Source organism: Agriterribacter sp., from assembly GCF_035497235.1.
GTDB lineage: Bacteria > Bacteroidota > Bacteroidia > Chitinophagales > Chitinophagaceae > Agriterribacter.
Map to the genome: position 1 here is coordinate 1 of NZ_DATJEB010000014.1, position 57,671 is coordinate 57,671.

Below are 57,671 nucleotides of genomic sequence, written 5' to 3' on the forward strand. Positions count from 1 at the left end.
AAATGGAAGGGGCATACCAACCCGCTTCTCCTGGGCTCCGTTCCGCTTCGGCTACGCCTTCGCTTCACTACGCCCAGGAGAAAACTATTTCACAATGAAAAATATTCTACTTTTAAACTGTACTAAAAATGGGAAGCCTTCATATTGACGGTATCAAAGTAGAGGGGTAATGAATAAAGGATTATTGATTTTGAGAAAAATATTGGAGTGAAACCAGATCAGATAGCATTCTTTATATTTAATATTAGCGTGTACAATAGGTTAATTAATTCGCTTTTCGGTCTATAACATCGAATTAATAAATATTTATTTCCTACTGAATATTATTATTATTCGAAGCGCAGGAAGAGGTCAAAATGAAAGATACAAAGAGTCCGTCTTAATGTCCTTAAAACAATGCCGCTGTATAACACAGCTTACTTGTAATTCAGGGTATCTTTATACTTTTCATAATGATATCCCCTACCCTCTATCGCCTCGTCTACCCGATGACATATATTTCGCACAGTTGTTGTTGACAGCTTATATTCCCTTGCGATTTCAGCAATGCGTTGTCCGCCTATCCGTTGCATATAAATACGTTTGTTTCTGGCGGTCAGGTCTATTTCCCGGGCATCCGGATTTTCTCCGGCATCAAGCATGAGTTGCCTTAATTTGGCGATCTCCCTGCGAAGCTCTCTTTGGCTAGCACGGGCTTCTTTCAACTTCTTTTTGATTGTTTCAATTTTCATTTGTTGGCGGTTAAGGTTTGTTGGTGGTTTGAGCAGGAACAAAATATCTTTGTTTTCTTGACAAAACACTGTAAGATATGATACAGGAAAAATACAATGATGTCTTGTTAAATCTGCTTGTCAGTATGCACGCGCAAATGCAGACGATGCGCGATTTCATGCTTACATATATGTGCAATCCACTGTATGGGGATCAGGAAGCCGCCATGCGCCTGTTTAATAGGATGACGAGCGAACGTAAGGACACCTTAATAAAGGCAATTAAAGGGGATGTGGCCCTTGATATTGACGATCTCCTGCGCAGGATGTTCTCCGGCGATGGGAAGGAATTATAGAAAAATTTAATTTCTTATATTTAATGCATGAACTTCAACTTCATTATTCGATTATGATTTTTGCATCATAATCCCTGATTTCATTTGCGATCAGGCCCCGCCATAAGGAACGTATCATTCCTGCCCGGGATTTCTTCATTTGTAATAATGATCTGGAATACAGTTGAAAACTAAAACGATTCTCCGAAAAGAAACTCCTGAAAAAGTATGGGTGTACCCACGCAACAAAATCCCCGGAGAACCGGGGACTTTTTGTAGCCATTGCTATCAGAATATACATGAGAAAAACTAAACAGGTACTACAAGCTAATGTGCATCAGAAAGAACAAAAACTTCCATTTCCTTTTCTTCCTTTACCAGGTCAAGACCATATAGCCTCAATTGTATTTTCAAAGCATCAATATCTCCAACATCTGCCAGGCTCAATTCAATATCTATATTATAGGGAATAGTCACTTCATTGAAAAACAGGAAAACATCTTTTCTTTGTGTTTTGGCTCCATTTAAATAGTCGGTAAGTCTTGACATTTCTTGATTGTATAAGCACTTCTTTTGCTGATTATCATTCCATTGTATTTCCGGAAGTCGCCCGTTTGTCTTTAAATCTTTCTTACCGCCCCCTCCACATATTATTTTGTATGCAATCGCATTTCTTTTTTCAACTCTGCCGGTCAATCCCAATGTTGTATTCAGATCATTCAATAAACAATACTTTATGTATTCATCGGAAGTTAAACCAACAAAAACAGCTTCATAGCAAACAGCATTTGAAGAAAGCCATTCGTCAAAATTTTGCATTCCTTGTATATAATTTTGTCTATTGGGCAATTCCAAAATTGTTTGCCTATCGAAATATTTCAGTTTTCCACTTAATGCCGTTTCGTAAAGTAACAAAATGGGATAATTTAAATATGAAACATGAGTTTTATTTTCAGTGACATACATTTTTTGTGATGTATGAACTCCATTTAAATATTTATAGAACTTAAATTCCCGAACTAATAAGTCGTTGTATTCTTTCAGATTATTCTGTTCAATGCTTTTATCATAATCAAATACTATGTTGTCTATTTTTTGTTTAAATCCCAAAGAGTTACCGTTTACAAAGTGCTTTATATTGTCAGAGGTTATATAAGAATCGGAGGTTATGGCTTTTATTATTTTTCCCCCATCTACCCATACCTCATGAGGAATTGAGGTGTAGGGAAATATTCTGTACAGAATACTGTCGTCAGTGGCAATTAAAAAGGTTATGCTTTTACCAATTTTATTTTTTGCCAAAAAAGACCTTATTGATTCTTCTGATTGCGTGGTTACAGCAATTATTATTAAGTTGTCTTTAAAATCCTTTTGAAGTTGCTCCAGGTCTGGAAATAGCTTAATACATGCACCGCACCAGGTAGACCAGAAATCTATGATAATGTGCTTATCCTTAAAATCCGACAACCGGGCCGTTTTAGAAGGATAGTTAATAAGGTTGGTAAGTTCAATATCCGGCACCGTATCGCCAATCGTTAATGCTCTAATGGCAGCCGATGGGGTTGTTTGTGCAGAAGCACTCGTGCCTGCCGATAGAAGCGCCAGCCACAAAGCCAATATTTTCATGATGTTGTAATTAATTGATGAATAGCATACACCAGCTATATCAATAAATTACAGGAGGAAGAAAGTGCCGGCAAAAATGAATATATTTGCCTGGTTTAAAAACAGCATATCCGGGTAATATACCCGTTATTTAATAAAATTATTTATGGCAACCAGTACATTAAAAATATTGAGAGAAATAAATGATTATACCCAGGAGTTTGTTGCCGAAGATGTGCTGGGCATTAGCCAAACCACTTATGCCCGGCTGGAGCAGGACCCTTCCAAAATTAAAGCAGAACATGCACAAAAGCTGGCAGATCTGTATAAGGTAAGCATTGCCAATTTGCTATCGGAAGCTACTCCTATAATAACTTTTCAGGCAAAGTCTATATCAGAGAATAATAATAGCAACGGCAATATTGGTTATCTCAATTCGCAGACTACCATGGCCAATTATCATGAAGGTGAGGTAAAAGCTCTTAAAGAACAAAACGAACTACTCATAAAGCAGAATGCCGAATTAATGGAGCTGGTAAAGGCCCTGGGCGGCAAGCTGGCCACCAACAATGGGTAAGCCGGACGTTGAGTAGATAAATGTAAGTAAGTGAGAATTTTACAATAGGGACGATAACAGGCTTATAGTAAATTATGTTTAACTTGTTCTCCCAGTAATGCTAAAAGTTTATCATTTTGCTGCTGTAGGTACTCTATTTGCTGTTTCAGGCTTTTAATTTCTTCCTTTCTTAAAAACATGATCTCGTCTATTCCTCTGTCATTATTCTGGTGATTGATGTAGCCACTTGTTCCGGCATTTCCGCTGGTAATGGTACAATTACTGTAAAGTGCTTCTGCCCGTATATAATGAGGTGTATCATCAATAAGAAAAAACTCCACTGGAGCCCGGTAAAGATCAGACAGTTTTTGTGCCAGTATACCATTTATTTTAGTGCGTCCTTCTTCCAGGTCTTTATAGCTTTCCGGCGACAAGGCAAGCTCTTTAGCCACATCTTCCAGTTGCCAGTTTTTATACTCCCTAAAAGATGTTAGCTTAAACGGTAAATACATAGCGCATTATTTTTTCTTTCTTCTTTTTTTTGATTCAACTTGATTCTTGCGAATAAAATCACGCATTATCTCAAATTTAACCTGAAAGAAATCAGCTAAGATTTCTGCCTCATTGAAAGAAAAACGGCCAGGGTCGTCCAGTTTTTTATCAAAAGCATAAAACTCTCCGCCAAGTAGCGATTGAAGATTAGTTTTTGCGATTATTGCGACAATTTGAGGGAAGGTTTTAATTGATCCAGTTTCTAACCCAGTCTTTATAACATGAATTTTATTTTGTCCTACTTCTGTTTTAAAGTATGTAAAAATTTCTTGTTTGGATTTACGTGGCATTGTTAAAGCGTTTACTTGCAAAAAGTATACACAGGCAAACAATTATCAATCATATACTTATATATAGTACCCTATATATTGTAAATACATCCCTATATATTTTATTTAATACCCTATCTTTAAAGTCAAATATTCTAACTGCTACATACTATGCCCGCTAAAAGGGAACCATATCTTTCTTTGTATGCTGTTTTTAATCAGTACTATAATTCTTTATGCTTCTTTGCCAATAGAATAATCAATGACCAGCCAGCGGCAGAGGACATAGTGGAAGATTTGTTTTTGAGACTATGGGAAAAGGAACCGGATTTTAATCAGCATAAAAACTTAAAGGCTGCGTTATATATCGGCGTTAAAAATGCCTGTCTGGATTATATTAAAAAGCAGAAAAATCTACGCTCTAAAACTAATGCACTCACCTACCTATTGCAGCAGGAACAAGAAGATTATGTGCTTAATGAAATTACCCGTGCAGAGGTGCTGCGTGAGGTATATACTGAAATGCAGAAACTGCCACCGGAATGCCGTAAAGTAATGCAGTTGTATTACCGGCATGGACTAGATCATAAGAACATATCTGCCAAATTGGGTGTTACCGTTAGCACCGTAAAAAACCAAAAAGCCCGTGGCTTAAAGATTTTAAAAAAGAAACTGGGTACATCGTTCCTTTATTTCCTGGTGCTGTTTGGGTGATTATTCCGATTTAAAAAGGTTTACATTTTTTCATAAGATAAGGTTTAATAATCCCGGGTAGTCTTGCCCGGGATTTTTTTTTGCAACGATTTAGACCAATGCAGCAACAAATCGTTTTTATAGCATACACCACTATTTTTTACAGGAGGAAAGGAAGTTAATACCAGGCAAAAATGAATAAAACAAACACGGATAAAAGTTTTCGTGCAGCCTACCTCATTAACAGGTATCTGCATGGGAGCCTTACAGAACCGGAAAATGAAGAACTGGAAACATGGCTAAACAGTAGTGAGCAAAGCAGGCAACTGTTTGAGGACCTGCGCTCTGCCGAAGCAGTGGAAGCCCAGTTGCAGCAATTTAAAAATACGGATAGCGAGGAGGGCTGGCAACGAATGCTGCATAAAATAAGGCTCCGGAATAATAGCCAGCAAACAAAAAAGAATAGGCAAATATGGTGGCGTTCAGTAGCGGCTTTACTGGTGTTGTCAATCATTGCATGGCAGGTATTGAATTATGTGGTTAAAAAAACGGAGGATAAAGTAATCCTTACCAGCCAATACGGTGACGACGTGTTGCCCGGTACTAAAACGGCAGAATTGATATTGAGTGATGGAACTACGGTATCATTAGAAAATATCACGGATAGCTCATTTACAGAAAAAGGAAGTTCTGTATTACGCACAGCCAACGGCAGCTTAATTTATTTGAACAGAGTGCTGAATAATGAAACAGGCTGGAATACGATACGCACTCCCAATGGCGGTGAATATATGGTAGTACTGGAGGATAAAACAAAGGTTTGGCTGAATGCTGCATCATCGCTGCGTTACCCGGTGCAGTTTACCGGTAGCGAGAGAAGGGTTGAGCTATTAGAGGGTGAAGCATATTTTGAAGTAGCTAAAAACAAAGAAAAACCGTTCATAGTAATTGCTAATCGTATGGAAATACAAGCTACCGGAACAGCCTTTGATGTAAACATTTATGTAAACGTTGACAGCATTGTTTCCACCACCCTCACCGAAGGAGGAGTAAAGGTTGTAGCAGGTAGGGATACCCGCCTGCTGCTGCCCGGTGAGCAGCTACGAACAGACGGTGCAACCGCACAGGTCATTAAAGCTGATGTGGAAGCGGCAACTTCCTGGAAGAACGGGCTATTTATTTTTAACGGGGCTCCATTGCCTGAAGTAATGGATCAAGTAGCCAGGTGGTATGATGTGAGGATTGAATATAGAAAAGATTTCAAAGAACAAAAATTCTTCACCGGTGAGATAAAGAGAAACGTACCGGTGAGCAAATTACTGCAGATGATGGAACTGACCGGCATTGCGCAATTTAGCATAATCAATGGCACAATAATGGTTTTACCATATACCCTTTAAAGCATTCTGGAATGTAGAACAGCCAAATATTTTAACCTCAAATTAAAACTGCTATGCTTACTCAAACACTGCACCTATGCAGAGTTAAGGCTCTTTATTGCCTGAAACAAAGACATTCACTGTTGCTGGTGTTTCTGGCAATGTTAAAGATTGTGCATTCCCAGGCGAATGCCAACTCTTTTCGGGATTCATCACTACTTACTATGTCACTTACCAATGCCCCGCTCGAAAAAGCATTTGTTATTATTAAGCAGCAAACATCTTACAGAGTGATATATGACAACAGTCTGCTGGAAAATGCAAAGCCTGTTACAATTTTTGTAGAGAAAGCGCCATTGCTTAATGTATTAATGCTCCTTTTTCGCAGTCAGCCTTTTGAATACCAAATCATGGATCAATCCATTATACTTACGCCGCTGCAATCAAAGACAGGTACAGTTTATCATGAGGCGCGCAAATTGACACCGCATGCAGAAGACTCTTTGATTACCGGCTTCGTTGTGGAAGATTCAAGTCTTCTGCCGTTATCTGGTGCATCTATACAAGTGAAAGGAACTAGTATTTCGGCTACTACGGATAATGCCGGCAGATTCCAGATACGCATACCGCAACATGGTGCTACACTTATTATAAGCTATGTAGAGTACAGTACAAAAAATGTTCAGATAAATGAAAAATCGCTGTTTCCCCTGAATGTGTTTCTAACCAAAACCTCAAGGAAAATGGATGAAGTAACCATTGTAAGTACGGGATATGAGTCATTGCCCAAGGAGAGGGCAACGGGTTCATTTTCTAAAGTTGATAATGCCACGCTTAATCAACAGATAGGAACATTTATATTAAATAGGTTAGTAGGAGTAGCCAATGGAATATTGTTTGATCAAAAACTTACATCCCCACAAAAAAAAATGAATTTAACTATCCGAGGATTGAGTACAATAAATGGTCCGACTGATCCTCTGATCGTACTTGATAATTTTCCTTATGAGGGAGATCTAAATAATATAAATCCGAATGACATCGAAAATATAACTATTCTAAAAGACGCAGCGGCAGCGTCTATTTGGGGAACAAGAGCGGGAAACGGTGTAATAGTTATTACTACAAAAAGAGGTCGTTATAACCAACCCTTGAAGATAGAATTCAATCTAAATACAACAATAGCTGAAAAACCAGATTTATTTTTTCTACCGCAAATGTCGTCAGCAGATTATATTGGAGTTGAGCAATACCTGTTTAATAGGAATTATTATAATGGTCAAATCAATAGTACTGCAAGAACAGCATTGTCCCCTGCCGTGGAAATATTTTTAAATAAAAGAAACAATTTGATTTCACCAACTGATTCTGCACTACAAATAAACGCGTTGAAAGATATTGATGTCCGTAATGAATATAATAGATACTTCTATAGAAAGGCCGTAAACCAACAATACTCACTTAATTTATACGGTGGAAGTGGAAACGTTGCATATTATATTTCAGGGGGCTATGACAAAAATATTAGCAATAATGGATCCAAATATGACCGAATCAACGTTAGATTAGAAAACAGCTACAGACCCGTAAAGAATTTGCAGCTGACATTGGGAGTTTTGTATACCAACAGTAAAAACAAAGGAGGGAAGCCGGTCTATAATAGTGTTACAGTAAACGGAAGACCAATCCCCTATTTGAGTTTCGCCGATACTGAAGGCAATCCGATAGCCGTTGCCAGAAATTACAGAGAGATTTACACCGATACAGCAGGAAACGGTAAATTGCTAAACTGGAAATATTATCCTTTAGAAGATTATAGGCACAACCGGGTTTCTTCAAAATTGCAGGATTTGGTTACCAATATTAGAATGAAGTACACCATACTTGAAGGAATAGATTTTAATGTTAACTACCAATACGAAAGGCAGCAGGCAACAGGAGAAACATTACAGGATATAGAGAGCTACGCTACAAGGAACATCATAAATTTATTCACTCAAATAGATAAGAGCAGTGGAGAGATAAAATATAACGTGCCGTTAGGAGATATTTTAAATTTATCAAATTCAACTGTTTTCTCTCAGAATATCCGTGCCCAGTTAAGCATAAATAAATCCCTTAAGAATCATACAATAGCATCATTGTTTGGTGCAGAATCAAGGTCTACAATTTCTGAATTGAATACAAATATTATCTATGGGTATGATGATGATTTATTGACTGCATCTAGCATAGACTTTGTTAATCCATATCCTACTTACCTAACAGGATTTAGGACATATATTGGAAACGGGCTTTCATTTTCGAAAAAAACGAATCGGTTTATTTCATACTTTGGTAATGTAGCTTATGCATTTAAGGAAAAGTATACTATTTCAGGTAGTTTCAGAAAAGATGCATCAAATTTATTTGGCGTAAAAGCCAATGATAGGTGGAATCCCTTTTGGTCTTTTGGTTCAAGTTGGGATATAGCTAAGGAACAATTTTATAAGTCAGCATGGATTAATACCTTAAGAGTAAGAACAAGTTATGGAGTGAGTGGCAATGTAGATCAAAGTAAATCTGCTGTAACAGTAATAGGATATCAAGGTAATAATAGTATTACTGGGTTTCCACAAGCCCAGGTGGGACAATTCGCCAATCCCTATTTATCATGGGAAAAAGTAAAAACATTTAACGTAGGGATTGACTTCTCATTATTTAATAAAGCCATTATAGGCAGTATTGAATATTACAAAAAGAAGGGCTATAATTTATTTGGCACATCTCCGGTTGATTATACCGCTGGTGTAAATACAAATGTTCTGACGCGAAATGCTGCTGACATGAGTTCTGACGGCATGGATATAATGATACAAACAGTGAATATTAATAGAGCGTTCAAGTGGTTCACTACTCTTTTGGTAAATTATAACCTAAGCAAAACTGAAAAGTATTACTTGCCGGAAGACCTAACTGATGGGTCATTCATAAGTAATGGAAATACTATAAATCCAACACCTGGTAGACCCTTATATTCAATTATAAGTTATAGATGGGGTGGACTTGATCCGATGAATGGAAATCCCCAGGGTTATGTAGATGGAAAATTAAGCACTGATTATGCAGCAATAACCAATTCTCTTACTAAAGGCGATTCATTGGTATACAGCGGATCAGCTCTGCCTAAATATTTCGGAGCAATAAGTAATACAATACGCTGGAAGGGAATTTCTTTAACAGTTAATTTAAGCTACAAACTTGGATACTATTTTAGAAAACCTTCAATTAATTATTCAACATTATATGCTTCTGGTGTAGGGCATTCCGATTATTCACAGCGCTGGCAAAAACCCAGTGATGAATTAAAAACCAATGTGCCATCACAGATATATCCAGTTCCTCAAAATCGCGATGCATTTTATTTATTCTCAGAAACTACAGTCAGAAGGGGAGATCATGTAAGAGTACAGTTCGCAAATATTACGTACGATATATCGAAATCTGCATTTAAGAATCTCCCTTTCAAATCAATCCAGCTTTATTTAAATGCCAGCAACATAGGTTTAATTTGGAGGGCCAATAAGGATCATCTTGATCCGGAGTTTTCAAATACTATTCCGCCAGCAAGAACATACGCATTTGGTATTAGATCCAGCTTTTAAGTACTAAAATTTATTTCAATGAAAAATAGCTTAACAATAACATTTTTACTGGCTACGCTATGCATATTAAGCTCCTGTAAAAAATATTTAAATGAAAAGCCTGATGCGGGACTTGCAATCCCTCAAAGTCTTAAAGATTTACAGGCAATGCTGGACAATTCTGATTTTATGAACTTCAAAACACCTTGCTTAGACGAAGGATCGAGCGATGACTATTATCTCCCTACCAGTGTTTATCAGTCGCTAAGCTCCTTCGAAAGAAATATATATACTTGGAACTATAAAGGGGAATCTACATATCCGAACGATTGGTCATTTATTTACGATGCGGTTAATATTTCCAATATTATTCTGGAGGCTGTCGAAAATATTCCATTCGACGCTACGAATAGTGAAGAATGGAGCAATGTCAAAGGATCGGCTTTGTTTTTCAGAGCTCAATCTTTTCTCCGCGCTGCTTTCATTTTTGCCAGAGCATACGATGAAAATACTTCAACCAGTGATTATGGGATTCCACTAAGACTTTCATCAGACTACTTGATTTCATCCATAAGGGCGAACAATGAAGAAACATACAATCAAATTATTAACGATTTAAGGAATGCAATAAATTTATTACCTGTAACTGCAAAACATGTTATGAGGCCATCTAAAACTGCAGCGTACGCTCTTATGGCAAGAAGTTATCTTGCCATGAGACAATATAACGAAGCATTTAAATATGCCGATTCAGCGCTACAACTAAACTCAAACCTCGTTGATTATAATGATTTGAACGTTGCAGATTTAATTCCGTTTACTCAGTTCAACAAAGAAGTCCTGTTTAGTAGCGTCATTGCCTATTATACGGTGACAAATATTGTTCCTGGGCTTGCAATTGTAGACTCTACTTTATATAACTCTTACGATTTAAATGATCTTAGGAGGGATGCGTTTTTTATTGACTTTGGCGATGGTCCTGTTTTCAAAGGCACTTATGATGGGAGTTTCGGATATTTATTTAATGGCATAGCCACAGATGAGGTTTTATTAACGAGAGCAGAATGCTATGCGCGATTAGGGAATAAGGATATGGCTTTAGCCGATCTAAACACTTTACTTACAAAACGATTTGCCAATGGCAGCTTTGTTCCTGTTGAAGCAAGCGATACAAATGCCGCGCTGGCTTTGATATTATCTGAAAGACGAAAAGAACTGGTCTTTAGAGGATTAAGATGGATAGATATAAAAAGACTAAACAAAGAAGGGGCTAATATTGTCCTTAATAGAAAAATTGACAGCCAATCATACACACTTTTGCCAGACAGTAAAAAATACGCAATTGCATTACCCATAGATGTAATACAGTTAGCAGGAATGCAACAGAATGACTATTGATATAAAAAAATAACTGGCTGAACTGACCAGCCAGTTATTAATGATCAATCAGGAGGAATTACTAAGGTAACGCCTAATAGGTAGGCACTCTGTTTTTCACTTGAGTTACTCCACTGGCAACAGAAGTTTTGGGGGATATGTTTGGTGCAGTCCCGTCTACCTCAACCAATTCGGGGTGGGCATCTACTCCTGATGTGCCAGTTATCTTAGTGGTTTTTAACTTACAACCCCTTCTGATACTTGTGCATGTTAATGTGCTGTTAAAATCGGCAGCGTCTGTTTCCGTCCATTTCATTTCGTTTGTCTCCTCTCCATCTGTTCCGTCAAATTTGAAATAATAGTCAATAAGAGTTGGTTGACTTCCTTTTGGATTCTTTTCATTTATTCCTTTTTGGAACGAACTCACGACAAAGGTTAATGCGATTGCTGCAATAACAGCAAATAACGGAAGCATTATTTTGATTTTCATAATTCATTTTTTGTTATCAATAAATAGTGCCGGTTTTTATGCCTGCAGACAATGGCAACCGGCATTCCCCGTACTACGGCGGAATATACCATGAAAAAATAATAGATCCTTTCCTACTTTCAGGTTACAGCACGATCCATAATGTCCATTTTCCGTGATTAAACGGAGGCGGCTGGGCACAGGAATGCCGGGGATACATGTTGTTTCCTGAAAAGCGATTCTTTCCATTTAAAGAGGTACGATTTTTTACCATTTGTACTGAATGGTAATGGGTTATCCCGCCTGTATTCCCCCGCGTTGAGCGTGCAGCCAGGATGTTGTTGCAACAAATATGTTGTATAAAGTTCTAAACTCTGTTTTACAATTACAATAGCCCACCGCAGAAATTGCTTTTTTGCTGTAAAAAATTGCTTTTTTGACACATGGATCAGCTGATCATATTTTCCAGTGCCGTTTCCCAGGCAAACGCAGCAGACAGGAAGCGGGGCAGGTTACGCCATTGGGTAAGTGTTATGTTTTCTTTAGTATTAAACGCGCGCCGCAGGTTATTGTAAGAGGTAAAGCCGCAGCGCCGGGCCGCTTCGGCTAAGCTCAAATCGGGCTCCCGCGTCATCATTGCTTTTACCGCCTTTAGTCTTTCATACAACAGGTAATGATAGGGGGTAAGCTCAAATACCTGCTTAAACATTTCTTTAAAATAGGTAATGTTCATCTGTGCTTTGGTGGCCCATTGCTGCAGGTGCATTTTACCGGCAAACTGCGCTTTTATTTCTTCTCTTACGGCATACAGGTTTTCCAACTGCTGTTCTGTAATATTTCTTTCCGCACCTCTTTTGCGGGTGAGGGCTGCAATTACCTGCCGCACCACTTCTTCGGCTACGCCCGCTTTATACGGATCTTTTGCTAAGTAATCCACGGCATCCAGCACCACCACATTACTCCAGGCAGGTTTCAGTATAATCCATTCGGGCGTGCCTGCACCCATACGTTCCAGGAACAGCTCAAATTGTTTATCTTTTATTTTCAGCTTTTTAAGTAAGGCCGGCGTAACCTGCATGTCAAACACCTCGTACAGCTCTCCGTTTCTCAGGCGGAACTCACTGTCAATTACCGGCGTATACGCAAAATTCACCTGCCCCTGCATCATGCTAATAACCTGCCCGCTTACCATATGGCGGATATGCTTCTTCAGCAGGAGCCGGAAACCCAGCCACGAACTGCTTTCCCGCACCCGGAGGGTAACATCTTCCTGCGGCGCATACAGGCTTTTCCATATCGTAAAATGTTTTTGTTCTACCTGCTGAAAAAAAAACCGGCCAAAGGTGTTGGCAGATTCAAAAGCATTGCTGCCGGGAATATAATAGTCCGGGCGAATAACAGCCATTTGGGGATCATGTTCGGCAAAGTGAAGCGTGCCATACGTTAGCGCTGATATAGTAAACATAGTTTAAGGTTTTATTAACCGGAAAAAATTTTCCAAACGCGGATACGTTTTTATTGTACTATACAGCATTCAATGAGGTAAGCAGATTATCTGCTGCAGGATACGGCAACGCCCTGTACGTTGCCTGTGCCATCTTAATATGAAGTAACGGGAAGCTATATAAAATTAAGAAACAATTGGCATTGCAGCAATACGATAACGAAAAACCTGTTATTGCCCCACAAATGCCCTTACAGCCTTGTTATTGAACGCCGGGCGAGAACTCCCGCGGGGCAAGAACATTCCTTCAACTTTCAATGCCGGAAGAGCGCATTTACCTTCGGTGAGGAATTACTGATAGATAATGAAGGCTACTTACGAACAAACAATTTAAAAAAAATGGGATAGAAACGACCGGCTTTCTCTACGGTTTAACGAACTCAATACAACACCGAGTGCCAATTACAATACATGCAAAAGGGCAGTTGAGCATGAAGATCCAGAGATAAGCGCCAATATTATGTGTTGTTTGATAAATATTAACTCTTATTTATTGAGCAGGCAATTAGCAGTTTTGGAAAAAGCTTTTTAAACGAAGGCGGTTTAAGAGAAAGAATGACAAGAGCTATGATTAATAAAAGAAATAAGCAGTAACCACCCGCATCGGGATACACATATGACACAGGCGACTTTCAGCGCTTTCATGTCCAGCGAATCCCCTTAGTCCCACGAAAAAGCCTGTGATTGCCTCTACAGAGAGGCTTTACTATTTATAAAAAATCAGTTCAGCAGCAGCCGGCATTCTTTCAGCAGAGTTTCTTTATTTATAGCAGCGGTGCCTACTATTTCGCATACCAGGCCACCGGCAATATTAGCGGATTCCGCCATCAGCTTCACGTTGCGCGTGGCAGCATATACTAATGAGGCAACAGCTATTACCGTATCGCCGGCGCCGCTTACATCGGCTATATTACGGATATGTGATGGCACAATGCCACCGGCATTTTCCTGCCTGTAAAACACGCCTCTTTCGGAAAGCGTAATCAGTGAAATATGATGTTCTAATTTTTCTGCCAATGCCGCATGAATATCCTCCAGCAATTGTTTATTCACTTCACCGGCAATGATATTCAGTCCTTCCATCGCTTCCTTTAAATTGGGCTTAAAAATATCTACGCCTTTGTAAGCGAAAAAATTTTTCCGCTTGGGGTCAACGGCGGTAATAATATTGTTGCGGCGGCACAGGTCAATTACTTTTTGTATCACCAGTTCCGTAAGCACGCCTTTATTGTAATCTTCCAGGATAATTACCTGCGGTTTTTCCTGCGCTATATAATGCTGCACCGCCAGTATCAGCCTGTTCTCGTCTTCATAGCCCAGGTTGCCGGTAATTTCCTGGTCTAACCGCATCATCTGCTGGTTGCGGCCAATAACGCGGATCTTATTGGTAGTAATCCGCTTATTGCTTTGTAATAAAAATGCAGTATCAATACCCTGTTCCGTAAACATTTTCTTCAGGGCATTGCCATCATCATCGCTGCCTGTTACTGATATTACCGATGCGCTGGCGCCCAAAGAACAGATGTTCAGGGCCACATTACCGGCGCCGCCTATACGATACTCTTTTTTATTTACGGCCACAATGGGCACGGGCGCTTCGGGCGAAATACGGTCAACCTTGCCCCACATATAGGTATCCAGCATTACATCGCCTACAATACCTACCTTAATGTTTTTAAAGGATTCAAATAAGTTCGCTATATCATTCATACCTTAACGGATTTGAAATGGGTATCAGGTGTTAGCTATCAGGTATCAGGTGAGTAACGGATAACGATAGGATATGTACTCCTTGCTTTGTACTGCTGAAAGCTTCCATCGGATTATTTAACTTGTGGTTTATTGTTTATAATTTATTGTTGCATTTTTCTTCAAATTTCGGATTTATGGCTATCAAGTGCCCGATCAGCCTTCAGCCCTGAGCTAATACAACCGCTCTTCTCACTTTTCACCTTTCACTTTTCACCTTGTAACCTGCACCTATCTTCCCGTATTTTCAAATTTCCTCATTTTCAAATTTTCAAATCATCACAGGCTCAATTTCTTCCTGGCAATATAATACACCGGAATGCCCAGCAAAATAATCCCTAATCCCGGAACGGTATAATTACTTTCAAAAATCAGCAGCAATACGGCCAACGCCGTGGCAACCAGCACATATACCATCGGCAACACCGGGTAACCAAATGCTTTATAGCTGCGTGGAATGCCGGGCTTTTTTTTACGCAATATATAAATACCCAGTATGGTAAGTACGTAAAATACCAGTACGCCAAATATTACCATGGCCAGCAAATCATTATAGCTGCCTGTAAGGCACAGGGCCGAAGCCCATATACATTGTATCCACAAGCCACGGCCCGGAACACTGAACTTGTTGAGATTACCGGCTTTCTTAAAAAACAACCCATCCTTAGCCATAGTATAATAAATACGGGCGCCCGCCAATATAAGCCCGTTGTTGCAACCAAAGGTAGAGATCATGATCATTACCGCCACTATAAGCGAACCGCTGCTGCCAAATATTTTTTCAGCGGCCGCCACACCTACCCTGTCGTTGGCGGCAAATGCTATTTCATTAAAAGGCAGTACTGCCAGATACATTACATTGGTTGCTACATAAATAATGGTAACAATACTTGTTCCGAGAAATAATGCCCTGCCTATGTTTTTTTGAGGCGATTTAATTTCGGCCGCAATAAAGGTTACATTATTCCATGCATCACTGCTGAACAAAGTACCCTTCATTGAAACGGCAATAGCGCCAAGCAGCGCTAACCCCGGCAACAGTGTAGTAACTGTTTGCCCGTTTATATTTGCGATATGGCTGAACGCCCATGCATTATGCCAGTTGGCATGCCATACTTCCGCTTTGGCGCCAATTAAAAGGCCAAATACGGTTAGCCCTACTAAGGACAGAATTTTGATTAAGGTAAAACTGGTTTGAATGATCTTTCCGTTCTTAACACCGCGGCTGTTTACATACGTAAGCAAAACAATAGAAATAATGGCCAGTACCTGCGCGCCGGAAACGGAAAACCGGCCAATGTTAAGCACCATGTTTTGTTCGCCAAAGGCCGGTATAAGGTAGGCGGTGAATTTGGCAAAAGCCACCGCCACCGCGGCAATGGTACCGGTTTGTATTACGCCAAACTGCGTCCATCCAAATAAAAAAGCCACAAAAGGATTATAAGCTTCCCGCAGGTAAACATATTGTCCGCCGGCTTTGGGAAACATGCCCGACAGCTCGCCGTAGCTCAGCGCGGCAATTAAAGTAACAACCCCTGCCAGTATCCACATCAGCGTAAGGGCTCCGGCACTGCCCACGTTACGGGCAATTTCAGCGCTCACGATAAATATGCCGGAACCAATCATTGACCCGGCCACCAGCATCGTAGCATCCAGTAACCCCAATGTGGGCCTAAACTGTTTTGAGGTATTTTCCGCCATAAAAAATCCCGGAATTTTCCGGGATTTGAAGATAATACATTCTGTTGCTCCTGCCTGCTATTTTTTATTGTCTTCCTTTTTGTACATCGCATTCAACCCTGTAATTACCTCTTCCGTAATATTAAATACAGGATCTTCATACAAAAAAATATTCGCATTCCTGGAGTACGAAAAAACATAGGTATAGCCGCGTGCTTTGCAGTAGCCCGATAAATAATCATTTATTTTTTTAAAAATATCATCGCGCATAATCATCGCTTCCTGCTGTACATCCTGCTCCGTTTTGCGGCGCTGGTTTTCGAGGTATTGTAATTGCTGATCATATTCTTTCTTAAAAGCATCCGCTTCGGCCTGGGTAATGGCATTCCCTTTTTTAAGGAAATCTACCCGCCGTTTATCCAATTGCTGGTAAGCGCCATTCAACTGGCGGTCTAACCCGTCTTTCTTCTTTTCAAAAACTTCTATCTTTCCTTTATAAAACTCAAACCGCGCATCTATTGAATCCAGATCAACATAGGCGATCTTTAACGTTTTTGCCTGTGAAGTATCGCCCGAACGTACTTCAGTAACCAGTCCGCGCAGTTTGGTGTTTTGTGTTTGATGCTGGTAAAATAATATGCCCGCCAGAACTAAAGCGATCGAACTCAATATTAAGGAAACATACTTCATGCGTATTTTTTTGCAAATTATACAACAAAAAAGGAGCAGAGTCTATACGCTCTACTCCTTTTCAACTATTTTAACAAACTATTCTTCTTCGTCAAAGCTCATCGCTTCACGGGTAGTTTGCAGCAATTCATATTCCTCCTTGCTGCCTACAATCACATTGTCAAACTCACGCAACCCGGTACCTGCAGGTATGGGGTGACCGGTAATTACGTTTTCCTTTAATCCCAGCATATCATCAACTTTACCCTGTATAGCAGCCGAGCTCAGTACTTTGGTGGTTTCCTGGAACGATGCGGCGGAAATCCAGCTATGTGTACCCAAAGATGCTTTGGTAATACCCAGCAACACGGGTTTGGAAGTAGCAGGATTAGCGTCTCTGAACTCCACCAGCTTTTTATCGCCTCTGCGCAGGATGGAATTTTCTTCACGCAGTTCGCGCAAGCTTACAATCTGCCCTGCACGCAGCCTGGCAGAATCGCCTGGCTCTGTTACTACCTTTTTATCGTATATCCAGTCGTTTTCTTCAATAAATTCAAAGCGGTCTTCCAAATCCTCCTCCAGGAACTTGGTATCGCCCGGCTCAACAATTTCAACCTTCTTCATCATCTGCCTTACAATTACCTCAATATGCTTATCATTAATACGCACACCCTGTAAGCGGTATACTTCCTGTATCTCGTTCACCACGTATTCCTGTACGGCAAACGGTCCTTTAATATTAAGAATATCCGCAGGCGCTGTTTGCCCGTCAGATAAAGGCGTACCGGCTCTTACAAAATCGCCGTCCTGCACAAGAATTTGCCTGGTAAGCGGAACTAAGTATTTTTTAACTACACCGTCTTTGGCTTCTATAATGATTTCGCGGTTACCCCGTTTTACCACCCCAAAGGAAACAACGCCGTCAATTTCAGAAACAATAGCAGGGTTGCCCGGGTTACGTGCTTCAAATAATTCCGTTACACGCGGTAAACCACCGGTAATATCGCGCAGCTTGCCCAATACACGTGGAATTTTTACCAATACCTGACCGGCACGAACCTCTTCGGTTTCATCAACTACAATGTGTGAGCCTACGGGAAGGTTATAGGTTTTAATTTCTTTACCTTCTACCATAAGCATGGGTATCTTGGTCTTATCTTTTGTTTCAATAACTACTTTTTCACGGTGCCCTGTTTGTTCATCCGCTTCTTCACGATAGGTGAATCCTTCTATTACACTGTCAAATTTAACAGCACCCGCAAGTTCAGAAACAATTACATTATTGAACGGATCCCATGAGCAAATGCTATCTCCTTTTTCTACTTTCTGGCCATCTTTTACATTTAAAGTGGCGCCGTAAGGAATATTATTGGTGATCAGCAGCCTGTCATTTTTTACATCAATAATCCTTAGCTCACCCGTACGGCCAATTACAATCTGCACTTTCGCGCCCTGGTTATTTTCAGCGGTTACGGTACGTAATCCGTCAAACTGCACCGTACCATCAAACTTAGCCACTAACTGCGAATCTACAGAAGCGGAACCTGCCACACCACCCACGTGGAAGGTACGCAGGGTTAACTGGGTACCCGGTTCACCAATAGACTGAGCGGCAATTATACCTACCGCATCTCCCCGCTGCGCAAGATAACCGGTTGCCAGGTTAAGCCCATAGCATTTTACACAAACGCCACGCTTACTTTCGCAGGTTAATACGGAGCGTATCTCTACTGTTTCTATCCCGGCTTCCTCAATGGTTTTAGCAATGTCTTCCGTAATTTGTTCGCCGGCGCCAAGGATCAGTTCATCCGATACCGGATTGTAAACATCGTGTACGGAGGTACGTCCCAGTATCCGGTCATATAAAGGCTCAACAATATCTTCATTATCTTTTAAAGCGCTGATGGCAATACCACGCAGCGTACCACAATCTTCTTCATTAATTACTACATCCTGGGCAACGTCAACCAAACGACGGGTAAGGTAACCCGCATCCGCTGTTTTTAAAGCGGTATCGGCTAACCCTTTACGGGCACCGTGTGTGGAGATAAAATATTCTAATACATTTAGTCCGTCTTTAAAGTTAGACAAGATCGGGTTTTCAATGATCTCAGATCCTGAAGAACCGCTTTTACGCGGCTTAGCCATCAATCCTCTTATTCCGGCCAACTGTTTTACCTGCTGCTTACTACCACGGGCACCCGAATCCAGCATCATATAAACAGAGTTGAACCCTTGTTTATCTGTTGCCATTTCACGTATAAGGGTTTCCGTAACACGGGTATCCACACGCGACCATATATCAATGATCTGGTTGTACCGTTCGTTATTGGTAATAAGACCCATGTTGTAGTTTTCCCAAACTTCCTTCACTTCTTCTGATGCTGAATCTACCAGTTCCTGCTTTAACTGAGGAATAACAAGGTCATTAATATTAAAGGATAATCCACCCCTAAATGCAGTACGGAATCCTAATTGCTTGATATCATCTAAGAACTTAGCGGTTTTGGGAACGTTGGTAATTTTAATGATATCGCCAATGATTTCCCTGAGCGATTTTTTGGTAAGCAGCGCGTTAATAAAGCCTACTTCCTCGGGAACAAACTGGTTAAATATTACACGGCCTACGGTTGTATCAATCAGTTTTTTCTGCAGTTCCCCATCATCTTTACGGATGGTAGCCCGCACTTTTATAGCTGCATGTAAATTAACCTTGCCTTCATTATAAGCTATAATAACTTCTTCGGCATTATAAAAACGCTTCCCTTCTCCCGGTATCTTTTCGGTTTCGGTTGATTTTTTGCCTTTTGAAATATAATACAAACCCAGTACCATGTCCTGCGAAGGAAGGGTAATAGGTGTGCCGTTTTGCGGGTTGAGGATGTTGTGCGAAGACAGCATCAGCAATTGCGCTTCCAAAATAGCCGCGCTGCTCAGCGGAACGTGAACCGCCATCTGGTCACCATCAAAGTCGGCGTTGAACGCAGAACATACCAATGGGTGTAACTGTATGGCTTTGCCTTCCACTAATTTTGGCTGAAATGCCTGGATAGATAAACGGTGCAGCGTGGGGGCACGGTTAAGCATGATGGGATGACCTTTAAGGATATTTTCAAGGATATCCCAAACAATAGCTTCTTTACGGTCAACTAATTTCCTGGCGCTCTTCACCGTTTTCACAATACCTCTTTCAATGAGCTTGCGAATGATGAACGGTTTAAACAATTCGGCACCCATATCTTTGGGTAAGCCGCATTCATGCAATTTCAAATCGGGGCCTACCACAATTACCGAACGGCCTGAATAGTCAACACGTTTACCCAACAGGTTCTGACGGAAACGACCCTGCTTTCCTTTCAGCACATCGCTCAGCGATTTTAATGCACGTCCGCCTTCTGCTTTAACCGCATTGGATTTACGTGAGTTATCAAAGAGCGAATCTATCGCTTCCTGGAGCATACGCTTTTCATTACGCAGGATGACTTCCGGCGCCTTAATTTCCAGCAAACGTTTTAAACGGTTATTACGGATAATAACACGGCGATATAAATCATTAAGATCGGATGAGGCAAAACGTCCGCCATCTAAAGGTACTAAGGGGCGAAGTTCCGGCGGAATAACCGGTATGTATTGCATGACCATCCATTCCGGACGGTTTTCGATTCTGCCATTGGCATCGCGGAAAGATTCTACTACACTTAACCGTTTTAACGCATCTGCTTTACGCTGTTGCGATGTTTCGGTAGCGGCGGCATTCCGCAGGTCGTAGCTTAGCTGGTCAAGATCAATCCTTCCCAGCATGGCATGAATAGCTTCCGCACCCATTTTAGCAATGAATTTCAGCGGATCATCATCCGGCAGGTACTGGTTGTCTTTAGGCAGGTTTTCCAGTATCTCTAAGTATTCTTCTTCGGGTAGCAGGTCTCCTACTTTAAGGTTACGGTCTTCGCGTATACCCGGCTGTATAACTACGTATCTTTCATAGTATACAATGCTTTCCATTTTTTTGGAGCTGATCCCCAGCAGGTAACCAATTTTGTTGGGAAGACTTTTAAAATACCATATATGCACTACCGGCACTACCAGCTTAATATGCCCCATTCTTTCACGGCGCACTTTTTTCTCCGTTACTTCCACACCACAGCGATCGCACACAATACCCTTATAACGGATACGCTTATACTTACCACAGGCGCATTCGTAATCCTTTACCGGACCAAAAATTCTTTCGCAGAACAAACCATCTCTTTCGGGCTTATAGGTACGGTAGTTAATGGTTTCAGGCTTCAAAACCTCACCATAAGACCTTTCCAGGATGGCATCGGGAGAAGCCAGGCTGATGGTGATCTTGGAGAAATTTGACTTGGGGCGATTATCTTTTTTGATAGCCATAATCTTATTTAAGATTTATAATTTGAAATTTGAAATTTCCCCCAAATTCCTTCCGGAGAAATTTTTCCATTAATGTTTGTTTACCAGCTTCGTCTCTTCTATCATCTTCCGATGCCCGCCAGGCTAACGCCAGTCAGACGGGCATCGCACACTTGTACTTTCTGAACACTATTAAGCGGACTTATTCAAATTTCAACTCTAACCCTAATCCTCTTAATTCGTGTACTAATACATTGAACGATTCGGGCAATCCTGCTCTTGGAATATTATCGCCTTTTACAATAGCCTCATAGGTTTTTGCACGGCCAATAATATCATCCGATTTGAGTGTAAGCAATTCCTGTAAAATGTTAGACGCGCCATAAGCTTCCAGCGCCCATACTTCCATTTCACCAAAACGCTGTCCGCCAAACTGCGCTTTACCACCCAGCGGCTGCTGTGTAATTAAGCTGTAGGGGCCAATGCTCCTGGCGTGCATCTTATCATCCACCATGTGGTGCAGCTTAATCATATAAATGATACCTACGGTAGCTTTCTGATCAAACCTGTCGCCGGTTTCACCATCGTACAGGTAAGTATGACCAAAAGAAGGTAACCCGGCTTTTTCAATATAGCCCGCAATTTCTTCTACGGAAGCGCCATCAAAAATGGGGGTGGCAAATTTTACATTTAATTTTTCTGCAGCCCATCCCAGTACGGTTTCATATATCTGCCCAAGGTTCATACGGCTTGGTACGCCCAATGGATTCAGTACAATATCTACGGGTGTGCCGTCTTCTAAGAAAGGCATATCTTCTGCACGAACAATTTTAGCTACAATACCTTTATTACCGTGGCGTCCTGCCATTTTATCTCCCACTTTCAGCTTACGCTTTACAGCAAGATATACTTTAGCCAGTTTTAATACACCTGCGGGTAATTCATCACCAATAGAGATATTGAACTTCTCTCTTTTATATCTTCCCAGCTCTTCGTTAAACTTAATGTTATAGTTGTGCAGCAAAATGTTAACCTGGTTATCAATATGCGCATCACCCGTCCAGCCTAATGGGTTAATATTCTGATAATCGAGCCCGGTAAGGTTTTTAGCGTTGAATTTGGCGCTTCTGCCTATCTGCATCTCACCAAAGTTATTGGTTACACCGGCAGAAGATTTATTGTTTAACAACACCTGCAGCTTACCAATCAGCACATCAAGCAGGTCTTTTTCGTTCTGCTCGTGTACTTTTTCCAGCTTATCAATAGCGGCTTTTTCCCGCACCTTCATGTTCTTGTCTTTCTTGGCGCGCTGGAACAGTTTTTTATCAATTACCACACCTTCGGTACCGCTTGGCGCTTTCAAAGAAGCATCCTTCGCATCTCCTGCCTTATCACCAAAAATGGCTCTCAGCAGTTTTTCTTCAGGTGTAGGATCACTTTCTCCTTTAGGTGTGATTTTACCAATAATGATATCACCTTCTTTTACCTGGGCGCCTATACGAATAATACCATGCTGATCCAGGTCTTTGGTAGCTTCTTCAGATACGTTGGGAATATCGGGTGTTAATTCTTCTTCACCCAGTTTGGTATCGCGCACTTCCAGTTCATATTCAGAAATATGAATAGAAGTAAACAGATCTTCACGGGCCACTTTTTCACTGATCACAATCGCATCTTCAAAGTTGTAACCCTTCCAGGGCATAAAAGCCACTTTAAGGTTACGCCCTAAAGCCAGTTCGCCATCTTTTGTTGCGTAGCCTTCGGTAAGGAAATCGCCATTTTTAACGCGCTGTCCTTTTTTTACCGCCGGGCGCAGGTTAATACAGGTTTCCTGGTTCGTTTTCATGAACTTGGTAAGGCGGTATATCCTCAGGTCGTCTTCAAAGCTTACTAACTTTTGCGCCTCGTCTCTTTCATAACGTACATGTATTTCGTTGGCATCCACAAATTCTACTACACCCTCGCCATCGGAATGTATTTGTATACGGGCGTCTCTTGCCGCTTTACCTTCCAGCCCGGTACCTACAAACGGCGCCTGCGGAACAATGAGCGGAACGGCCTGGCGTTGCATGTTCGATCCCATCAGCGCACGGTTGGCATCATCATGCTCAAGGAAAGGAATAAGTGACGCGCTTAACCCCACAATCTGGTTGGGTGCCACGTCCATATATTCTACATCTGTTCTTTCCAGGATAGGGAAGTCGCCTGTTTGACGTGATCTTACCATATCTTCCACAAATGTTCCGGTACCATCCAGAGGCGCATTGGCCTGCGCGATCTTTGCTTCGTCTTCTTCTTCAGCGCTCAGGTAGTTCAGATGTTTCATATCTACCTTTCCTTCGTGTACTTTACGATAGGGCGTTTCAATAAAGCCCATTTCGTTGATCTTGGCATGCACACACAGGGTAGAGATCAATCCAATATTAGGACCTTCCGGGGTTTCAATAGTACACAAACGGCCATAGTGCGAATAGTGTACATCGCGTACTTCAAAACCGGCGCGCTCACGACTTAAACCACCGGGTCCGAGTGCGGAAATACGGCGTTTATGGGTGATTTCACTCAGCGGATTGGTTTGATCCAGGAATTGCGATAACTGCGATGTACCGAAGAATGAATTGATCACAGAAGACAATGTTCTGGCATTAATCAGGTCTACGGGCGTAAATACTTCATTATCCCGAACGTTCATTCTTTCGCGGATGGTTCTGGCCATACGTGCCAGCCCCACGCCAAACTGCGCAAACAACTGCTCGCCTACGGTACGTACACGGCGGTTGCTGAGGTGATCTATATCGTCTATTTCCGCTTTGGCGTTGGTTAAACGAACGAGATACTTGATGATCTCTATAATATCTTCTTTGGTTAATGTTTTTTGATCGAGCGGCTGGTGAAGATTCAGCTTGCGGTTGATCTTATAGCGTCCTACTTCTCCAAGGTCATATCGCTTATCGGAAAAGAAGAGCTTATCAATAATGCCGCGGGCTGTTTCATTATCAGGAGCATCGGCGCCGCGCAACTGGCGGTAAATATGCTGCACTGCTTCCAGTTCAGAATTGGCGCTATCCTTGTTCAGGGTATTATAGATGATGGCATAGTCGCCGCTCACTTCTTCTTTTTGAATAAATACCCCCTTTACATCCATTTCGGAGATCATGTCTACCGCTTCGGCATCCAATACCGTATCACGCTCCAGCACTACTTCGTTTCTTTCGATAGACACTACTTCGCCGGTATCCTCATCTACAAAATCCTCTACCCAGGTTCTTAATACACGGGCGGCCAAACGTTTACCTATATAGGGCGTTAATGCTTTCTTTTCGGCTTTTACTTCATCGGCCATCCCGAACAGTTCCAGTATATCCTTATCGGTTTCAAATCCTATGGAACGCAATAAAGTGGTAACGGGAAATTTCTTCTTCCGGTCAATATACGCGTACATTACATTATTAATGTCTGTAGCAAATTCCATCCACGCTCCTTTGAAGGGAATTACCCTTGCGGAGTAAATTTTTGTACCGTTGGGGTGGAGTGACTGTCCGAAGAATACACCCGGTGAACGGTGTAGCTGGGATACAACCACCCTTTCTGCGCCATTGATCACAAATGTGCCGCGTGGCGTCATATAGGGGATATTACCCAAAAACACATCCTGAACAATGGTTTGGAAATCCACATGTTCTTCATCGTTACAGCTTAAGCGCAGCTTGGCTTTTAAAGGAACAGCGTAGGTTAAGCCCCGTTCCATACATTCTTCAATGCTGTAGCGTGGCGGATCAATAAAGTAATCCAGGAACTCCAGCACGAAAATGTTACGGGTATCCGTAATCGGAAAGTTTTCCTTGAACACTTTAAACAGTCCTTCAACATTCCTTTTATCCGGCGTTGTTTCCAACTGGAAGAACTCTTTAAAAGACTGGATCTGAATTTCTAATAAATCCGGCGTTTCCGCTAAATGCTTGATTTTTCCGAAATCAATTCTATTGTGTGTAGCAACTTTTGTTGAAGACATAGTATAAAAAGCGCTTTTTATTTGGTTCAATGACAAATACTCCTCATGCTCCCGTTTTGTTAGAAACAGAAGGAATTAGGAATCAGTCACTTATAATTCAATTGAAAAGTCAAATTGTATCAGGCCCAATTTAAGGAGTGCAAAGGTACAGAATATAGGCATTATAACAAGTTTTTTTAAAATTTAACCTGCTTTTTTGTATGCGTGATCAAAATGTGAAAAAATAAACCCCGTTCATACAAACACATTATAAATAACAAACAACTATCCGCTCCCGGGAATAATAGGAATCCTGCAATGCTTTATGCACGAACGCCACATCTCCCGTACCGCCCGGGCAAATGCTGTCATGCGCCTGGCATTCCAGGAAGAACGCTACTTAAATGCTGACACAACCGGCTTTCCACGCCATGCCTGCGGAACTTTTAGTCCGAAAATGTAAGCAAGCGTTGCGGCGGTATCATACGTAATAATTACATCCGTTATCTCATTTCCATTTCGCACTTTAGTACCATTAATGATCCAGGGTATTAGAACCTCGTCCAGCGACTTACCTCCGTGCCCCTTACCCTTGCCACCATGGTCGGCGCTTATGATTATAATGGTTTCCTTTTCAATGCCCGCATCTTTAACAGACTGAACAATAGTACCGATCCGGCGGTCCACGTTTTTCAGTTCTTCATAATATGCAGGCGTTCTGTGCCCAATATTGTGTCCAACTCCGTCTGGCTCGCTGAGATGGATAAAAGTTAAATTCGGCTTTTCACTTTTAATAATTGCCGCTGCCGTGTCAGCAAAAAAATCGCCGCCGGCTTCTTCATCATGTATTACAATATCAACCGCCTGCTTCTCAAAAAGATAACCGATCCCTCCCCAGTTATAGATAACCGCTAATTTGTACTGTGGTTTTTGCTGCTTCAGCAATCCAAAAATACCTGGAAAAATGCCGTACTCATTGGTTGTGGCAGGCGGTATCTCCGGTGTTTTGCTACCCCACTCCGTATATCCGTGCAACGTAGGACCCGCGCCCATCAGCATAGAAGCCCAGTTAACAGCGCTGGAGGAAGGTAATACGCTACAGGCTTTCAGGCTCCAGGATCCTGTTGACATTAGTTGCTTCAATATCGGCATGTCGGCATCGGGAACCGCATATGCGCCAAAACCATCAATACCAATCAGCACTACGTGCTTGATTTTCTTTACCTGTGATTTTGACTGCAACACCCATACGGTGCAAAGCAGCAAAAAGAGAACTCTTTTTTTCATCAGTTTATTTTTATGCAAATGTTTACAGCAATAGCTTCCTATCGCTGATGATGGTGGGAAATTGTTTTCTTATCCCGTCCGGAACAGGGTCTCTGTAAATAGTTCTGCGGCCCTGTATGGTGAGCTCCCCGCTGCTTAGTGTTACAAACGCAAAAATGGAATCTTTAAAATAGTGCGGACCTTCATTGTATACAATAGGCGGCACTGTTAATAATAAAATAATGAATGTTGTTACGAATACCATACCGTCATCATGGTCGTGCTCCATAGCGCCATGATGGTTTCTTTATTACATATATCCATATCATGATTGCCCAGTACATGACACTTCGGTCCTTTGAACCTGTTCCATTCTGCCATAATACCTCCGGACTGCTGCAGCTGTATTGCTTTTTTACCCGCTGCGTTTCACAGACCTGGCCATAGCGCATTTTTCCAGCCAGCTTGTACTGAATGGATCTATTTTACCGAACCTTGTAACATTAAAGTTGGAGAGGTTGAACACCGGTTCATTGCCTGCAGCCAATTCGGCAAGCGCCAGGCCAACGCCACCGCTTACGGCAATGCCCGCTCCGCAGCAGCCAGATGCCAGCAAAAAATTATCAACGCCCGGCACTTTACCCAATACCAATTGTCCATCCGGCGTATAACCCGAAAACCCGGCTACATAATACTTAATGCCTGTTTCGTAAAACGCCGGGAAAAACCTTGCCAGCCGTTCCGCGTTTTCGGCCAGGTCATTCATCCCTTTGTCCTCACTGAAAACAAAGTGATTGATATCATCGGGTAGCTTATCGGGTGAGGCATAAAGTGATTTTCGTTCGCGTATCCCAAACAATAGCGCACCTCCTTCGGGCCGTGCGTATGCCTGGGCATCGGGTAATAATACCATGGGGCCGTGTGCAGGAAAAATATCGGCTTTACCGGTTATCCAGTACTGGCTTCTTACCGGCGCCATGGGAATGCCGGTGCCTGTGTACATAGCCCATACAGGCGCCCAGGCCCCTGCCGCGTCTATCACCACATCAGCTTCTATAGTTCCAAGGGATGTTTTTACACCCTGTACCGCTCCATCATTATATATCATTTCCGTTACGGCGCAACCCTGCATAATGTCCGCCCCCTGCTGCTTTGCGCATCGTGCAAAAAAAGTTCCCAGCAGGTAGGGGTCGCAGTAAGCTTCCGCGGGCAGGAAAGCAATGCGTAAGGCTTCATCTGCTTTGAGCCAGGGGCACATCCGTTGCGCCTCTCCGCAACTAAGGTAATTATATGGCTGATGGAACTGCTGTGCAATATTCATTAACTGTTCCAGCTCCTTCACCGTGCCATCGCTTGCTGCAACATGCATCATTCCTGCCTTTTTTATACCCAGCGATTCTCCCAGTTGCTCTTCCATCTGTATTACGGCCTGGTACGTTTCCAGCGCAAGCGGTATGTAAGCCTGTTTTGCCCGCACGATCGTCATCAATGCGGCAGCCCGGCTGGTAGCCGCATTACAGATTTCATTACGCTCAAGTACAATAATTTTTTTTCCCGGATGATTACGGGTATAATAATAGGCAATGGCGCATCCGAATATGCCGCCTCCTATTACCACCACATCTGCTCTTTTTAATATTGCTGACACGGTATTAAAATTTTTATTTAATGAGCCGCAATACGTTATTGCTAGTATGTTCCAACATTGCTTCTGAAATTACAATAAGCCTCCCGCCTGGTCTTAGATAATATAAGGATAACAGATGGACAGTTATCGGGTATACTAACCGCTATTATGTTCCGCCAGTGATTACAGCATCCATCCGCAGGGAAGGAAAGTGTAAAAGCAACCAGGCAACCAAAGCGTAAACATTATATGAATTATGCCAATGACACTATATCCGCAGCGCTATATTCCGGGCAGGCTCCATGGTGGCCCGCTACAAAAGCCCCCATCCGGCAGGCAAATTCAAGCGCTTCCGGTATAGCGGCAGGCTGAATGAACTTTGAAATAAATCCGGCCAAAAAGGCATCGCCGCTTCCAATAGTATCGGCTACCTGCACTTTAAAGCCCGGATGCTCAACATAAGCTCCGTCATGCAACACGGCGGCTCCTTTATCGCCCCGGGTGGTAATAATTGTATTTAAATGAAACTTTTGCTGCAATGCCTGCATCTGCTCATTTTCACTACCGGAAAGTCCATACCATTGACCAAGCAATTGTAACTCGTCTGTATTTAATTTCAGCATATCGGCATGCTGCATCAGGTATTCCAATACTTTTTTTTCGTAGTGCGGCTTGCGCAGGTTAATATCTAATATCTTATACGGAGCGGTTTCTAATAACTCAAAAAGGGTTTGTCCCGATTTTTCATTCCTGGCTACGAGGCTGCCAAAAATAAAATAACGTGCCGATGCTACCAGCTTCTGCACCTGAGCGCTGTACCGGATAAAATCCCAGGCCACAGGCTGAATGATCTCGTAGCTCACATTATTACCGCTCAGGGTAGCAAGCACCGTTCCCGTATCGTACACTTCATCTTTCTGTATAAAAGCGGTATCCAGCCCCTTCAACAAAATAAACTGCAGGAGCTCTTCCCCCAGCGCATCATTTCCAATTCTGCTGATCATAGCTGTGGGTACCTGCAATTGATTAAGATGATAGGCTACATTCATTGGAGCGCCGCCCGGTAGCCTGGCATCCGGAAGAATATCCCATAAAATTTCTCCAAAGCAAACGGCTGTGAAATCGCTATTATTCATGCGTTCAAATTAGGAAAAAATCAGGATAAACGTTCGTATACATAGAAATTACTGAAAATGCATTTTGTGGAGTGCTTCTCAACACTCGTGTGTGCAGGGCAATGAAACCCCGGCGGTATCAAATTGTAACTACTTACACAAAAAGAACTTATCCAATTTCTTCAAGCAAAATAATATAGCCACAAAGACACGAAGCATTTTTCTTTGTGACCTTGTGGCTTTGTGGCAAAAAATCAACAGTTTACGAAATAGGGACTACAAGCATTTAACTATTTCTGATCGGCTATATAAATACCGCTTATTTCTTCAGCGCTCAATGCCTTAGTGTAAATCCTCACATCATCCACAAAACCGCTCAGCGCTTTTCTTGTATCACTTCCTGCATTATAAGCTCCTGTGCCATCTTCCCAGATGGTGAAAGGATAATCATTTGCACTGTCCCACAACGGCCCTTTCAGAATATTGAGATCAAAAGGAGTTGCTTTGGTATATTCTTTTCCATCAATATACACATGCAAAAGCTTTGCTGCCTGATCAAAAACGACTGTTACCATATGCCATTGATTATCGGCCAAAGCAGGAGCCTGTGGGATCATTTCACCGGCCCGCCAGTCCATGCGGTTGCTCACTCCCCCGGCATCACCGGTAACCTTAAGCAGCCATCCCTTGCCGGGTGATCCTGGACCGGTATACTCCAGCGCGCCATCAATGGCTACCAAAAATCCCGGGTTGCCGCCACTATCCCAGTCGGAATTGCCGAACAATACAGGGTCAGAACCAATGGCTACTAATTTCGTCCAAAAGCTAAAGCTGAAACTTTGTGTAAGAGCCGGTCTTAATAAGTTGTGCTTAGGTAATACAGCATACGAGCCCGCAACAAATGATGCTACTCTTCCCCGAACTGCATCCGTTACAAAGCTCACCTTAGCGGAGGCTTTGTCTCCCTGCATGGCGTCAAACCTGTTTCCACTGGCGTCATATAAATCATTGTCCATTGGCAGGTAAACCAGCAGGCTGTTTCCACTGCCGCTTGTGGTGGTAAAGCTCCAGGAAGCAGGGGTTAAAAAACCTTCAAAGGCTTTACCATCAGCATCCACAATGGATCCTGCATCGGCAAGCACATAATAACCGGTAGCAAATGTAAGGGGTGTTCCCAGCCTGATTGTTACATTTTTACCATCAACGGTTACGGATTGACCGGTAACAGGTATTTCAGCCACCTTCACATCTCCGCTGCTTTCAAACACACTAATATTGCCAGTGCCTTTTTGTACATCAGCAGCAAAAGTCAGTTCCAGCGTAAACAGGGAGGCGTTAGTGCTGCCAGGCAGCGGGTTGATGGCACTCAACGCTAAACCACTGGTGCCTACGGTTTTAAAAGTCCATGCCGATCCGGCAGCCATGCCCATATACGCATTGCCCAACAGGTCGGTAACAATTCCTTTGTCCAGGGTCACGGTATACTGCTCGTCTGCCTCCAGATCAACCGGCGGATTAATGGTTACCACCCGCATGTCTTTATCTATTGTTACGGCATCTGTTGCAACGTTGATACGCAGGGTATCAGATGTTCCTATAATTATCACTTCACCACTTCCCTTTTTTACATTTTCGCTGAAAGTTAATATCAGGTCACTGTTCACTGCAACGCCTTCTACCGCCGAAGCCGGGTTATAACTTACAATCACCGGATTTTCCGTATCAATGGTGTGATCGAATTTTTCTTTACACGATACAACCAGCACAATACTCAGTAGCAGCATTGAAACCAGCGAAACAAATACCCTGTTATTATTTTTCATCCGTATATTTTTTAGTTTTTTTGAATGTGGCCGGTGAAACCTCATGCCTTTTTTTATTCTTTAAAATACGCTTATCTCAAGTTATTGCCTGGCCAGGGTTACCTTAAAGTTTCCCTGCCCTGTTGCTTTCGTATCGGTGTTCTCCCATCCCATGTAAAAGGAGAGTGTTAGTGTGGATGTTGTAACCTTTACACTAAATTCATCCAGGGGGTCAACCCCTGTTACATTCACCATGGCACTGTCCTGGGTACCGGTAACGGTCCAGGCACCTGCGCCGGCGTTACCAAATACGATCGGGCAATCCTGTGCCAGAAACTGCGATGGGTTACCGGAAGCATCCGTAGTAAATACCAGGCGCATCCCTCCAAACACTTCCGGCGGAACATTGTCGGGCGTTACAATATTGCTGGGATGTGCCCAGGTACCGGCCAGCCGGCCGGAGACCAGTTGCTCTGGATCCAACACTTCATGTTTCAATTTGTCTTTTGTACAGGAAGCAGCTCCTGTAATACCTGCAACAAGCAGCACTAAAAGAATTTTTGCATTCAGTCTCATTTCCTTATTTTTTTTATCAGGGCACTTTAAATAAACGGTATGGTACATTTGATTTCAGCACACTTCCTTCGAGTCCCCAACTGGCATCTGCACGAATTCCAAAATGGCTTAACACATTTGCGGCAACATCTGTGAGCCCAATCGGGTAGTAAGGATGGCGCTCGGTGGCAGAACCCACGAGTTCTCCATTATTTCCTTTTCCGCTGTAATCCTTAATGACAGAGCCTCTTACTTCATCCATTTTCAGGTAAAGATTCAGGGACGCTTTGTTGGGATGATTGCTGTTTTCAATATTGCGGAGATACATGTAGCTTTTAATTGTGGCGGCAGGGAGCGCATCGGTCCATATTCTCACTTCATTAAAAGAACCGGCCCAGTTAGGATAACCACCACTATATGTTTGTGTTCCTTCCTGTGCCAGGCAGAGGTAATCAAAAGGCGAAGCCATATTGTCTGCATCTTTATAGGTCAGCGCCGATTCATTTACTTTTTCCCCATCCTGGTATATGGTGCAGAGTCTTGTTTTATCAAATACAACGGCCAGGTGATGCCAGTTCCCGTCTTCAAGCGGCTTGGATGAACCAATGTCATAGCGCTCCCTTTTGGTGTTTGCAATGTTGATCTTCCAGGTTGATCCGCTTCTGCAGATGGTAAAGCCGGGATTACCACCTGAGTCCCAGTCCTTATCACCTATGATGGAGGGGTCGCTGCCGTTAGGCCCGGCTTTTGCCCAAAATTCAATGGTAAATTTATTCATTCCCTGCAACGCTGTTCCTCTGATGGGGATACGTACATATGTTCTGTCGTTGGTAGGGTTTTTATTTATAGTTAAAACATTATCGGCATTTTCACGGGGAGCCAGCGAAGTACCAATCAATTCTTTTTTGTCTAATTCGGCTCCCGAAAGAATAATCGGTACATTAATTTCTTCCGGTGTAGTGCTTTGCGGTATTCCTGATTCTGTTCCTCCGCGCGTAGAAGCCAGGAAAATATTCCAGTCTTCATTGGCATACCCTGTGCGTGACTGAATAGCCGCATGTAACCCTGCCACATATTCATCAATCTTCTGAATAGCCAGCACGTACCGGGCCTGGCGGAGTTGGAAACCTACTGCTTCCCCTGTTTCGGCCGGACTGCTGAATTGCACGAATACCGCGCCCATATCTGCTTGCTTCAGTAGTTCCACTGATTTGCTATAAACCTCCTCATCCGTAGTAAATTGAAATTTCTGGTCTGCAGACCCGTTAAGCAAAGTATTTAGTTCCGGTGTACGCACAACAGAGGCCACTACTAAAGTAGAGAGTACAGACTTCATGCGGCTGACTACCGAAGGGTATTGCGCAAAATTGTTTCCCGAAAAAGATTCATTTACCGTTACCCCATGCTTATCTGCCGAAACGCCCGTGAGCATGGTAGACCAGCCGGAACTGCTATAGGCAGGAACACCGCCATAGCCGCTCATGCTGTAGGAACCATTTGCCTTGAGTGCGCCAATACCGGGGGTGGCAGCGTAATCAATCGCGGTATTAATAATACCATCTACGCCAATCACCAGTATCTTTTTGGTTTTCGTTTGTGCCGAAACCAAACTGCCCTGCATCAGCAAAACAGCCAGTACCAGGCAGCCATATTTAAACAAGTATTTCATTTGTATATCTTTTTAGTGCGCCGCTTCGCGGCTTATGTTTTTGTCAAATGGAATGCCTTCTTATCTTACCCTTGTGTAAAATATTTTGCATCGGCGTTTCATCCACGTATTTTTTTATTTATATAATCGAACTACATAACTGCCCGGAATCCCTATTACAAAGTTGAAATTATAAGCCTCATAACTCACTTGTTCCACGCCACCTACCTGTGTTACTATTTTCCAGGTGGCGTAGGTATCCGACTCCTTTACCGGAAAATTTACACTCCATATCTCCCCGTCATTGGTATCATCCGCAAAAGTGCCTTTGAATCCTGCAGCGCGGTCTTTGGTAAAGTCAATATAATCACCGGGAAGCGGCTGACCATCCAGGTAGGCCACAAAACGAATTTGATTGGGCGCATCACCCACCCGCTCTATTTCGGGTTGTTTAGCCATCCCGGCAGACCAGGATAGTACATCGGTTTCTTTAAATTCCACCACAAGGGCATCCTTCAACAGCCTGATGCCCGATTTGTTCGACACCTGTATATCAAAATGATACTCCCCTGCAGGAATGCGGTTCCCTTCCTGTATCTCCAGAACACCGGTATACGCATTAATGGCCACAGCAGGAACCATCATGGTATCTGTCTTCAGCAGTAACTCTTCCGCACTTTCATTGCCTACAATCGCTTCTTTATAGCGAATTACCGGAATTTCATCAGTCAATGCGTTAACAGGTTTCCCACCGGGTTCCCGGATCTCCACAATTTCAAACTTCAGAGGCAGTGTGGAAGTGGAAGGCTGAAAATCGCCGATGTTCAGTTGCAATCCGGAAACCGCATACTGTTTCCTGTTTTTATAGATAATATCCGGAGCGATACTACCCTCCTGCGGAATTTTGGTGCAGGCGCCTGCCATCAGCAGGGTAAACCCAAACACTACCGCCAAAAATCGGAATATCCTGTTGTTGTGTGTCATCTCTTACCTAATTAAATCCAAAAATATGTGAATCAGCAGCGAGTACATGCACGATGCCGTTCGTAGCGTGCAGGTCTGCTGTTTCAACTTGTACGGATAGATACAATTCATAAACCCCGGGCATTCCCACATCGAGGGCGTAATTGACATACCTGGCACCCATATTCACATTCTCCAGGTAATCATCCCGTACGATATTAAAACGCGCTTTGGCGCCTCCGTAGGTGGTATCATAACTATACGTGGTAGCCAGTTCGCTGCGCACGATTTGTTTGCCGGGAATAATATAGTTTTTAATAATGGCTTTAATTTTCTCCATGTCCTCCACGGGCATCTCGCTGAAGGTTTTAGGCCGTTTTTCCGGATCCGGATATACCAGGTTAAAATAATTACGGATGGAATAATTCTTCGGAGCCAAAAATGTGGAGCCACTGGCATTCACAGCCGCTTCCAGCCCGGTGAGGGTTATAAGTGTGACTAAGGTATCAAACACCTCAGGGCGGCTTTTCAGGTAATCCATGGTGGATACACCGAGGGTCATTGTTTCATCGGGATTTAAGGTGCCGCCGTCCGCAAAATAATCCTTGCTGCATCCCGATGTAACAAGCAAACTTACAAGCGCTATTGCGATTATTAATTTCATTCGTGTATCGTTTATGTTTTTAATGGTCGAAGGAACTCCGCATATACATTCCCCTGTGTGAAAAACTTATCACGCTTCGTTTCATTCGTATAGTTGGTTTATCGTTTTTAGTTTAGCCTTGAGCTTTCAGTATTCACGTTTCACTTCTCACGCATCCACTATTCACCCCTATTGGTTGAACTGCCAGTAATATGTTTGCTCCATATTGGGATTGTTGGCAAAAGCTTCATCACTGACCGGGCAAAATCCGGCGCCATCCTTTTCTCCCTGCGCTGTTACATTCGGATTAAATTCATGAAGACGTCCTACCCGAACCAGGTCATACACGCGGTGAAATTCGCCAATCAGCTCTCTGCGCCTTTCTTCCAGCACTTCTTCAATAACGGTAGGCTGGTCGTCCCTGGCGAACACCGGAATCCCTGCGCGGGTACGCACAGCATTCAGGTTTTCCAATGCAGCGGCCACGTTGCCCAGCCTGGCATCTGCTTCAGCCTTCAGGAGCAATATATCTGCATACCGGAAAACAGGAACCGGCGCCTCCATCAGGCTGTAACTGATGTCTTTTACCTTCCTGAATTTGGCGAACATGATGGCTCTTTCCCCATTGGCCAGCGGATCCGCCAATACGGGTCTGATCTCGCTGGGGCTTACCGAAAAATCAATGCTTTGAAAAAATGCCGGCACTCTTTTGTCCGACTTGTCCCGGGCATAATCAGGATATATCTCTAATATTTTCGATTTGGGTACAGCCAGCGTCAGGTTGCTCCTGGAGGTATAGGGATTGGTGAGATAATAGGTCATAATATGCCCGTAGTAATCTGCATATTCCCCTTTTTTGATATCATAATACATTTCTAAGATCACTTCTTCAGACTCACCGGCATCAAATAAATTCCGGAACTGGTCTATCGGCACCAGTTTAAACGTATGGGAATCTATGATCTCTTTCATCGCATCAGAAGCGCCCTGGTAATCTTTCAACCACATGAGCGCATGGGCTTTCATCGCAAGAGCTGCACCTTTGGTACCTCTCGACATAGACTCTTTGATGGTGCCTTCATATTTCCATGGAAGGTCCGGTATGGCGATATTCGCTTCATCTACCACCATCTGCATCACGGCATTGAGCGGTTCCCTGCCCAGCGGCTTCACATTACGCGCTTCCAGGTTAACAGGAACGTTACCCCATATGCGTGCCGCATAGAAGTGCGACAATGCCCTGAGAAAACGAGCATCCGCCAACAACTGCTTTTTTCTTTCGGCTGTAAGCCCCGTGTTTATCTCAGGAATTTTTTCCATTACAAGATTGCACTGTTCAATAGCCCTGTAAAAAAGCCGCCAATTTGTTAAGGGTTCCAACTCAGTCCTTTGGAGCAAATGGTTTTGGAACCAGGCCTCCCAGTCGCTATCATTATTAGGCGTAACCCAGTCTCCGGAACGCCCATCTCCCCAGAAATAATAGTCGCCCCAGGAACCGTTGCGCGTAGTTGCCGGCGTATCGTCTTTAGTTAGCCCCGACAGCGCCCTGCGGAAAATCGCAAACCCCGCAGCCACCGCTCCCTCCGCATCGGCTCCTGTTTTCCAGGCCTGGTCTTCTGTTACGGTATTGATCGGCAACTGGTCCAGCCACTTTTTGCAGGACTCGCCCATGAACGAAAAGAGCGCTATACAAAGAATGATGATATTTTTATTTTTCATGTTCAACTAACTTTATTTTACCTGAATCATAATGATCATAGTGATTATAATGAAATGGAAACACCAAACAATAACATCCTTCGCATAGGGTAGCCTCCTGACATGTCAAAACCATCAATGGTTACCAACTCGGCATCCGGACCACTGTACTTTTGGAAGGTCACTAAGTTGTCTGCCGTACAATAGATGCGCATTCTTTCAAAAGGAAGGCGCTGCATGAACTTCTTATTAAACGTGTAAGACAGGGTGGCAGACCTGATTTTGAAATAAGAACCATCTTCTATATACTCAGAATCATAATTGATCACCTGCGTTGCATCGCTCCAGGGATTGAGTGTTGGATACCTGGCATTGTCGCCACTCTTTTTCCAGATGGAATAATTGTCGAAGTTTGGAAGCGAAGAACTTCCCGCAAAATTCTTATCCATCTTAAGCCGGTCCAGCAAAGCGGTATTCACAATGTCTCTGCCAATCACAAAAGTGGTAACCAGGTTAAGGCTAAACTGTTTATAGGTGAAATCATTGGTCCACCCGCCGTTCCATTTCGGATTCGGATCGCCTGAATACACACGGTCCGATACATCAATACGATAGTCGCCGTTTTGATCTTTGAAATTACGGTCGCCCACCTGCAGGTTTTTGCTCTGCAGCCCCAGCAGTCTTTTCCCTGTTTTGGGATCTACCGGCACCTGGTTTTCGGCCTGGTAAATACCCTGTGATTCATAGAAGAAAAAACCGTTCAGCGGAGCGCCTACACGTACGATGGAGCCAAAGTCCTGCCCGGAAGTACTGGTTTTAATGATATCGGCATTGCCATCCGGAAGCCGGATGACCCTGTTTTTGTTATAGGCAAAGTTCAGGTTGGTACTCCAGGTAAAATCACTGCCAAATCTCATGTTGGTATTTACTGTAAACTCTAAGCCGCGGTTCAGCACATCGGCCGCATTGCGGTACACTTCGTTATAGCCCGATGTAGTGGGCAGGGATGTAGATAACAGCAACCCTTTGGTTACTTTTTCATACGCGTCAAAAATAAACTCCACTTTCCCTTTGAATAAGGTTAAGTCTACACCGAGATTGGCCATGTTGGTTTTCACCCAGGTAAGATTGTCGTTCTTAAAACCATCCAACCAGGTGGGTGTAAAACCTGAAATACCGCCATAAGCTATCTGGATTAACGAATTATACCGGTCGAGTACGCCCCCGTCCATGATCCCCAGGGCTAAATAGTTATTATCCCAGGTGGTGCCGGACAATCCATAGCTACCCCGGATCTTACCGTTTGTTAACCAGCCTGCGTTAGCAAAAATATCCTCCTTATAGAAATTCCAGCCTGCTGAAATGGACGGGAACACGCCCCACCGGTTGGCCTTGCCGAACTTGGAAGATCCGTCTGTACGGATAGACGCGCCCAGCAGGTATTTTTGTTGAAAAGAATAATCAAGGCGGCTAAAATAAGACATCAGGGTGCTGGCGCCGTAATTGCTGGAACCAATGCTATTGCCCTGCGGCCAGTTCACCGTTTGCGAAAGGCCCGGTGCATCGCTTACACTGCTCACTTTTGTTAGTTTCCCCTCTGTTTTTTCCATACTCTGCCCCAGTAATACGCTTAAACTGTGCCCATTTCCAAACTTAGGCGTGTAGGTTACCGTGTTCTGGAACAGCAGGTTTTGGTTTTCGCCTGCAACGCTCTTGTTGCCCATTTTCAGGGTGCGTCTCGATACAGCTAAAGAATCGAACATGGTCCGCAGGTATTCCAGGCTGAGGCTGGCTTTATAAGCCAGGTTCCGGGCAAGATTCAGGGTTGCGTCAGAACTGAAACGTACCCGGTCATTGAGGTTAGACTCATGACCCGGCTTGTACACTTCTGCACCCTGTACCAGCGGGTTATCGGGCAGCGGCAACAGGGAAGAATGGCTTACCTTCAATCCATCCTGATTCCTGCTCTGGTCGGTACGGGAAACGGCCAGTGTATTATTAATGATCAATTTATTTTTTAGCGCATTAAAACTGGTACTTGCCATGAGGCTGTAGCGTTTAAAGCCTGTGTTGAACAGGATACCTTTGCTATCCATATAGCCCATGCTAATGCTGTATTGTCCAAAATCGCCCGCCCCGCGTACGGAAGCGTTGTAGTCTTGCGTAACGGAGGTGTTATACAAATAGCCCTGCCAGTCGGATGAGTTGTTATAGAATGGGTTGGTCACATCGGTATACATTTCCGGCATAGACAAGCCGTATGGTGCGTACAGATCGTACAGGCTTTTGACCTGTTCCCGTTCCTTGATGCCACCGGCCACATCCCGCAGTTGGGGCACAAAATTAACGCCGGTGCGGATATTGAGATTGATCTGCGGTTTGCCTCTTTTTCCCTTTTTGGTAGTGATCAGTATTACCCCGTTGGCAGCCCTGGAGCCGTAAATGGCCGCGGCAGAAGCATCTTTCAGCACTACCACATCTTCAATATCGCTGGGGTTGAGGTCTGCCAGCACGTTAGTACTGGTTACCGCAAACTCACTACTCATTCTTGAAATGATCGGAATACCATCAACAACATATAACGGCTCTGAAATGGCGGAAGCATCCCCACGGCTTACCGCTGCCAGCCCCCGGATGATGATAGCAGGCGTTGCGCCAGGCTCCCCGGAATTTATCTGCACATTTACGCCGGCAACTCTGCCCTGCAACAGCGAACCGAAAGATTCTGCTGCCTGGCCTTCTGTGATCTTGTCCATTTTGATTGAGGTAACAGAACCTGTTATTTCCTGCTTCACCTGGCTTTTATACCCCGTAACCACTACATCGCTCAGGATTTTATTTTCCTGGGTTAGTTTGATAGTGAGATCAGCCGCTTTTCTGAACACGATCTGACGGGACTCAAACCCTACGGAGGAAAGCATCAGCGTATCGCCCACACTCACCCGCAACCGGAAATTTCCTGATGCATTGGTAGTAGCGCCGGTATTTTTACCTTTGATCCCTACGGAGGCGCCGACAACCGGCTTACCATCAGAATCGCTGATTTTACCCGTCATAACTGATTGCGTATAACCCGTTACAGACAGCATCAGCACTGCAAAAACCAAACAGGCCCCTTTCATTAATGCCTTCATTACATTTGTTTTTTCGGTTCAATTATTTATCCACTCCATTACGGAATCGCCCAATAAGCGTTCTGGTTCCATCCATTGCCCTTCATACTGTTGGCTGACAGCGGCCAATAGGCAGCGCCTTTTGTTACATCAGCTTCTGTAAATGCGGGTATATAGGAGGGTACTTCACCAAATCGGATCAGGTCAAACATGCGTTGCCCGGTTCCCACCATAATACGTTGCCGTTCCAGCAGGAGCGCGGCACCGAAAGTATCTTCGGTTAAAGCACTATAATCCTCTGTGGCGCCGTTTGCTGCCCTAATAAGCCATTCTTTGGCTTCATCAAGGCGCTGTGAACGCCAGGCAGCCTCTGCAAACAACAAATTAATTTCCTGTACCGGCAGCAAATTAACCTTACTGGCGTCCCGAATGATCAGCGTAGCGGTATTACCGGAAATATTAAACATACCCGTACGGCGGGCATCCCCCTCCGGATAAATAGCATTGAATGTGGCCAGGGGCATGCTCAGGATACTGGCGCTCAACGGAGCATCCGGAATCTCCGTGCGCCGGTCTTCGCCGATTGCAAGGCCAAAGCCAGACAAACTATCCGCCGTACTACTGGTAATCGTATTGGTGAGCACATCGTAAGCACTTTGGGCGTTGCCTGCCCACAGTTGTTCCTGGGCCAGTAACAACGTTACAGCCGTTTTATTAAAGCGTACAGCCGTTAAGGCGGCACTTTCAATGCCATCATCGTTCAGCAGGTACCAGGGCACTAAGCGCTGCGCTTCTGTGGCGTATACGATCGCCTGGGCTACCACTTCCTGGCTCGTGAGATGTGTTCCAAAATTATTTGGTTCGGCCGAAGGAACAGTACCCCATATCCGGGCCAGGTAGAAATAGGCCATAGATTTGAGGGCCAGCGCTTCGCCTCTGTATATATTATGCTGGTAGCTACTCAGCACGCCATCTGCTGCCTGGTCTACAATGCCCAGCACATCGTTGGCATCTTTAATCACATCATAGAAGTAGCCCCAATCAGTAAGTTGCATCAAATCGCGGTTGGTGGCCGTCAATTGCTGGCTGGCCACTTGTTGCTGGTAGGCAACCGCCACCTTCAGGTCTCCCGCCCTGGCCTCACCATACATCATCCAGGCATAATTGGCCAGCAGCGCCCTCCTAAGGTCTGTATAGCCTCCAATGACTGCCTGCTGAATGCGTTGTGAAGATTGATAATAACCTTCCTCCACCGTGCTGTTTTCCTGCTCAACCGTAAGGCTCTTACGGCAGGAGCAAAGGAGTACTATTGCCAGTATGGGCAACTTCCAATATTTCATCCAATGTGTCATGTTGTTCATTTTTAACATCATCATGCTTAAAAAACCACTTTAATACCCAGCGCCACGGAAGCAGGCAGGGGTGTTCCTGTATACATCAGATCATACCTGCGGCTACCGGTAATGTTTTCTTCGGGGTTGATGCCGCTGTACCGGGAAAGGGTTAATAAGTTGTCGCCGCGAACAAATATTTCCATATCGCTTAATTCCACCTTTTTAAATACCGAGCTCAGATGCCAGGAAACCACGGCCCTGCTCAGGCGCACAAAACTGCCATCTTCAATGGTTCTGATCCCCTGGTAAATGGTACGACCGTTGGCGTCCTGATTAATTAAGTAGTAGGGTGTCTCCGCGTTTTTGAGGGGAAATTGATAATTGATGCCCTCTGCATCATAGCGGCTGTTGAAAGATTCCGCTACAATATCCGATCCCCAGGCGGAAGTAAGGGTAAAGGCGGCAGAAATATTACGATAACGCAATGTATTCGTAAACCCTCCAAAAGCCTCCGGCTCGCTATTGCCAATCTTTTTTATATGACTGCCTTCCCAGGCCACCAGGGAAGTAACTGCCGCACCGGAAACCGCACCGAGGTGAGCCAGGCTGGTATTGTTAATATCGCCGGGCAACTCCTTTACTTTGTTGCGGTAGAAGGCAATATTCAGGTTGCTGGTCCAGGAAAAATGGGTAGACTGTATCCAGGCGCCATCAACGGCCACTTCAATACCCGACAACCCGAGTGTGCCACCGGTTTCATATTTGTAATCAATGCCGCTGATATTAGACAGGTATCGCTGATAGGTGAAATTGCGGTAGGTTTTATTAAAATAATTAACAGAAAGGTTCAGCACCGAACCGAATGCAACCGTTACACCGGCATCAATCTGGGTTACACCAACGCTTTTGGCGCCGCTGAAGGCAGGATACAACTGTCCTATACCCAGGTAATTGCCGCCATAATAATCTCCGTAGGCATCTAATTGTCCGCGGTACACTTCCGGTCTGCTCAACACGCCCGTTTTCCCAATACCGGCATTGAGTTTTACAGGTATGTTCAGGCTGTTTTTCAGATCATAATGTATACCCAAGGCAGGATACCATGCCCATTTCTTGTCGTATAAGGAGCTGCCATCTGCACGAACCACCAGGTTAACGTCCAGGTCTTTTTTATACTTGAACTTCCAGGTCCCGTAAAAGGATAATAATTTTTCGGTGTTATGATTGGATAATGCGATCGTTTGACTGGCGTTGTAGCCAGTCACCACTTTTACAAAGTCCGACCCTCCGTTTTCCATACTGCGTTGCCCTTTCACGGAGGTCAGCCGGTTATCTGTACTTCTGAGTTCGTTGCCGAGTGTCATATCCATTTGGAGCGCATCAGAAAAATCACGCAAATAGTTTAGAGAAGTATTCCATGTGATCAATTGCCTTTTATAAGCAGCGCTTGAGGCATAAATATCACCGTCCAGTAAGTTGGAAGGAATATATACATCCCGGCTGGCGCCTTCATAAGACAAGCCTGCCACAGAGCGGATGGTAATGCCGTGCCCAACCAAATAGGCCAACCCCATAGAGGATGTTAACCCGATATTACGGTTCTTGTCCATAAAGAACGCTTCATCCCCAACAACGGGCAGGGTCAAATCACGGCTGTATTCTCCGCCATAACGCCCATTCCGGCTGGCGAGCGCCATATTATTATAAAAATGAGCGGAGAAGCGATCGGTAATATTATATTTCGCATTCAGAAATAAGGATTGACGCCCAAATCCGGTATTTCCAATGATACCTTTATCCTGGTGATTGGTGAGCCCAAACAGGTAGGAGCCGTAACTACCCGCGCCATCCACCAGCACGCTTTCATCGTGTACCATGCCGCCATCGCTATACACCTCCCTGCGGGCCGTAGTATTAAAGTCGTAAAAAGCATCCTTCCGGTAGTCCATGTTTTGCAGAAAATTAGCCCCCGCATAAGCACTACCGCGTACATGAATTGATCCGGGCTGCCCTTCCTTCATAATAATATTGAGCGCTCCGTTGGGCGCCTGCACACCATAAGCGGCGAGACGGTCAATATCTTTAATAATTTCGATGCGTTCAATTTGTTCGGGAGAAAAATAAGTGAGGGGATTGATGCCTGTTATATTGGAGGGGCTGGCAATAACAGGAACGCCATTGATAAGAATAAGGGGCATGGTGGATTGATCAGTTGGATCCAGACTCAATCCGCGCAAATTAAGCGTGGATTGGGCGCCAGCCGTACCCGACCAGCTTTTTACCCTTAATCCGGCTACACTTCCCTGTAAAATGTTCTCCAGCCCGCTTCTGTTGGATAAGATCATGCTATCTACCCTCAGGGAATCCTGGGCCCATAAGCTCATCGCAGTACCAAAAGACACGAGAAGAAAAAACAACGTTTTCCCGGCAGGTTTTGGTAATAATCTCATAATTATTGTTTCTTGGTTTACTTAATCTTTAGTATATCCCCGGATCCGCCTGTTCATAAACCAGCTTTTGCTCTGGCTGAAGAACCACTTATCTGTTGCTGAATTATTCAGTAATAATAAACAAAGTTTACCATTACTAAATATTTTTACCCCTAAAAGTTATCCACATAATTTGTTAATTTGCTAAGATGCTCTTAATAAACATTACTAATAATACAGCAATATTAAACCTCGTTTATTAACGATACGTTTTGTTAAGATTAAGCTTTTATAAAGCGCCGGTTGTTCTCAAAATCATAAGATAGCCGGGACTGTATTCCCCAATTTTATACATTAAACATGATGCAGCCGGCAGCGTCTGCCCTCATGGCGGGGTGGCAAATAAAGGGTATAAAAGGCGGCATCCTGAGCAGGCTCACAACTTACTGTAATATCATTGTAATAAAAGGCCCTGACAATACAGCATTTTAACTACTTACGCAAAAAAGAATATAACCGGTCTCACCCGGCGAAGACCCCGGCGGGACAAATTATTGCAGAACAAGTAATGCCCGGGCTTCAGGTCGGCCATCACACAGTGCCAGTGTAAGGGAAAAAAATTATCCCTGCGAACAACCGCAGGGATTTATTATTTACTTAAGTTAACGGCTATTCGTAAAGCCCGCACCGGAAGCAAAAAACTGCTCTATCCCCTGAGATGATAGGCCTTGGGCTGCACAAAAGCGCGTATGCCCTGGTACGACAAAGTGGCGCCCAGCCCTGAGCTTTTCCTTCCCGACCAGGGAAGACCTGCACTTACCCTGTCGCAGCAGTTCCAGTAAACCGTACCCGTATCCATCTGCTTCATTACGGCTTCCGCACGCTCAAAATTTTTAGAATATACCGCAGCGGTAAGCCCGTATGGGGTATCTTTCATTAATTCGGCGGCCTCCTTGTCATTCTTTACTTTTTGAATGCCGATAACGGGTCCAAAGGACTCTTCCGTCATCAGTTTCATTTTATGGTTGGCATTGATTACAACGGTAGGCTCAAAAAAATATCCCTGTTGCTGAAGCACGCCGCCCCCCAGGAGTACCTTTCCGCCATTTTCTTCCGCATCAGCCACCTGCCGGCTTAAAAAACCAATCTGTTCCTTCCGGCTTAAAGGACCAATATCTGTAGTTTTATTAAGCGGATCGCCAATTACCAGTTCTTTTGCCTTGGCTACAAAAGCAGCTATGAACTTATCATACACTGCTTCCTGCACGTATATCCTTTCTACCGCACAGCAGCTCTGCCCGTTATTATATACCGCTCCTTCCAGCGCCGCTGCGGCTACGCTATCCACATCTTCCACGTCATCCATTACATATAAAGGATCCTTGCCGCCAAGCTCTAACTGAACAGGAACTAATTTTGAAGCAGTATGCTCTGCTATATACTTTCCGGTGCGGTAGCTGCCCGTAAAAAAATAACCCTGCAGCGGCAATTCCAGCAAGGCCTGCCCTGCAGTGCCCTTACCAACAACTATCTGGAAAACATTTTCGGGTATCCCCGACCGGTATAACAGCCGCTGTATATGCAAACCCGTTAGGGTGGCATATTCGGATGGCTTGTACAACACGCCGTTACCGCCAATAAGTGCCGGTACAAATACATTTACACCTACAAGATAAGGGTAGTTCCACGCCGAAATATTGGCAATAACGCCCAATGGCTCATACACAATCTTTTCCCGGGTAGCGTCTTCCTCCGTAATCCATTCTTCTGCCAGCCATTTGGCAGAATTTTTTATAAAATATTCTAATCTTTTACGGGCGCCGTTCAACTCATTATACGATTGCTGAAGCGGCTTACCCACTTCCTTCGTAAGGGTTTCCGCCAGCTTATCTTTTTCCTCATCTAAGAGCGCATAAAATTTTTCAATACATGCAATTCTTTGCGCTAAAGGTACTGCCGCCCATTGGGGCTGGCCATCCTTTACTAATTGAAATTTTTTTGTAACCATTTCTGGTGAATCCTCTCCTATTTCCCGGATCACTTCTTCGGTAGCGGGGTTAATGATTTGCATATGAATAAAATTAAGTGGTAAGTAGTAAGTGATAAGTGGTAAGTGGTAGTATGTTCATACTACTTACTTCTTACCACTTGCCTCTATAAACGCCTCCCTGATATTTTTTACAAAGTTACTGCCCCGGTCGTTCATTCTTTCAGGATGCCATTGCACCAGGCATAAGAAGGAAGCCCCGTCCGGATCTTTTCTTTCCAGCGCCTCCACTATACCATCGGGCGATAAAGCGGAAGCAATTAACCCGCTGCCAATGCTATCAGCACTCTGGTGATGGTTGCTGTTTATTACGGCTTCTTTTTCCCCGGTAATTTGATGTAACCAGGAGTGGGGATCTACCTGTATGGCATGGTAACGGTCTTTATCATTGGGCAACTTGGAATGATTAAACTTTCCCCATCGCGGAATATCAGGGATGAGCGTGCCGCCGAAAAAAACATTGGCTATCTGCAATCCCCTGCAAATACCCAGTACCGGAACAGCATTGGCTTCGGTATATCCCAGTATGTTCAGCTCAAATTCATCCCTTGCTTCACTCACATCATCTTTATAGCAATATGCATATAAATCCGGACGATTGTAAAAACGCGGATGCACATCCTCACCACCTGTAAGCACAACGCCATCACATGCTTTAATATCATCCAGGTTATTCCGGGCAGCGCTGAGTTGTACTACTTCCACATTGCAGCCGTGTGCCAGTATCCAGTTGCTGTAGTTGGCATATTTACTGCAGTCTGTAACTCCTATAATCAATTTTGACTCCTGCATTACAGTGCTTTTAAATATAACTGCTTAAAATCTTCCCTGGATACCGGCTTTGGATTATTGGGGTGAGCGAAGTCGGCAAATGCCAGGTCGGCCAGGGTTTCTATATGTTCTTCTTTTACGCCAATATCGCGCAGGTGGTGGGGTATTTTAATCTTTGTATTCAAATCAAATAAATACTGCACCACTGCTTCGCCGGTTTCATTTGGCAATTCCAGGGTACGGGCTATCCGCCGAAACTTATCTTCAAACCCCGCGATATTAAACTGCATTCCATAGGGAATATTTACCGCGTTGGCCAACCCGTGATGCGTATCAAGCAATGAGGAAAGGGGGTGGGCCAGCGAATGTACTACACCCAGTCCTTTCTGAAAAGCGATAGCACCCATCATGGAACCCAGCAGCATTTTACTTCTCGATTCCAGGTCGGGTTTATTGGTAGCCCGCTCAAGCGATTCATGAATCAGCTTTATGCCTTCCAGCGCTATACCATCGCAGAGGGGGTGATAGTTTTTTGCCAGGAAGGCTTCCATATTATGGGTTAAAGCATCCATTCCGGTAGCAGCGGTAATAGGTGCGGGAATATCCATCGTTAACACCGGGTCTGCAAAAACAATTTTAGCCATCAGCTTGGGAGAGAACAATATTTTTTTCTGGTGGGTTGCATCATCGGCAATAATGGCGCTGCGGCCTACCTCACTTCCCGTGCCGGAAGTAGTGGGTACAGTTATAAAATGAGGCACATCATTGGTAACATACACATCGCCGCCAATCAAATCATCATACTTAAAAAGATCATCACGGTGATGCACGCGTAAAACAATTGCCCTGGCCACATCAAGCCCCGCGCCGCCGCCAATGCCTATAACGCTGTCGCGGTTTGTTGCATCCCAAACATCTACGCCTTTATATACATCCGATTTTACGGGATTTTTATGAATATCCGAAAATACTTCAACCGCTATACGGTGCTTACGCAAATCTTCAACAATGTTTTTAAAGAAAGGCAGTTGCGCTACATTAGGGTCGGTAACAATTAAAGGCGCTCTAAGTTTGTTAGCCTGCAAATAAGCCGGCAACTCTTTTATTACATTAGCTCCAAAACGAATGGTGGTGGGAAAATTGTACTGATAAACTTTATCGAAGTCCATAAATGTTATACTTAATGTTATTTTATTAATGAATATAGTGGTCAATGGTGAGTAGTGAATGGTGAGTCTGAACTAAACTAACAAACTATAAACCATAAACTACAAACTTTCTCTTTCTAAATGATCTCCAAATAACGTTTCAGTTCCCAATCCGTAACCACTTTAGAGAACTGCCGCCATTCCCATTCGCGGGTTCCTGCAAAATGCGCTACAAACTGTTCGCCAAATAATTCTTTTGCTACAGCCGATTGCTTCATGGCCTGGGTAGCCTCCCATAAGCTGGCGGGCAATACGCCGTGCTTTTTATCGGCATAGCCGTTGCCGGTAGTAGGAGGTATATGCAACTTCATTTTTTTTCGGATGCCGTATAGTCCGGAAGCCAGGCAAGCCGCCATGGCGAGATAAGGATTGGAATCAGACCCCACGACTCTTGTTTCCAGCCTTGTTGATTTTTCACCGGTTGGCAAAGCCCTTAACGCGGTAGTGCGGTTATCAATGGCCCAGGTAATGGTAGTGGGAGCCCAGGCACCTTCTACCAGGCGTTTATAACTGTTAACCGTAGGCGCATACATGGGAAGTATATGCGGAAGGCAATGTAACTGGCCCGCTATATAGCTCTCCATTAAGGGACTGATACCGTTTTTGCTCTTTTTGTCGTAGAAAAGATTGCGTTTGGCATCCGGCGACCATAAGCTTTGGTGTACATGACCGCTGCATCCCGGCAAATCTTCACTGAACTTAGCCATAAAAGTGGGAAGTACCCCGTGCCTGAAACCAATCTCCTTTACACCGCTTTTAAACAATACCGCCCTGTCTGCCGCTTCCAGTATACCGGAATACATGATGGCGGCTTCATACACACCCGGGCCGGTTTCGGTATGAAGACCTTCAATCGGAATATCAAACTTATTCAGCAAATCGAACAGGTCGTGAAAAAAAGCGCTTTTCTGCGAAGCCCGCAAAACGGAATAACCAAACATACCATTGGTTATGGGCTTAAGGTCGCGGAATTTACCGGCATATAATTCAGTTGAATTATCTAACAGGTTGAACCATTCAAACTCCTGCGAACAAAAAGCAATAAAGCCTTCGTCACTGGCCTGCCGGTCTATTTTCTTTAATAAGCTTCTCGGGCAAACCGATGAGCAGTTTCCCTTGCCGTCATTAAAATCGGCCAGAAAAAAAGGCAGGTCATTTTCCCAGGGTATGCGCCTGTAGGTTTGCATATCCACCACCGCCGTAGCATCCGGATAACCCGTGTGCCAGCCGGTAACAGTAGCATTATCATAGGCTGCATCGCCGGCGTCCCAGCCAAATACCACATCGCAAAAACCAAAGCCGCCGGCGGCAATAGATTTGAACTTATCGAAGCTCATGACTTTGCCGCGCAGCACCCCATCAAGGTCGGTTACGGCTACTTTTACCTTTTGAATGTTTTGATCGGAAAGTTGCTGAAGGAGTTCAGTTACTGTTAATTTCTGCGACATGCATGGGTTGTTTTACAAAAAAATGAAACCAAATATAGCTGATAAGAAGAATACCAAAGTAAACCAGGGCAACAGCAATGTTCAGGGTGGTCATAGCGATGAGCGAAATTATGGCAATTATTAAAGCAATAACAGGAAAATATGGATAAAAAGGTACCCTGAACGGCCGCTCCAGTCCCGGCTCTCTTTTGCGGAGTACTAAAACGGTTATCATAGAAAAAACATACAGGGTAATGGCGCCAAAGCAGGCGATAGTAATAATTTGCCCGGTTTTGCCCGTAAGCAGGGCAATGATCCCGATAACCATATTAATAAGCAATGCGTTGGCAGGGGTTTTAAACCTGGTATGAATACTGCCAAATGCCTGCGGAATATATTTTACCCTCCCAAATTCAAATGTAGCACGGCCCGCGGCAAGGATAATACCATGAAAGGAAGCTACCAATCCCATTAGTCCTATGGTAATAAGCAGGTGATACAACCATCCGCTGCTGCCGGTTATTTTTTCCAGTGCCAGTGGAAGGGGCGAATCGGAAGGGGGCGCTCCCGGAGAAGGGTATACAATAGCTTCCCAGCCTGCCACGCCCACGGAAGATACAAAGGTTAATATGCACAATACGATGAGCGTAAGCAGGGCCGATCCAAAGCCCAGCAATACATTCCGTTGCGGATTGATGGCTTCTTCCGCCACGTTGGCCACGCCTTCAATGGCCAGAAAAAACCAGATGGCAAAGGGAATAGCCGCCCATACCCCCTTCCAGCCAAAGGGAAAGGCATTATGCTGGATATTTTTAAGCTCAAAATGAGGAAGGGTGGCGCCGGCAAAAATGAGCAACTCCACTACGGCCAGGATGGTAATTACCAACTCGAAAGTAGCAGCGGCTTTTACACCGTAAATATTAAGCCCCGTAAAAATAATATAGGCGGTAATAGCAATAACGGTAACGGGTACCTGCGGAAAGAAAATATGAAAATAAGCGCCTATGGCCGCTGCGATGGCAGGAGGCGCAAATACAAATTCAATGATCTGCGCCATACCCGCTATAAAACCCGCGTCTTTCCCCAGCGCGCGGGTGGCATAATCAAACACACCGCCTGCCTTTGGAATGGCGCAGGCCAGCTCGGTATAGGAAAACGTAAACGTAATATAAAGAACAATGATAAGTAAGGTAGCCGCCGCTAACCCGTAAGTGCCTCCCGCTGCAAGACCAAGGTTCCAGCCAAAATACATACCGGAGATAACATATCCCACACCCAGCCCCCAAAGCATTAATGGGCCTAAGGTACGGGGTAAATGAGCGCCGGTTGAGGGTTGCTGCGAAGAAGAAGCCATAGCTGAACTTGTGCGCTGAAGGTAGTAAAATATGCCGGAATTTTATTACATTGTAACTATGAAAAACACCCTGTTCTGCCTGCTAACGCTGTGCTGCTTTTTGCGTATATATGCGCAGCAGCCCGCCCGGTACAATGTGCTCCTGCACGAAATTATGGCCAACCCTCCTGCATCAGCCTCTGCATTGCCGGGCAGCAAGTACATTGAACTCTATAATGCTTCCCCTACTGCATATGATCTTTATGAATGGAAAATCAGTGATGGGAGTGATACCGCTATCATTAAAGAACATTTTATATTGCTCCCCGGTAGTTTTGTTATCATTAGCTCTACCGGCGCGATGGAGGCGCTTTCAGCTTTTGGCGCTACAATTGGGGTTAGCCATTTCCCTTCCCTGCGGGTTAACGGAGATATGCTCTGGCTTTTGTCCGATGAAAACATACTCATGCATGCTGTACAATACAACCGGAACTGGTACGATAATGAAGTGAAAAACGCCGGCGGGTGGTCGTTAGAAATGATTGACACAAAAAACCCGTGCAGCGGCAGCAGTAACTGGAAAGCCAGCACAGATGCCAGGGGCGGAACACCGGGAGCTCCTAATTCCATAGCGGGCAATAATAAAGACGAAACAGTACCGGAGTTGCTGCGTGCCTATACAACAGACAGCCTGCACTTCCTGCTGGTATTTAATGAATCCTTAGACAGCCTGCAAGGCGCGCTAAAAGAAAATTATGCGTGCAGCGATGGGATGATCATTGAACGGGCCGCACCACAGCCGCCTTTATTTAATACCGTGCAACTAAAGTTAGATAAGCCGCTTGCAAAAAATAAAGTATTCACCCTGCAGGTGAAAAATGTATCCGATTGCAGCGGTAATGTCATCAGCAGCTCTTCTGTTGTAAAAGCAGGCAGGGAGGAGATGCCTGAAACCGGGGACATAATAATTAATGAAATACTTTTTAATCCTCCTGCAGACGGTTCAGACTATGTGGAATTGTATAACCGCAGCAACCACATCATTAATGCCAAAACATTACATATTGCCGGCAGGAACAGCACAGGCAACATAAATAGTATTAAACAACTGAATAGTGAAGATCTTTTAATTTTCCCCGGCGATTTTGTGGTTGTAACAGACAACGCTGCCGCGGTTAAGGAGCAATATATAGTGAAAAATACAGGCGCGCTTATAGCAATAACAACTATGCCTTCCTATCCAAATGCTTCCGGTACCGTAGTATTATTAAATACCCTGGGTGAGGTGATGGATGAATTGCGGTATGATGAAAAATGGCATTTTGAACTTATTAGCAACTATAAAGGAGTAGCGCTGGAAAGAATAGATTACAACCAGCCTGCCCAGGATAAAAACAACTGGCATTCCGCCGCTGCCAGTGCAGGTTATGGAACGCCCACTTATCAAAATTCGCAATTCAAAGCTAATGAGCAGCTACAGGGGAAGATCAATATCAGTCCTGGTGTTTTTTCGCCGGATAATGACGGGCATGATGATTTCCTTACCGTTGCTTACCGTTTTCCCGAACCCGGTTATGTATGCCATATTACCGTGTTTGATACCCGCGGCAGAGCCATCCGCTACTTAGTGCGCAATGGCATTTGCGGAACCGAAGGCTATTTCAGGTGGAACGGATTAGATGAAAAGAAGCAGCAGATAAGTATGGGCATTTATGTTATACTAACGGAAGTATATAACCTAAACGGGAGAACAAAAAAATTTAAACAGGCGGTAACACTGGCGAGACTGAGATAATAAGATTCCATGACCCGGGAGCATACTTTGTAGCGATGGAGCTATTTATCCCAACGGGTCTGCTCACAGCCGGGCTATTGTTATTGTGTGTGGAATAGTATCCCGGCGAATGCCGGGCGTCAGGGTTCCTACGGCTGTTCACAAGGATTTTTTATGAAGACCCCGGCGCCAGTATACAAAAAATTTCACTTTTCACTTCTTTTCTTTCACTTACCCGGCCGCTGTATTGCATTACCTGATGAGTGCAACCGTTCCTTTTCTTTTTATGCTATTGCCGGTGTAATCTCTTCCTTCAATCATCCATACATATGTATCCGTGGCTTGTGGTTTACCATTAAAACTGCCGTCCCATCCGGGTGATGGAATAGTTGAGCTGTATACTAACTGACCGTAACGGTTAAAAACTTTAAAATAATGTACAGCCGTCATTCCTGCGGCCGTAAACCGGAACACATCATTCTTGCCATCTCCATTGGGCGTAAAAGCATTGGGTATATAAAATTCGGGGCCCTTATATGCTTTAATGAACAGCGTATCTGTTGTAGGGCAGCCTGCCTCACTGGTTGCGGTAACCATGTAGGTGGCATCATGCTGAACGGTTGCAACAGGGTTTGAGCTGTTGGCATTGCTTAACCCGGAAGAGGGGTTCCATGTAAAAAAATCCCCGCCGGACGCCTGCAACTGAATGGGTTGTCCTATAGCCGCAGTGGTATCATTACCGGCAAACGCATTGGTAGCGAAAATAGTAACCTCCTGCCGTAAGGTATCAGACGGGCAACCACCCGGTCCAAGCGCATAAATAAAAGTATTATAGGTTCCGCCATTACTGTAGGCGTGGGTAAACGATGCTTCACCAGCGGTTGCGCCATCCCCAAAATCCCAGTGCCACGATTGTACAGGCAATACCGGATTGCTGTTGGTGGCAGCAAAAAGAACAGGTTCATTTTTGCAGGCATCCATAGCTTCCTGCATATTAATACCGGGATGCTGTTGTATGGTAATAGTTTTCTGGGTTGTTTCAGATACGCAACCCTCTTTGGTTTTTACTTTAAGTGTAATGCTGTTATCGCCCAATGGTAACTGGCGTTGCAGCGGTTGTTCCGGGTTAGGGATGGCGCTTCCGTTTACCGTCCAGTTCCATGTATTGATTGTGCCATACTCCACTTTTGAAAGATCATTAAAGGGAATGGGTTTGTTATCGCAATAGGGCGGGTCTTTAAAGTTAAAGTTGGCCAACGGCTTTGACCCGGCTACTACCTGTTGCCGGAAAGTATCCGAAATACATCCGTCGTTACCAACGATGTTCAAGCTCACCGTATAGTTACCGGGTGCAGGATAGGTGTGCATGCCCGGATTTTTTTCTGTGCCGGTAGTTCCATCGCCAAAATCCCAGAACCATTGAACTATATTGCCAAAAGAAGTAGAGCTATCGCGGAACAAAACAGGTTCGGGATAACAGGTGATCTGATTTTCCGCGAGCGAAAAGGATGGGTTCAGCGATGTGCAGAAACGCTGGTGATTGGTGGCGCCGCCCGTTGCGCCCGAAAACCCCCAAAACACCATCGGGTCGCCGTTAAAAATATCTTGCACAAGGGCTATAGTGGTATGCAGCCGTTCTTTGCCATCCATATATACCGTTATCATGGCGGCAGCCGGGTTCCAGGCTATACGCATAATGTGCCAACTGCAGTCTTCAATATTATCATTATTTTCCAAAGCCGTTACAGGCCCCGCGATATTGTTGGTGGTATTATGATTTAAGTCGCCATTCAAATGAATAGCCAGGTGATCATAATGGGGATCGCCGAAGTCTGTATTCTGGTACGTATCAATAGCCACCGCCACAGAAGGTGCTACGCCCTGTATGCCCAATCCCTGCCCCGTTGTTCCGATGCTGGTACTCAGCGGCTGCAACACAAACGCAATGCCATCGGCCCCATCGGCATCGCGGCAGCCTAAAAATACATTGAAGTGGTAATCGAAAGGATGGGTGAGATCAATTTTATTGATATTCCAAACGGATCCGGACTGGTCGTTTTTATCGTTGGTAATCGTATAACAATTGCAGTCTTCCTGTGTGGCGTTCCCATTAAGGTGATAAGGCTTATCTGTTTGGGCATGCAGCGTATGTATACCCGGCAGCAGGCAAAACAAAACAGCCAGCCAGAGGCAACCGGAGCGGCGCCTTTTCAATTGCCTGTGCTGATGTAAAGTCATTTTTTATTTTAACTCACGCTTTAAAAATTCGTTGATCCTTGTATACAGGCTCATCCTGAGAATATTGGGTGTTCCATCGCTGAGGTTATGGGTTTTATCGGTATAGAAGTGCTGCTCAAAGTTGGTCTTCATAGCGTTCGTTAGCTGCTTGCTCAGCTCCAGGCTGTTATGCAAATGCACATTATCATCGGCAGTTCCATGAACAAGAAAAAGACCGCTCTTATAGTTGCCGGCAAAACTTACCGGGGATGCGTTTTTATACCCTTCTGAATTTTCACCGGGCATGGAAAGCAGGCGTTCGGCATACACATTTTCATAGAACCGCCAGTTGGTAACAGGTGCTATGGCTACGGCAGCTTTAAAACTGCCGGCATACTTTGTTTGAGCCAGCGCTGCCAGGTAACCGCCATAACTCCAACCCATAACCGCTACGTTTGACGAATCAATACGGTAGTTGCGCGCCAGGTAGGCTTTTACTTTAAGCAGGTCTTCTATCTCCATATCGCCCGGCGCTTTATAATTACTTTTCCTGAATGCTTCTCCTTTACCCGGCGTACCACGGGGGTCTATACAGGCAACCGCGTACCCCTGGTTGGCCAGCCAGCGCATGGTGAGTGTAAATTTATCACCCCACTTATCTAATACTTCCTGCTGTGCTGATCCCCCGTAAACATACAATACTAAGGGCAGCTTTCCTCTGGTGTTATTATAGGGCCGGATCAGCCATCCGTTCATTGTTATGCTATCATTGGCCTGTACGGTAAAGAAGTACGCATTGGGGATCTTATATTCCCTGAGCCGGTCATTGAGCTCTTTATTTTCAATTAGTTTTTTCTGTTCTTTTTCAACCGTAGAAACAACCTGGTAAACCGGCGGCTCATTTAAAGAAGAAAATTCATCAAAGAAGAATCTTCTGTCGTTGCTTATCCATGTATCATGATAGCCGTTACCGGAGGTTAATTTCGTTCTTCCCCTGCCATCGTAATTTATTTTGTACAATTGCTTTTGCCGCGAGCCCGATTCGTTCGAGGAATAATATACTTCATTGCGCGTATCATCAATAGCCTCCACCTCCAGCACTTCCCATTTACCACTGGTCACAGGCTTAACGGCGGCAGAATCACTGCTTATCTCATATAAATGCGTATACCCTTCCTTTTCGCTCTTCCACAAAAACGATTGGCCTTCTTTAATGAAATAGATATTATCCGGGTAAACACGCACATAATTATCCGGCCTTTCTTCTGTATACACCACCGAGGTTTTTCCTGTAACAACATTTGCCTTAAGCAGTTCTAACCTTTTCTGATCTCTTGACAGCCGTTGCACAAATAAAGTTTTATTATCGGGGCTCCAGCGTATCCCGGTGATGTACTGATCGGGATTAACACCCACATCTACCGGAACAAAAAGTTTATTGGCAATATCGTACACAAAAACTTTTACATCGGGCACCATTTCGCCTGCCAGGGGATAGCGCTGGCTCTTTATTTCGGCATATGGCCGTTCATACACCGTTAAAGGATAATTTTTTACGGTATTTTCATTGAACCGGAGCATGGCAATATAATTGCCGTTGGGGCTCCATTCGTAGGCTTTCGTCATTCCAAAACCGTTCTCGTACAAAGCATCCGCCATACCGTATAAGAATTGCCCCGCCGACCCGTCAACCGTTACCGGCAGGGTAGTGTTTTTTTCAATATCCATAATATACAGGTTGGCATCAATAATATAGGCCAACTGTTTACTATCGGGCGAAAAGCAGGGGTACAATTGTTTACCATTGGCAGAAACAACCCTTAATATTTTTTTATTGATATCCCATACATAATTGAAAGCTTTTTCGGAGATGGTATATAAGGGTTCAATTTGTGTGCGAACAAGTACCTTGCTGTCATCGGGCGAAAAACCGAAATCCTGGAAGTAGGTAAAAGTAGTAGGCAGAGAATCTGTTTCTCCCTTGATCTGGTTTGAAAAAAGCGTATCTACGATCCGGGCGGTATTAAAATCGAGCGATAAAATAACCTGCGGCCCGGAAGCGGTATCTGTTTGTATCCAGGCAAAGCGGGGAGACTGGTTCATGAGATGTACCACGTATTTGCGCTCATCAAAATGACCACTCCATATCTTTTCAAGATCAATATCCATTTTTCCCTGCTGCTGCGCATGAACAAAAAGGGAAATACAAATAATAAATAAGGAAATCACCAGTTTTTTCATCATCAGCATAATTGGGTAAAAAATACTATATCCGGATTACTGGAATTTTACTATGCAAAAAATCATTGAGCCGGTAAAAATAAAGGTATTCATTTAAATTGCATGATAATGCGGGGAAATGGAAGTGAGTCTTATTAAATGAAGTCCGGATCCGGAATTTCGAAATCCGGGAGATATACAGGATCAAATAACAAGAGTCAAATAAAATTCATCAGGACTCCTTCCCGAAAACAGGCAGTATTCCCTGCCAGCCCAGCCGGCAGCAGGCAGGGTTTTCGGGTGCCTGCCCGAACGATGTTCAGTCAGTCGGGCGGGGCTTTTTTGGTTACTTTTTTCTGCAAAAAAAGTGACAAAAAGTAAAAGACAAATAAATTCAGATGGTTCGTTCCCCGCCAGGCACGCAGGCTGGCGGCGGCACATCATATCATCTTCAAAATGTTTAAGTACAAGCTTATAGACTACTCGTTATGACAAATTATCTTTTAAGAAATATCAACATTGTTAATGAAAATTCCATTGCTGCTACGGATGTTCTAATAAAGGATGGAAGAATCGAAAGAATAGGTACTGCCATTCAGGCAACATTTGCCGTTAAGGAAATTAATGGCGAAGGCAAATACCTGCTTCCCGGCGCTATTGACGACCAGGTACATTTCAGGGAACCGGGCCTCACGCACAAAGCCACCATCTATTCGGAGTCGAAAGCGGCGGTAGCCGGTGGCGTTACCTCTTTTATGGAAATGCCGAATACTATACCTAACGCACTTACGCTCGATTTGCTGGAAGATAAGTATAGTATCGCCGCGCACACAGCTCTGGGGAATTACTCCTTTTTCATGGGTACTGCCAATAATAATGCAGATGAGGCGCTGAAAGTAAACCAGCACCGTAATAGTATATGCGGTATTAAAATTTTTATGGGCTCCAG

39 protein-coding genes (1 of these 39 running past the window's edge) are annotated in these 57,671 nt (G+C 44.0%); 8 read left to right on the forward strand and 31 right to left on the reverse strand.

Features of this window, described 5'->3' with window-relative positions; all coding sequences use genetic code 11:
- Nucleotides 1–416 precede the first annotated feature (416 nt).
- Nucleotides 417–731: a hypothetical protein gene (locus VL121_RS04555; protein ID WP_325402618.1), complete on the reverse strand. Its 315-nt coding sequence runs from the start codon at nucleotides 729–731 to the stop codon at nucleotides 417–419.
- A 77-nt stretch (nucleotides 732–808) separates the two neighbouring features.
- On the opposite strand from VL121_RS04555, the gene VL121_RS04560 reads away from it, so the two are divergent.
- Complete coding sequence (locus tag VL121_RS04560) at nucleotides 809–1,066, forward strand: hypothetical protein (RefSeq protein ID WP_325402620.1); 258 nt, start codon at nucleotides 809–811, stop codon at nucleotides 1,064–1,066.
- Nucleotides 1,067–1,372: 306 nt separating this feature from the next.
- Here the strand turns inward: VL121_RS04560 and VL121_RS04565 are convergent, their stop codons facing one another.
- Nucleotides 1,373–2,671, reverse strand: a complete 1,299-nt coding sequence (locus VL121_RS04565) for a TlpA family protein disulfide reductase (RefSeq protein WP_325402622.1) — start codon at nucleotides 2,669–2,671, stop codon at nucleotides 1,373–1,375.
- Between the two features lie 145 nt (nucleotides 2,672–2,816).
- Between VL121_RS04565 and VL121_RS04570 the strand changes: the two genes are divergently transcribed.
- Nucleotides 2,817–3,227, forward strand: a complete 411-nt coding sequence (locus VL121_RS04570) for a helix-turn-helix domain-containing protein (RefSeq protein WP_325402624.1) — start codon at nucleotides 2,817–2,819, stop codon at nucleotides 3,225–3,227.
- A 62-nt stretch (nucleotides 3,228–3,289) separates the two neighbouring features.
- Here the strand turns inward: VL121_RS04570 and VL121_RS04575 are convergent, their stop codons facing one another.
- Both VL121_RS04575 and VL121_RS04580 read right to left on the reverse strand, forming a co-directional pair.
- Nucleotides 3,290–3,718 (reverse strand): helix-turn-helix domain-containing protein, encoded by a 429-nt coding sequence (locus tag VL121_RS04575; RefSeq protein ID WP_325402626.1) that lies wholly within the window; start codon nucleotides 3,716–3,718, stop codon nucleotides 3,290–3,292.
- A gap of 6 nt (nucleotides 3,719–3,724) precedes the next feature.
- Entirely contained in the window at nucleotides 3,725–4,048 is a 324-nt protein-coding gene (locus VL121_RS04580) for a hypothetical protein (protein WP_325402628.1), read from the reverse strand.
- A 150-nt stretch (nucleotides 4,049–4,198) separates the two neighbouring features.
- On the opposite strand from VL121_RS04580, the gene VL121_RS04585 reads away from it, so the two are divergent.
- From VL121_RS04585 to VL121_RS04600, 4 genes are all read left to right on the forward strand, one after another.
- Nucleotides 4,199–4,741 carry an RNA polymerase sigma-70 factor gene (locus VL121_RS04585; protein ID WP_325402630.1) on the forward strand — a complete coding sequence of 181 codons (543 nt, stop codon included), beginning with the start codon at nucleotides 4,199–4,201 and terminating at the stop codon, nucleotides 4,739–4,741.
- Nucleotides 4,742–4,914: 173 nt separating this feature from the next.
- Complete coding sequence (locus tag VL121_RS04590) at nucleotides 4,915–6,120, forward strand: FecR domain-containing protein (protein ID WP_325402632.1); 1,206 nt, start codon at nucleotides 4,915–4,917, stop codon at nucleotides 6,118–6,120.
- Between the two features lie 203 nt (nucleotides 6,121–6,323).
- On the forward strand, nucleotides 6,324–9,743 hold the full coding sequence (locus VL121_RS04595) for a SusC/RagA family TonB-linked outer membrane protein (protein WP_325402634.1): 3,420 nt from the start codon (nucleotides 6,324–6,326) through the stop codon (nucleotides 9,741–9,743).
- A gap of 18 nt (nucleotides 9,744–9,761) precedes the next feature.
- The gene (locus VL121_RS04600) at nucleotides 9,762–11,120 is read left to right on the forward strand and encodes a RagB/SusD family nutrient uptake outer membrane protein (RefSeq protein WP_325402636.1); all 1,359 of its coding nucleotides are present in this window, start codon (nucleotides 9,762–9,764) and stop codon (nucleotides 11,118–11,120) included.
- 73 nt (nucleotides 11,121–11,193) lie between these two features.
- Here VL121_RS04600 and VL121_RS04605 read toward each other — a convergent pair whose 3' ends face one another.
- The 25 genes from VL121_RS04605 to eat all read right to left on the reverse strand — a co-directional run bounded on the left by VL121_RS04605 (nucleotide 11,194) and on the right by eat (nucleotide 50,532).
- Entirely contained in the window at nucleotides 11,194–11,589 is a 396-nt protein-coding gene (locus VL121_RS04605) for a hypothetical protein (protein ID WP_325402638.1), read from the reverse strand.
- A gap of 427 nt (nucleotides 11,590–12,016) precedes the next feature.
- A complete protein-coding gene (locus VL121_RS04610) occupies nucleotides 12,017–13,033 on the reverse strand; it encodes an AraC family transcriptional regulator (RefSeq protein WP_325402640.1) in 1,017 nt (338 codons plus the stop codon).
- A 759-nt stretch (nucleotides 13,034–13,792) separates the two neighbouring features.
- On the reverse strand, nucleotides 13,793–14,782 hold the full coding sequence (locus tag VL121_RS04615) for a bifunctional heptose 7-phosphate kinase/heptose 1-phosphate adenyltransferase (protein ID WP_325402642.1): 990 nt from the start codon (nucleotides 14,780–14,782) through the stop codon (nucleotides 13,793–13,795).
- A 318-nt stretch (nucleotides 14,783–15,100) separates the two neighbouring features.
- Nucleotides 15,101–16,522 carry an APC family permease gene (locus VL121_RS04620; protein ID WP_325402644.1) on the reverse strand — a complete coding sequence of 474 codons (1,422 nt, stop codon included), beginning with the start codon at nucleotides 16,520–16,522 and terminating at the stop codon, nucleotides 15,101–15,103.
- Nucleotides 16,523–16,579: 57 nt separating this feature from the next.
- Entirely contained in the window at nucleotides 16,580–17,191 is a 612-nt protein-coding gene (locus VL121_RS04625) for an OmpH/Skp family outer membrane protein (RefSeq protein ID WP_325402646.1), read from the reverse strand.
- 78 nt (nucleotides 17,192–17,269) lie between these two features.
- Nucleotides 17,270–21,562, reverse strand: coding sequence for a DNA-directed RNA polymerase subunit beta' (gene rpoC, locus VL121_RS04630; RefSeq protein ID WP_325402648.1), 4,293 nt, complete (start codon nucleotides 21,560–21,562; stop codon nucleotides 17,270–17,272).
- 181 nt (nucleotides 21,563–21,743) lie between these two features.
- On the reverse strand, nucleotides 21,744–25,553 hold the full coding sequence (rpoB, locus tag VL121_RS04635) for a DNA-directed RNA polymerase subunit beta (RefSeq protein WP_325402650.1): 3,810 nt from the start codon (nucleotides 25,551–25,553) through the stop codon (nucleotides 21,744–21,746).
- Between the two features lie 375 nt (nucleotides 25,554–25,928).
- Nucleotides 25,929–26,819 carry an alkaline phosphatase family protein gene (locus VL121_RS04640; protein ID WP_325402652.1) on the reverse strand — a complete coding sequence of 297 codons (891 nt, stop codon included), beginning with the start codon at nucleotides 26,817–26,819 and terminating at the stop codon, nucleotides 25,929–25,931.
- Nucleotides 26,820–26,841: 22 nt separating this feature from the next.
- Nucleotides 26,842–27,087 (reverse strand): hypothetical protein, encoded by a 246-nt coding sequence (locus VL121_RS04645; protein ID WP_325402654.1) that lies wholly within the window; start codon nucleotides 27,085–27,087, stop codon nucleotides 26,842–26,844.
- 126 nt (nucleotides 27,088–27,213) lie between these two features.
- Complete coding sequence (locus VL121_RS04650) at nucleotides 27,214–28,446, reverse strand: NAD(P)/FAD-dependent oxidoreductase (protein ID WP_325402656.1); 1,233 nt, start codon at nucleotides 28,444–28,446, stop codon at nucleotides 27,214–27,216.
- Between the two features lie 233 nt (nucleotides 28,447–28,679).
- Nucleotides 28,680–29,561 (reverse strand): carbohydrate kinase family protein, encoded by an 882-nt coding sequence (locus VL121_RS04655; protein WP_325402658.1) that lies wholly within the window; start codon nucleotides 29,559–29,561, stop codon nucleotides 28,680–28,682.
- A 269-nt stretch (nucleotides 29,562–29,830) separates the two neighbouring features.
- Nucleotides 29,831–31,363, reverse strand: a complete 1,533-nt coding sequence (locus VL121_RS04660; RefSeq protein ID WP_325402660.1) for an Ig-like domain-containing protein — start codon at nucleotides 31,361–31,363, stop codon at nucleotides 29,831–29,833.
- An 81-nt stretch (nucleotides 31,364–31,444) separates the two neighbouring features.
- Nucleotides 31,445–31,918 (reverse strand): hypothetical protein, encoded by a 474-nt coding sequence (locus tag VL121_RS04665; protein WP_325402662.1) that lies wholly within the window; start codon nucleotides 31,916–31,918, stop codon nucleotides 31,445–31,447.
- A gap of 16 nt (nucleotides 31,919–31,934) precedes the next feature.
- Nucleotides 31,935–33,566, reverse strand: a complete 1,632-nt coding sequence (locus tag VL121_RS04670; protein ID WP_325402664.1) for a LamG-like jellyroll fold domain-containing protein — start codon at nucleotides 33,564–33,566, stop codon at nucleotides 31,935–31,937.
- A gap of 114 nt (nucleotides 33,567–33,680) precedes the next feature.
- The gene (locus VL121_RS04675; protein WP_325402667.1) at nucleotides 33,681–34,529 is read right to left on the reverse strand and encodes a hypothetical protein; all 849 of its coding nucleotides are present in this window, start codon (nucleotides 34,527–34,529) and stop codon (nucleotides 33,681–33,683) included.
- A gap of 7 nt (nucleotides 34,530–34,536) precedes the next feature.
- Nucleotides 34,537–35,172: a fasciclin domain-containing protein gene (locus VL121_RS04680; protein WP_325402669.1), complete on the reverse strand. Its 636-nt coding sequence runs from the start codon at nucleotides 35,170–35,172 to the stop codon at nucleotides 34,537–34,539.
- Nucleotides 35,173–35,340: 168 nt separating this feature from the next.
- Complete coding sequence (locus VL121_RS04685; protein WP_325402671.1) at nucleotides 35,341–36,870, reverse strand: RagB/SusD family nutrient uptake outer membrane protein; 1,530 nt, start codon at nucleotides 36,868–36,870, stop codon at nucleotides 35,341–35,343.
- A 44-nt stretch (nucleotides 36,871–36,914) separates the two neighbouring features.
- Complete coding sequence (locus VL121_RS04690; protein WP_325402673.1) at nucleotides 36,915–39,983, reverse strand: SusC/RagA family TonB-linked outer membrane protein; 3,069 nt, start codon at nucleotides 39,981–39,983, stop codon at nucleotides 36,915–36,917.
- Nucleotides 39,984–40,021: 38 nt separating this feature from the next.
- A complete protein-coding gene (locus VL121_RS04695) occupies nucleotides 40,022–41,314 on the reverse strand; it encodes a RagB/SusD family nutrient uptake outer membrane protein (RefSeq protein ID WP_325402675.1) in 1,293 nt (430 codons plus the stop codon).
- A 26-nt stretch (nucleotides 41,315–41,340) separates the two neighbouring features.
- Entirely contained in the window at nucleotides 41,341–43,746 is a 2,406-nt protein-coding gene (locus VL121_RS04700; protein ID WP_325402677.1) for a TonB-dependent receptor plug domain-containing protein, read from the reverse strand.
- A 685-nt stretch (nucleotides 43,747–44,431) separates the two neighbouring features.
- Nucleotides 44,432–45,796, reverse strand: a complete 1,365-nt coding sequence (locus VL121_RS04705) for an aldehyde dehydrogenase family protein (RefSeq protein WP_325402679.1) — start codon at nucleotides 45,794–45,796, stop codon at nucleotides 44,432–44,434.
- 63 nt (nucleotides 45,797–45,859) lie between these two features.
- Nucleotides 45,860–46,564 carry a gamma-glutamyl-gamma-aminobutyrate hydrolase family protein gene (locus VL121_RS04710; protein ID WP_325402681.1) on the reverse strand — a complete coding sequence of 235 codons (705 nt, stop codon included), beginning with the start codon at nucleotides 46,562–46,564 and terminating at the stop codon, nucleotides 45,860–45,862.
- Nucleotides 46,564–47,712, reverse strand: a complete 1,149-nt coding sequence (locus VL121_RS04715) for an iron-containing alcohol dehydrogenase (RefSeq protein ID WP_325402683.1) — start codon at nucleotides 47,710–47,712, stop codon at nucleotides 46,564–46,566. The genes VL121_RS04710 and VL121_RS04715 overlap by 1 nt, the downstream gene beginning before the upstream one ends.
- 116 nt (nucleotides 47,713–47,828) lie before the next feature.
- On the reverse strand, nucleotides 47,829–49,199 hold the full coding sequence (locus tag VL121_RS04720) for a glutamine synthetase family protein (RefSeq protein WP_325402685.1): 1,371 nt from the start codon (nucleotides 49,197–49,199) through the stop codon (nucleotides 47,829–47,831).
- Nucleotides 49,174–50,532, reverse strand: coding sequence for an ethanolamine permease (eat, locus tag VL121_RS04725; RefSeq protein ID WP_325402687.1), 1,359 nt, complete (start codon nucleotides 50,530–50,532; stop codon nucleotides 49,174–49,176). Before eat ends, VL121_RS04720 begins: the two co-directional genes overlap by 26 nt.
- A gap of 58 nt (nucleotides 50,533–50,590) precedes the next feature.
- Between eat and VL121_RS04730 the strand changes: the two genes are divergently transcribed.
- Nucleotides 50,591–52,306: a lamin tail domain-containing protein gene (locus tag VL121_RS04730; protein WP_325402689.1), complete on the forward strand. Its 1,716-nt coding sequence runs from the start codon at nucleotides 50,591–50,593 to the stop codon at nucleotides 52,304–52,306.
- Nucleotides 52,307–52,537: 231 nt separating this feature from the next.
- Here VL121_RS04730 and VL121_RS04735 read toward each other — a convergent pair whose 3' ends face one another.
- Together VL121_RS04735 and VL121_RS04740 are read right to left on the reverse strand one after the other, a co-directional pair.
- Nucleotides 52,538–54,523 carry a lectin-like domain-containing protein gene (locus VL121_RS04735; protein ID WP_325402691.1) on the reverse strand — a complete coding sequence of 662 codons (1,986 nt, stop codon included), beginning with the start codon at nucleotides 54,521–54,523 and terminating at the stop codon, nucleotides 52,538–52,540.
- Nucleotides 54,524–54,526: 3 nt separating this feature from the next.
- Complete coding sequence (locus tag VL121_RS04740) at nucleotides 54,527–56,746, reverse strand: S9 family peptidase (protein WP_325402693.1); 2,220 nt, start codon at nucleotides 56,744–56,746, stop codon at nucleotides 54,527–54,529.
- A 464-nt stretch (nucleotides 56,747–57,210) separates the two neighbouring features.
- On the opposite strand from VL121_RS04740, the gene VL121_RS04745 reads away from it, so the two are divergent.
- Nucleotides 57,211–57,671, forward strand: partial view of a dihydroorotase gene (locus tag VL121_RS04745; RefSeq protein ID WP_325402695.1) — the start only. The gene runs 931 nt beyond the window's last position; only the first 461 of its 1,392 coding nucleotides appear in the window; it begins with the start codon at nucleotides 57,211–57,213; the stop codon falls past the right edge of the window.

Bases quoted from the DNA above. Each gene is read 5' to 3' on its own strand.
- VL121_RS04670 (WP_325402664.1), bottom strand. From the start codon at position 33,566: ATGAAATACTTGTTTAAATATGGCTGCCTGGTACTGGCTGTTTTGCTG.
- VL121_RS04660 (WP_325402660.1), bottom strand. From the start codon at position 31,363: ATGAAAAATAATAACAGGGTATTTGTTTCGCTGGTTTCAATGCTGCTA.
- VL121_RS04645 (WP_325402654.1), bottom strand. From the start codon at position 27,087: ATGGAGCACGACCATGATGACGGTATGGTATTCGTAACAACATTCATT.
- VL121_RS04605 (WP_325402638.1), bottom strand. From the start codon at position 11,589: ATGAAAATCAAAATAATGCTTCCGTTATTTGCTGTTATTGCAGCAATC.
- VL121_RS04715 (WP_325402683.1), bottom strand. From the start codon at position 47,712: ATGGACTTCGATAAAGTTTATCAGTACAATTTTCCCACCACCATTCGT.
- VL121_RS04585 (WP_325402630.1), top strand. From the start codon at position 4,199: ATGCCCGCTAAAAGGGAACCATATCTTTCTTTGTATGCTGTTTTTAAT.
- rpoB (WP_325402650.1), bottom strand. From the start codon at position 25,553: ATGTCTTCAACAAAAGTTGCTACACACAATAGAATTGATTTCGGAAAA.
- VL121_RS04730 (WP_325402689.1), top strand. From the start codon at position 50,591: ATGAAAAACACCCTGTTCTGCCTGCTAACGCTGTGCTGCTTTTTGCGT.
- VL121_RS04665 (WP_325402662.1), bottom strand. From the start codon at position 31,918: ATGAGACTGAATGCAAAAATTCTTTTAGTGCTGCTTGTTGCAGGTATT.
- eat (WP_325402687.1), bottom strand. From the start codon at position 50,532: ATGGCTTCTTCTTCGCAGCAACCCTCAACCGGCGCTCATTTACCCCGT.
- VL121_RS04655 (WP_325402658.1), bottom strand. From the start codon at position 29,561: ATGAATAATAGCGATTTCACAGCCGTTTGCTTTGGAGAAATTTTATGG.
- VL121_RS04555 (WP_325402618.1), bottom strand. From the start codon at position 731: ATGAAAATTGAAACAATCAAAAAGAAGTTGAAAGAAGCCCGTGCTAGC.
- rpoC (WP_325402648.1), bottom strand. From the start codon at position 21,562: ATGGCTATCAAAAAAGATAATCGCCCCAAGTCAAATTTCTCCAAGATC.
- VL121_RS04600 (WP_325402636.1), top strand. From the start codon at position 9,762: ATGAAAAATAGCTTAACAATAACATTTTTACTGGCTACGCTATGCATA.
- VL121_RS04570 (WP_325402624.1), top strand. From the start codon at position 2,817: ATGGCAACCAGTACATTAAAAATATTGAGAGAAATAAATGATTATACC.
- VL121_RS04615 (WP_325402642.1), bottom strand. From the start codon at position 14,782: ATGAATGATATAGCGAACTTATTTGAATCCTTTAAAAACATTAAGGTA.
- VL121_RS04640 (WP_325402652.1), bottom strand. From the start codon at position 26,819: ATGAAAAAAAGAGTTCTCTTTTTGCTGCTTTGCACCGTATGGGTGTTG.
- VL121_RS04720 (WP_325402685.1), bottom strand. From the start codon at position 49,199: ATGTCGCAGAAATTAACAGTAACTGAACTCCTTCAGCAACTTTCCGAT.
- VL121_RS04565 (WP_325402622.1), bottom strand. From the start codon at position 2,671: ATGAAAATATTGGCTTTGTGGCTGGCGCTTCTATCGGCAGGCACGAGT.
- VL121_RS04700 (WP_325402677.1), bottom strand. From the start codon at position 43,746: ATGAGATTATTACCAAAACCTGCCGGGAAAACGTTGTTTTTTCTTCTC.
- VL121_RS04610 (WP_325402640.1), bottom strand. From the start codon at position 13,033: ATGTTTACTATATCAGCGCTAACGTATGGCACGCTTCACTTTGCCGAA.
- VL121_RS04560 (WP_325402620.1), top strand. From the start codon at position 809: ATGATACAGGAAAAATACAATGATGTCTTGTTAAATCTGCTTGTCAGT.
- VL121_RS04675 (WP_325402667.1), bottom strand. From the start codon at position 34,529: ATGACACACAACAACAGGATATTCCGATTTTTGGCGGTAGTGTTTGGG.
- VL121_RS04625 (WP_325402646.1), bottom strand. From the start codon at position 17,191: ATGAAGTATGTTTCCTTAATATTGAGTTCGATCGCTTTAGTTCTGGCG.
- VL121_RS04595 (WP_325402634.1), top strand. From the start codon at position 6,324: ATGTCACTTACCAATGCCCCGCTCGAAAAAGCATTTGTTATTATTAAG.
- VL121_RS04680 (WP_325402669.1), bottom strand. From the start codon at position 35,172: ATGAAATTAATAATCGCAATAGCGCTTGTAAGTTTGCTTGTTACATCG.
- VL121_RS04590 (WP_325402632.1), top strand. From the start codon at position 4,915: ATGAATAAAACAAACACGGATAAAAGTTTTCGTGCAGCCTACCTCATT.
- VL121_RS04620 (WP_325402644.1), bottom strand. From the start codon at position 16,522: ATGGCGGAAAATACCTCAAAACAGTTTAGGCCCACATTGGGGTTACTG.
- VL121_RS04705 (WP_325402679.1), bottom strand. From the start codon at position 45,796: ATGCAAATCATTAACCCCGCTACCGAAGAAGTGATCCGGGAAATAGGA.
- VL121_RS04690 (WP_325402673.1), bottom strand. From the start codon at position 39,983: ATGAAGGCATTAATGAAAGGGGCCTGTTTGGTTTTTGCAGTGCTGATG.
- VL121_RS04740 (WP_325402693.1), bottom strand. From the start codon at position 56,746: ATGATGAAAAAACTGGTGATTTCCTTATTTATTATTTGTATTTCCCTT.
- VL121_RS04575 (WP_325402626.1), bottom strand. From the start codon at position 3,718: ATGTATTTACCGTTTAAGCTAACATCTTTTAGGGAGTATAAAAACTGG.
- VL121_RS04580 (WP_325402628.1), bottom strand. From the start codon at position 4,048: ATGCCACGTAAATCCAAACAAGAAATTTTTACATACTTTAAAACAGAA.
- VL121_RS04710 (WP_325402681.1), bottom strand. From the start codon at position 46,564: ATGCAGGAGTCAAAATTGATTATAGGAGTTACAGACTGCAGTAAATAT.
- VL121_RS04695 (WP_325402675.1), bottom strand. From the start codon at position 41,314: ATGACACATTGGATGAAATATTGGAAGTTGCCCATACTGGCAATAGTA.
- VL121_RS04685 (WP_325402671.1), bottom strand. From the start codon at position 36,870: ATGAAAAATAAAAATATCATCATTCTTTGTATAGCGCTCTTTTCGTTC.
- VL121_RS04735 (WP_325402691.1), bottom strand. From the start codon at position 54,523: ATGACTTTACATCAGCACAGGCAATTGAAAAGGCGCCGCTCCGGTTGC.